This is a genomic window from Bradyrhizobium sp. 164 (assembly GCF_023073715.1).
Lineage (GTDB): Bacteria > Pseudomonadota > Alphaproteobacteria > Rhizobiales > Xanthobacteraceae > Bradyrhizobium.
In genome coordinates this window covers 1-42,613 of sequence record NZ_JADPKA010000082.1, presented here as the reverse complement: position 1 = coordinate 42,613, position 42,613 = coordinate 1, and the positions used below count along the sequence as shown (strand labels likewise).

At 62.4% G+C, this 42,613-nt stretch carries 42 protein-coding genes, 1 tRNA gene and 1 riboswitch; of the genes, 18 read left to right on the top strand and 25 right to left on the bottom strand.

The annotated features are described in order from the left end of the window. Positions 1-185: 185 nt before the first annotated feature. On the bottom strand, positions 186-1,373 hold the full coding sequence (locus IVB01_RS25195; protein ID WP_247281824.1) for an O-succinylhomoserine sulfhydrylase: 1,188 nt from the start codon (positions 1,371-1,373) through the stop codon (positions 186-188). Between the two features lie 73 nt (positions 1,374-1,446). Continuing rightward, a riboswitch (SAM riboswitch) is annotated at positions 1,447-1,526 on the bottom strand. Positions 1,527-1,636: 110 nt separating this feature from the next. Here IVB01_RS25195 and IVB01_RS25190 point away from each other — a divergent pair. From IVB01_RS25190 to IVB01_RS25175, 4 genes are all read left to right on the top strand, one after another. Further along, entirely contained in the window at positions 1,637-2,743 is a 1,107-nt protein-coding gene (locus IVB01_RS25190) for a 2'-deoxycytidine 5'-triphosphate deaminase (RefSeq protein WP_247281823.1), read from the top strand. A gap of 180 nt (positions 2,744-2,923) precedes the next feature. Further along, positions 2,924-3,337 (top strand): PAS domain S-box protein, encoded by a 414-nt coding sequence (locus tag IVB01_RS25185; RefSeq protein ID WP_247281822.1) that lies wholly within the window; start codon positions 2,924-2,926, stop codon positions 3,335-3,337. A gap of 104 nt (positions 3,338-3,441) precedes the next feature. Further along, entirely contained in the window at positions 3,442-4,494 is a 1,053-nt protein-coding gene (locus IVB01_RS25180; protein WP_247281821.1) for a hypothetical protein, read from the top strand. A 162-nt stretch (positions 4,495-4,656) separates the two neighbouring features. Further along, complete coding sequence (locus tag IVB01_RS25175) at positions 4,657-6,102, top strand: MATE family efflux transporter (protein ID WP_247281820.1); 1,446 nt, start codon at positions 4,657-4,659, stop codon at positions 6,100-6,102. Here IVB01_RS25175 and IVB01_RS25170 read toward each other — a convergent pair. From IVB01_RS25170 to IVB01_RS25145, 6 genes are all read right to left on the bottom strand, one after another. Then, a complete protein-coding gene (locus tag IVB01_RS25170; RefSeq protein WP_247450598.1) occupies positions 6,099-6,587 on the bottom strand; it encodes a hypothetical protein in 489 nt (162 codons plus the stop codon). The genes IVB01_RS25175 and IVB01_RS25170 overlap by 4 nt on opposite strands. Before the next feature lie 99 nt (positions 6,588-6,686). Continuing rightward, entirely contained in the window at positions 6,687-7,088 is a 402-nt protein-coding gene (locus tag IVB01_RS25165; RefSeq protein ID WP_247281818.1) for an SRPBCC family protein, read from the bottom strand. Positions 7,089-7,332: 244 nt separating this feature from the next. Then, positions 7,333-7,692, bottom strand: a complete 360-nt coding sequence (locus tag IVB01_RS25160; protein WP_247281817.1) for a VOC family protein — start codon at positions 7,690-7,692, stop codon at positions 7,333-7,335. Between the two features lie 108 nt (positions 7,693-7,800). After that, a complete protein-coding gene (locus tag IVB01_RS25155; RefSeq protein WP_247281816.1) occupies positions 7,801-8,079 on the bottom strand; it encodes a hypothetical protein in 279 nt (92 codons plus the stop codon). 100 nt (positions 8,080-8,179) lie between these two features. Beyond that, positions 8,180-9,019, bottom strand: coding sequence for an AraC family transcriptional regulator (locus IVB01_RS25150; protein WP_247281815.1), 840 nt, complete (start codon positions 9,017-9,019; stop codon positions 8,180-8,182). 9 nt (positions 9,020-9,028) lie between these two features. Then, positions 9,029-9,607, bottom strand: coding sequence for a methylated-DNA--[protein]-cysteine S-methyltransferase (locus IVB01_RS25145; protein WP_247450657.1), 579 nt, complete (start codon positions 9,605-9,607; stop codon positions 9,029-9,031). A gap of 171 nt (positions 9,608-9,778) precedes the next feature. Here IVB01_RS25145 and IVB01_RS25140 point away from each other — a divergent pair. From IVB01_RS25140 to IVB01_RS25130, 3 genes are all read left to right on the top strand, one after another. Then, a tRNA-Gly gene (locus IVB01_RS25140) sits at positions 9,779-9,852 on the top strand. A 251-nt stretch (positions 9,853-10,103) separates the two neighbouring features. Then, positions 10,104-11,507: a PIN domain-containing protein gene (locus IVB01_RS25135; protein ID WP_247494975.1), complete on the top strand. Its 1,404-nt coding sequence runs from the start codon at positions 10,104-10,106 to the stop codon at positions 11,505-11,507. 225 nt (positions 11,508-11,732) lie between these two features. After that, positions 11,733-12,047 (top strand): hypothetical protein, encoded by a 315-nt coding sequence (locus tag IVB01_RS25130; RefSeq protein ID WP_247494974.1) that lies wholly within the window; start codon positions 11,733-11,735, stop codon positions 12,045-12,047. 270 nt (positions 12,048-12,317) lie between these two features. Here the strand turns inward: IVB01_RS25130 and IVB01_RS25125 are convergent, their stop codons facing one another. The 11 genes from IVB01_RS25125 to IVB01_RS25075 all read right to left on the bottom strand — a co-directional run bounded on the left by IVB01_RS25125 (position 12,318) and on the right by IVB01_RS25075 (position 23,381). Further along, positions 12,318-12,932, bottom strand: coding sequence for a DUF885 domain-containing protein (locus IVB01_RS25125; protein ID WP_247494973.1), 615 nt, complete (start codon positions 12,930-12,932; stop codon positions 12,318-12,320). Between the two features lie 325 nt (positions 12,933-13,257). Continuing rightward, a complete protein-coding gene (locus IVB01_RS25120; protein ID WP_247494972.1) occupies positions 13,258-13,446 on the bottom strand; it encodes a hypothetical protein in 189 nt (62 codons plus the stop codon). Positions 13,447-13,573: 127 nt separating this feature from the next. Continuing rightward, positions 13,574-16,219, bottom strand: coding sequence for a MobF family relaxase (gene mobF / locus IVB01_RS35745; RefSeq protein ID WP_247494971.1), 2,646 nt, complete (start codon positions 16,217-16,219; stop codon positions 13,574-13,576). Positions 16,220-16,313: 94 nt separating this feature from the next. Next, positions 16,314-18,011 (bottom strand): type IV secretion system DNA-binding domain-containing protein, encoded by a 1,698-nt coding sequence (locus IVB01_RS25110; protein WP_247494970.1) that lies wholly within the window; start codon positions 18,009-18,011, stop codon positions 16,314-16,316. 81 nt (positions 18,012-18,092) lie between these two features. Continuing rightward, positions 18,093-18,695: a hypothetical protein gene (locus IVB01_RS25105; RefSeq protein WP_247494969.1), complete on the bottom strand. Its 603-nt coding sequence runs from the start codon at positions 18,693-18,695 to the stop codon at positions 18,093-18,095. Further along, the gene (locus IVB01_RS25100) at positions 18,688-19,536 is read right to left on the bottom strand and encodes a hypothetical protein (RefSeq protein WP_247494968.1); all 849 of its coding nucleotides are present in this window, start codon (positions 19,534-19,536) and stop codon (positions 18,688-18,690) included. Before IVB01_RS25100 ends, IVB01_RS25105 begins: the two co-directional genes overlap by 8 nt. Before the next feature lie 124 nt (positions 19,537-19,660). Continuing rightward, positions 19,661-20,845, bottom strand: coding sequence for a hypothetical protein (locus tag IVB01_RS25095; RefSeq protein WP_247494967.1), 1,185 nt, complete (start codon positions 20,843-20,845; stop codon positions 19,661-19,663). A gap of 102 nt (positions 20,846-20,947) precedes the next feature. Beyond that, positions 20,948-21,604 (bottom strand): hypothetical protein, encoded by a 657-nt coding sequence (locus IVB01_RS25090; protein WP_247494966.1) that lies wholly within the window; start codon positions 21,602-21,604, stop codon positions 20,948-20,950. A 20-nt stretch (positions 21,605-21,624) separates the two neighbouring features. Next, positions 21,625-22,137 carry a hypothetical protein gene (locus IVB01_RS25085; protein ID WP_247494965.1) on the bottom strand — a complete coding sequence of 171 codons (513 nt, stop codon included), beginning with the start codon at positions 22,135-22,137 and terminating at the stop codon, positions 21,625-21,627. A 21-nt stretch (positions 22,138-22,158) separates the two neighbouring features. After that, positions 22,159-22,899: a hypothetical protein gene (locus IVB01_RS25080; RefSeq protein WP_247494964.1), complete on the bottom strand. Its 741-nt coding sequence runs from the start codon at positions 22,897-22,899 to the stop codon at positions 22,159-22,161. A gap of 26 nt (positions 22,900-22,925) precedes the next feature. Then, positions 22,926-23,381, bottom strand: a complete 456-nt coding sequence (locus IVB01_RS25075) for a DUF3846 domain-containing protein (protein ID WP_247494963.1) — start codon at positions 23,379-23,381, stop codon at positions 22,926-22,928. A 165-nt stretch (positions 23,382-23,546) separates the two neighbouring features. Between IVB01_RS25075 and IVB01_RS25070 the strand changes: the two genes are divergently transcribed. Further along, on the top strand, positions 23,547-24,113 hold the full coding sequence (locus IVB01_RS25070) for a hypothetical protein (protein WP_247494962.1): 567 nt from the start codon (positions 23,547-23,549) through the stop codon (positions 24,111-24,113). Here IVB01_RS25070 and IVB01_RS25065 read toward each other — a convergent pair. Together IVB01_RS25065 and IVB01_RS25060 are read right to left on the bottom strand one after the other, a co-directional pair. Then, positions 24,085-25,116, bottom strand: a complete 1,032-nt coding sequence (locus tag IVB01_RS25065; RefSeq protein ID WP_247494961.1) for a hypothetical protein — start codon at positions 25,114-25,116, stop codon at positions 24,085-24,087. The two genes, IVB01_RS25070 and IVB01_RS25065, sit on opposite strands and share 29 nt — an antisense overlap. A gap of 136 nt (positions 25,117-25,252) precedes the next feature. Continuing rightward, positions 25,253-26,341, bottom strand: a complete 1,089-nt coding sequence (locus tag IVB01_RS25060; RefSeq protein WP_247494960.1) for a hypothetical protein — start codon at positions 26,339-26,341, stop codon at positions 25,253-25,255. Positions 26,342-26,626: 285 nt separating this feature from the next. Here IVB01_RS25060 and IVB01_RS25055 point away from each other — a divergent pair, with 285 nt between their 5' ends. The 6 genes from IVB01_RS25055 to IVB01_RS25030 all read left to right on the top strand — a co-directional run bounded on the left by IVB01_RS25055 (position 26,627) and on the right by IVB01_RS25030 (position 35,288). Beyond that, positions 26,627-28,015, top strand: a complete 1,389-nt coding sequence (locus IVB01_RS25055; protein ID WP_247494959.1) for a DUF3846 domain-containing protein — start codon at positions 26,627-26,629, stop codon at positions 28,013-28,015. Between the two features lie 332 nt (positions 28,016-28,347). Next, on the top strand, positions 28,348-29,544 hold the full coding sequence (locus tag IVB01_RS25050) for a DUF932 domain-containing protein (RefSeq protein WP_247494958.1): 1,197 nt from the start codon (positions 28,348-28,350) through the stop codon (positions 29,542-29,544). Between the two features lie 157 nt (positions 29,545-29,701). Beyond that, positions 29,702-31,828 (top strand): ParB/RepB/Spo0J family partition protein, encoded by a 2,127-nt coding sequence (locus tag IVB01_RS25045; RefSeq protein WP_247494957.1) that lies wholly within the window; start codon positions 29,702-29,704, stop codon positions 31,826-31,828. A gap of 68 nt (positions 31,829-31,896) precedes the next feature. Next, a complete protein-coding gene (locus IVB01_RS25040; protein ID WP_247494956.1) occupies positions 31,897-32,961 on the top strand; it encodes a toprim domain-containing protein in 1,065 nt (354 codons plus the stop codon). 318 nt (positions 32,962-33,279) lie between these two features. Then, on the top strand, positions 33,280-34,215 hold the full coding sequence (locus IVB01_RS25035) for a DUF2493 domain-containing protein (protein ID WP_247494955.1): 936 nt from the start codon (positions 33,280-33,282) through the stop codon (positions 34,213-34,215). A 752-nt stretch (positions 34,216-34,967) separates the two neighbouring features. Beyond that, complete coding sequence (locus IVB01_RS25030; RefSeq protein WP_151612153.1) at positions 34,968-35,288, top strand: DUF736 domain-containing protein; 321 nt, start codon at positions 34,968-34,970, stop codon at positions 35,286-35,288. Between the two features lie 275 nt (positions 35,289-35,563). On the opposite strand, the gene IVB01_RS25025 is transcribed toward IVB01_RS25030, so the two are convergent. The 3 genes from IVB01_RS25025 to IVB01_RS25015 all read right to left on the bottom strand — a co-directional run bounded on the left by IVB01_RS25025 (position 35,564) and on the right by IVB01_RS25015 (position 38,350). Continuing rightward, positions 35,564-36,241 (bottom strand): diguanylate cyclase, encoded by a 678-nt coding sequence (locus IVB01_RS25025; RefSeq protein WP_247494954.1) that lies wholly within the window; start codon positions 36,239-36,241, stop codon positions 35,564-35,566. Beyond that, positions 36,238-36,591 carry a hypothetical protein gene (locus IVB01_RS25020; RefSeq protein WP_247494953.1) on the bottom strand — a complete coding sequence of 118 codons (354 nt, stop codon included), beginning with the start codon at positions 36,589-36,591 and terminating at the stop codon, positions 36,238-36,240. Before IVB01_RS25020 ends, IVB01_RS25025 begins: the two co-directional genes overlap by 4 nt. A 541-nt stretch (positions 36,592-37,132) precedes the next feature. Then, on the bottom strand, positions 37,133-38,350 hold the full coding sequence (locus tag IVB01_RS25015; protein ID WP_247494952.1) for a GGDEF domain-containing protein: 1,218 nt from the start codon (positions 38,348-38,350) through the stop codon (positions 37,133-37,135). A 622-nt stretch (positions 38,351-38,972) separates the two neighbouring features. Between IVB01_RS25015 and IVB01_RS25010 the strand changes: the two genes are divergently transcribed. Next, on the top strand, positions 38,973-39,173 hold the full coding sequence (locus IVB01_RS25010) for a hypothetical protein (RefSeq protein ID WP_247494951.1): 201 nt from the start codon (positions 38,973-38,975) through the stop codon (positions 39,171-39,173). Positions 39,174-39,190: 17 nt separating this feature from the next. Beyond that, entirely contained in the window at positions 39,191-39,646 is a 456-nt protein-coding gene (locus IVB01_RS25005; RefSeq protein WP_247494950.1) for a hypothetical protein, read from the top strand. Between the two features lie 254 nt (positions 39,647-39,900). Here IVB01_RS25005 and IVB01_RS25000 read toward each other — a convergent pair whose 3' ends face one another. Together IVB01_RS25000 and IVB01_RS24995 are read right to left on the bottom strand one after the other, a co-directional pair. After that, complete coding sequence (locus tag IVB01_RS25000; protein WP_247494949.1) at positions 39,901-40,107, bottom strand: hypothetical protein; 207 nt, start codon at positions 40,105-40,107, stop codon at positions 39,901-39,903. A gap of 194 nt (positions 40,108-40,301) precedes the next feature. Continuing rightward, complete coding sequence (locus IVB01_RS24995) at positions 40,302-40,829, bottom strand: hypothetical protein (RefSeq protein WP_247494948.1); 528 nt, start codon at positions 40,827-40,829, stop codon at positions 40,302-40,304. A gap of 854 nt (positions 40,830-41,683) precedes the next feature. Here IVB01_RS24995 and IVB01_RS24990 point away from each other — a divergent pair. Continuing rightward, positions 41,684-42,046, top strand: a complete 363-nt coding sequence (locus IVB01_RS24990; protein WP_247494947.1) for a PRC-barrel domain-containing protein — start codon at positions 41,684-41,686, stop codon at positions 42,044-42,046. A gap of 74 nt (positions 42,047-42,120) precedes the next feature. Beyond that, the gene (locus IVB01_RS24985) at positions 42,121-42,519 is read left to right on the top strand and encodes a response regulator (RefSeq protein WP_247494946.1); all 399 of its coding nucleotides are present in this window, start codon (positions 42,121-42,123) and stop codon (positions 42,517-42,519) included. The last annotated feature ends 94 nt before the right edge of the window (positions 42,520-42,613 follow it).

Below are 42,613 nucleotides of genomic sequence, written 5' to 3'. Positions count from 1 at the left end.
AACGGTCTTCTTACCCTCCCCTGGAGGGGGAGGGTCGGCTCACATGGAGCGCAACGAAATGCGAGCGGGGTGGGTGATCTCTCCGCTCGGGCATTGGATGCGGAAAGACCGTCACCCCACCCCGTCTCACATTTCGCTGCGCTCCATGTGAGCCGACCCTCCCCCTCCAGGGGAGGGTAAGAAGATCACGCCTTCTCCAGCGCCGCGGTCAGATCCTCGATCAGATCTTCCGCATGCTCGAGCCCGGCGGAGAAGCGGATGAAGCCTTCGCTGATGCCGAGCGCGGCGCGGTCTTCGGGCTTCAGACGCTGATGCGTCGTAGTGGCCGGATGCGTGACGAGGCTCTTGGCGTCGCCGAGATTGTTGGAGATCTTCGCCAGCTTCAACTCATTGAGCACGCGAAACGCCGCCTGCTTGCCGCCCTTCAACTCGAAGCCGACCAGCGTCGAGCCGCCACGCATCTGCTTCTTCACCAGCGCGGCCTGAGGATGATCGGCGCGGCCGGGATAGACCAGCCGCGAGATCTTGGGATGGCTCGCCAGCACCTCGGCAATGCGCGCTGCGGTGTCGGTCTGCGCGCGCACGCGCACGCCCAGCGTTTCCAGGCCCTTGAGCAGGACCCAGGCGTTGAACGGCGAGATCGACGGGCCGGTCTGGCGCATGAAATTGTGGATGTGCTCGGCGATGAAGGCTTCCGAGGACAGGATGATGCCGCCGAGACACCGCCCCTGGCCGTCGATATGCTTGGTCGCGGAATAGACCACGACGTCGGCCCCGAGCGCGAGCGGGCTCTGCCAGATCGGGGTTGCGAACACGTTGTCGACCACCAGTCGCGCGCCGCCCTTGTGCGCGATCTCGGCGATCGAGGGAATGTCGAGCACATCTAACGTCGGATTGGTCGGGCTCTCCAGGAAGAACGTCTTGGTGTTCGGCTTGAGAGCGCGCTGCCATTGGTCGAGGTCGAGGCCGTCGACCAGCGTGGTCTCGATGCCGTAGCGCGGCAGCAGATCCTGCACCACATAGAGGCACGAGCCGAACAGCGCGCGCGACGCCACCACATGATCGCCCGCCTTCAGGGGCGCCAGGATCGCAGTCGTCACCGCGGCCATGCCGGTGGCCGCCGAGCGAGCGGCTTCGGCGCCTTCGAGCTCGATCATGCGGCGCTCGAACATCGCGATGGTCGGATTGGAATAGCGCGAATAGATGAAGCCGGGGTCCTCGCCCTTGAACCGCGCCTCGCACTCCTCGGCGCTGTTGTAGACGTACCCTTGCGTCAGGAACAGCGCCTCCGACGTCTCGCCATATTGCGAGCGCAGGGTGCCGGAATGGACCAGGCGGGTTTCGGGACGGTAAGTGGCAGGCGACTTCGACATAGGACCTCCGACATGACCATTCGAGCAAAAATGGTCACAAAAAAACCGGCCTGGATATCTCCATGGGCCGGGATCACAGAGGTCCCCGGCCTGTTTAGCGACTTATTTAACGTGGCTGCAAGCCGGCCGGCTCAAATCACCACGGGATAAGTGATGCTCATATTCCGCAATGCCCTTTCCGTCAAGGCGTCCATCGGATAGCCGTAAAAGGCTAGTATTTCCCGTATCTCGGGATGCGTTTGCCCCTTGCTGAGGACCCCCGGTTGACGTTCACGGTCGCTGCCGACGCCAATGGTATCCTGCCTGACCGCATGATTGCGGCGATGGCAGAGGCGGGGCTGATCCTGCCCGCCTACGACTTCGTCGAAAGCCAGATCCAGCCGGCGAGCCTCGATCTGCGCCTCGGCGACATCGCCTATCGCGTCCGCGCCAGCTTCCTGCCCGGTCCCGGCGCCACCGTCGCCGAGCGCATCGACGAATTGAAGCTGCACGAGTTCAGCCTTGCCGACGGCGCGGTGCTCGAGACCAACTGCGTCTACATCGTGCCGCTGCTGGAGAGCCTCGCGCTGCCGCCGGAGATCGTCGCGGCCGCGAATCCCAAGAGCTCGACCGGCCGGCTCGACGTCTTCACCCGCGTGATCGCCGACGGGACCCGCCGCTTCGACATGATCGGCGCCGGTTATCACGGCCCGCTCTATGCCGAGATCAGCCCGAAGACGTTTCCGGTGCTGGTGCGCGAGGGCTCGCGCCTGTCCCAGGTACGCTTCCGCACCGGTGACGCCATCCTCAATGCCGACGAGCTCGATGGCTTGCATGCGACCGAGCGCCTCGTCGACATCGACGATGCCGATCTGTCCGGCGGCGTCGCTGTCTCGGTTGACCTCTCCGGCGAGAAGGCCAACGGCTTCGTCGGTTACCGCGCCAAGCGCCACACCGGCGTCGTCGACGTCGACCGCCGCTCCGGCTATGCGGTGGAAGATTTTTGGGAGCCGATGTCGGCCCGTCCCGACGGCAGCCTGATCCTCGATCCCGGCGAGTTCTACATCCTGGCCTCGAAAGAGGCCGTGCAGGTCCCGCCCGATTACGCCGCGGAGATGGTGCCGTTCGATCCCTTGGTCGGCGAATTCCGCGTGCATTATGCCGGTTTCTTCGATCCCGGCTTCGGCTATGCCGGTGCCGGCGGGCAAGGCGCGCGCGCCGTGCTGGAGGTGCGCTCGCGCGAGGTGCCCTTCATCCTCGAGCATGGCCAGATCGTCGGCCGCCTCGTCTACGAGAAGATGCTGGCGCGTCCCGATGCGATGTACGGCCAGCGCATCGGCTCGAACTACCAGGCGCAGGGGCTGAAGCTGAGCAAGCATTTCCGGGTCTAGCGCTAGCCCCACGCTCCGCTGTCATGCCCGGCTTGGCCGGGGCATCCAGTACTCTGCGGCGATAGTTCGTTGCAAGAAACTTCCGCAGCGGAGTACTGGATCGCCCGATCAAGTCGGGCGATGACACCGAGTATGTGTCAGGATGCGAGCCGAAGTCCGGGCTACATGCGAGGTGGTGTCATGACCAATCCATCCCAACTCGACGCGAGAATCATCGACGACGTCGCGGACGCGCTGATCTATTCGGATCGCTCCGGCACGATCATGCGCTGGAATCGGGCATCGGCCGCCTTGTTCGGTTTCTCCGCCGGGGAGGCGCTCGGCCAGAACCTCGATCTGATCATTCCCGAGCATCTGCGCGCCGCGCACTGGAAAGGCTTCGAGGCTGCGCTGGCCAGCGGCACGATGAAGCTCGCGGGCAAGCCGACGCTGACACGCGCGCTGCACAAGAGCGGGCGCAAGCTCTACATTGAGATGACCTTCGCGCTGGTACGGGATGCCGGCGGAGCCGTGCTCGGATCGGTCGCGATGGCGCGCGACGTGACGGAGCGCATCGAGCGCGAACGCGCGGCCAAGGCTGCGCAAAATTCGTGATGCGGAATTGACGGGCCGTCGTGCAGGGCGGTCTGCATGCGTGCCATGTTGCCTGTCACCGGGTGCAGTGACACATTCGATCAAAACAACGATCGGGAGCGAACATGACCGCCGCATCAGACACAGCGCAGCAAGCCCAACGGAAACGCTGGCGCGCGGTCGCCGATCTCTATCACGCCTACTTCACCGGCCTGATCCTCACCGTGGTCACGCGGCGCGGCACGGCGGATGCCGCTGAATTTGTCTTCCGCGTGTTCCGCCGCCAGCAGCAGGAGCGCTTCCTGCCGGGGCTGGAAAAGCTCGGCCTCCGTCATCTGCCGCCGGCGGTGGCTGCCGCGCAATATCACTATCTCTCGAACTGGATCGGCGGCGTGCATGTCGAATACATGTATGAGAGCGACACCAAGGCCTGGATCCGCTATCCGCCGCCGCGTTGGATCTGGAAGGGCACCGCGATCTGCGGCGTGCCGGGCGAAGTCAGCTGCGCGATGCTGCGTGGCTGGCACGCCAACAACGGCGTAGCCCTCGGCGATCTCCGCCTCGGCTTCGTCTGCACCAAGCAGAGCGTCGACGGCCAGGATGGGCTCGAAGGCTATTATCATCAATACGATCATCCGCTCGATCTTGACCAGCGCCTGGTGTTCGCGCGGCATCTGGAGGCCCCTACGTTCGATGCGAAGACCGCGCCGGCTTTGCCGGTGGCGAGCTGGCCGAAACCGCGGCTCGAAAAAGCCTATCGCAACTACGCAATGGAATATGTCCGCACCGCCGCGCCCGTGATGGTGCAGCTGTTCGGCCCCGAGGACGCCGGCTATCTCCTGCATCTCACCGGCAAGCTGATCGGCATGCAATATTTCGACGAGGTCGCGGCGGCGTTGGCGATGAGCCGCGGCGGTGCGGGCGAATTCGCATCGTTCCTGAGCGCGCTGTTTGCCGCGCAGGACGATGCGGCCGAGACCTCGCAATCCGAAGGCGCCTTTGCAATCCATCAGCAGAGCTGGAGGCTGATGGACGATGTCGCCGACTATCACCAAACCTGCGCCAAGGTGCTGGAAGGATTGTTCGAAGGCCTCGCTGCAGGATGCGGAAGAAACATAGGCGTGCGCATGCACACCGCGAAGGGCGGCCGCCCGCCGCTGGTCTGGACGATTGAATAGCGACGGTGACAAGCCGCCGCCGCAGGGCACGCCTGCACCTGACGCAGGAGGAATCGGCGCCCGCCATGCTAACAAGCCCTGCCGCGCCCTGCGCGCGAATAGATTGATTGGCACACCTGTTTATTGCCGCGCCGCAAATGGCGCTCGTGTCCGGGAGAAGACATGTCCGACATCGCCGAAATCCCGGTCGATGAACAGGAGCGCCCGCTGCCGCCGCCTCCGCGGCCGGTCAGGAGCGCGCTGACCGACGGTCCGATCCTGCGCACGCTGCTTGGGCTCGCTTGGCCGAACGTGATCGGGTTGTCGGCCGGCATGTGCGTGGTGATCGCCGAGACCTCCTATGTCGGCCGGCTCGGCGTCGAGGCGCTGGCCGCGATGGCGCTGGTGTTTCCGACCGTGATTCTGACCATGACGATGTCGGGCGGCGCCATGGGCGGCGCGGTGGCCTCCGCCATCGCGCGTGCGCTCGGCGCCGGGGATCGCGAGCGCGCCGGAACGCTCGCCGTGCACGCGATTCTGATCGGCATCAGCTTCGGTCTCGTCTTCATGCTGGGAATGCTGATCTTCGGGCCGCGCCTGCTGGAATTGCTCGGCGGCCGCGGCAATGTGCTGACCCACGCCATCGCCTACACGCAGGTGTTTTTCGGCGGCGCGGTGCTGCCCTGGCTGCTCAACACCCTGGCGGGCGTCCTGCGCGGTACCGGCAACATGAAGCTGCCGTCGCTGTTGATCCTCAACTCGGCGGTCTGGCAGATCGTGCTGGGGGGCACGCTGGGCCTTGGGCTCGGGCCGGTGCCGCAGCTCGGCATGCGCGGCGTCGCGGCCGGCGCGCTGATCGCCTATTGCATGAACATCGGCGCGATGGGCTGGTATCTGTTCTCCGGCCGCGCCCGAATCGTCCTGAAGCTGCGCGGCCTGCGCATCCAATGGGCGATGTTTTTCGACATCCTGAAGGTCGGCGCCATCGCCTGCTTCTCGCCGCTGCAATCGGTGCTGACGATCTCGATCTTCACTCACATACTGGCGCAGTTCGGCACCGCGATTCTCGCCGGCTACGGTATCGGCGCGCGGCTGGAATTCCTGCTGACCTCGATCGCATTCTCGTTCGGCATCGCCTGTGTGCCGATGGTCGGGATGGCGATCGGGGCGGGCCGCATCGCGCGCGCCCGGCGCATCGCCTGGATCGCCAGTGCTGCGGCCTTCGTGGCGGTCGGCGCGCCGGCATGCCTCGTTGCGATCTTCCCCGATCTCTGGGTCAACATCTTCACCGACAGCGTGGCCGTGCGCGCGGCGAGCCATCAATATCTCTCGACGGTCGGACCGTTCTACGCCTTCTTCGGCCTTGCAACGACGATGTATTTCTCCTCGCAGGGCGCCGCCAAGGTGATCGGGCCGGTGCTGGCGCAGACCGCGCGATTGATCTACATCGCCGCTTGTGGCTGGTGGCTGTCGGCCCACGGCGCTACAGCGCAGAGCTTCTTCTGGCTCGCCGCAAGCTCGATGGTCGTGCTCGGCCTGCTGTCGTGCTCCAGCGTGGTGCTGACCCGCTGGGGACCGCGCAAGATGAAACCTGCGATCAGGCCAGCTCTGTCAGCTGCTGCCGACTAGCGATGCCTGTGGCGGCGATGGCCGCCGCCGGCATTGGCGAGCCGCATCAATTGCGGGATCATCGCCATCATGTCTCCGCCTCCGGCGCCGCCGAGCATGCCCATGACGTCGCGGCCGCCCATGCCGCCGAGCCCGGCCGGCATATAGCCGCCGCTCATCGGCGTGTAGCCGCCGTAGTTCGGCGCACCGAAGCCGCCGCCGAGATTGCCGCCGGACAGGCCGCCGCCCATCATGCCGCCGAGCCCGCCGCCGTTCTCCATCATGCGACTCATCATCGGGCCCATGGTCTGCATCAGCATGGCGAAGCGGCGCTTGCCCATCTTCGCCTTCATCATCTCCAGCATTGGCGCCATCTGGGCCATCATGTCCTCGCCATCGGCACCACCACCAAAACCCGCAAGCTGCGCCTTCGCCGGCGTGCTCGCGACGGAAAACAATAGCAGCACGGCGGCCGCCTGGCAGATCACCTTGTCCGCACCTCTCATGGCATGCTCCTCGCGTGCGTGGCTCCGCCGGGAAAGCGGAGCCAACCGGACGCACGTCGCATGGTTACGGCTGGCGAGGGCGGATCGCTGTGAGAAAGGTCACGCCGCGGCGGGCGGAAAAGCCCTGTGCAACGCGATCACGGCTTCGCTGGTCTGTCCCTGAACATAGGATGCAAGCTCGTTCGGCAACATGTCGATGGTCCAGACCAGGCGGCACCGCGTCTCGTCCTCGGCGATCACCTGCACGCAGGCGCTGTAGTGCTTCAGCCGCTCGTTGTTGATCGCATAGACCAGCCGTCGTCGCGCGTCGTCGCAATCGACCAGCACCTCGCGTGCCACCGAACCGTTGGCAAAGGTGACGATGCGCGCATCGCCGTCGAGGTTGCAGGCGGTGACGAAGCCCGGCACCAGCCGCTGATGCAGCGCGCCGAAGTCGCGCACCGCGTCCCAGACGTCGCGCGCGGAGGCGGGAAGGGGAATGTCATTGTGGATGGAGGCCATGGGGATTCCTATAATGTGGAGAGGCGGGCGATAGGGCCGTCATCTCAGGTGTCATCGCCCGACTTGATCGGGCGAACCAGTATTCCAGAGATCGACGTGATAGGATCGAGAAGCCGCGGCGTACGGGATGCCCGGTCCCGGCTTCGCCAAGGCTACGCCGGGGCCTCAAGGGTGCTCGGCCGCCGAAGCTTTAGCGAAGGCGGCAAGCCGGGGCATGACGGCTTGTAGCGAGGCGCGAGCACGCTCACGCACAAACCGCCTCGACATTGTTGCCATCAGGGTCGATCAAAAACGCCGCATAATAGGTCGGGCTGTAATCCTTGCGCGGCCCGGCGCCGCCATTGTCGCGACCGCCGTTCTTCAGGCCTTCGCTGTGGAACGCCTTGACCGCGTCGTGACCCTTGGCGCGAAACGCGATATGCGCGCCGTCGGCCCTGCGTCCCTTGTTGAGGTGCAGCCACAGCGCCGGCTCGCCCGTCGGCCCGAAGCCGGCATAGCCGTCGCCGCTCGAGCACAGGACATAGCCGAGCGGCGCCAGCACTGCTGTGTAGAAGCGCGTGGCGGCATCGAGGTCGGCAACGCGCAATCCGATGTGGTCGTACATGATCGTCTCCATTGCAGAAGCGCGCCGCTTGATGGCGCGCGCCGGAGACGAACCTAGTCAGTTGAGGGCAAGCTGCTCTTGGAGAATCTTGCTCTCCGCCCGTGCTAGCTAGATCGGGTAGCGCCATTTCAAGGCGCGGCGCAGCAGCAGGATTATTATGAACAGAACAACCACGATCAACCAATAGGCCCATGGAATCGTCCCCTCGTGCCCAAGATGAGCCATGTAAAGGGAGAGGCCGAGCAACGTCATGGTGAGCGCCGCGGTTGACCAGTACAGCGGTGATCGCGCCATACCGGTTGCGGCATATTCGTCCGCCTTCTCATGCGCACGCCTCATGCGGTAGTAGGCGAAGGCGCCGATGCCGATGATCAGGATCCATTCCACGTTGCGTCTCGCGGCACGCTTCGGTCGGACTTTATCGCGGTGCACGGGAGGCGATCTATTCCGCCGCGTCTGGTCAAGGAAGGCTTAGCGCTGAGCCCCATCAGTTCACAGCCAGTCTTTCGTCGAGAATCTTGCGCTGTCCCTTCGAGGCCTGCCGGAACTTGGTCGGCGAGACGCCCGCGGCGCGATGGAAGGTGCGGACGAAGTTGGAGAGATCGCCAAAGCCGACGTCATAGGCGATGTCGGTGACCGCGGTATCGTCCTCGGTGAGCAGCCGCGCGGCGTGTCGCAGGCGCGAGCGCACCAGATATTGATGCGGGGTGACACCGAGCACGGCCGAGAACAGCCGCAGGAAATGGAACGGGCTGAGGCCGGCCTGCTTTGCTGCCTGCTCGAGGTCGAGCTCGGCATGCGAATTGTCGTCGATCCACAGCGCGGCTTCCACCGCGCGGCGGCGGTCGCGCGCAGTGGGCCGCGCCGGCTTGCGCGCCTTGCCCGAGACGACCTCAATGAAGCGGCCGGCCAGGATTTGGCCAACCTCGTCGAGGCCGAGATCGCTGTTGCCATCTGCCGCCGTCTGGGCCAGCTCGCCCAGCACCATCAGTTCGGGCAGCGGCGACGTCGCGCCGACCTGCCAGACCTCGCGGCGTCCCCCGAGCGCGTCGACCAGATCTTCACTGAGGAAAAAGGACAGGCAGACGTCGCCGCACACGTGCTCATGCGTGCAGGTGTATTCCTCGCCGGGGGCGCCGACCAGCATCGAGCCCGCCACCAGTTCGAAGAAGCCGGCGCGGCAATGGCAGCCGAAGCTGCCGGAGCGGACGTAGGCGATGGAATGGCCGGTGCGGCATTCCGCAAATGGCGTGTCCTCCGGTCCCGCATCGCAGCGAAATTCGGAGACCGTCAGCGATGGCGTCGTCAGCAGCGTGGTCGCTTCCATGCCGCCTATCTAGGTAGGCGCGCGTGGCGGGGCAACCGGCAGCAGCACCTCGAACAGCGTCTTGCTGGCGATGGGATGGGCGCCCTCGAGCGCCAGCAGCCGTCGCTTGGAGATCACGCCGGCGTAGGGCGAGAGTCGGTCGGTGTAATTGCCGGCCTCCAGCACCCGGTGGCAGGGGACGATCAGCATGTAGGGATTTTTTGCGATCGCCTGCGCCACCGAATGCGCGGCACCGGAGGCGCCAAGCGCCTTCGCAACCTCGTGATAAGTGCGCGTGTCCCCGCGCGGAATGGTGCAGGCGTATTCGTAGACGCGCCGGTTGAAGGCGGGCACGCCGCCGGCGTCCAGGCTGACGTCGGAAAAATCGGGGTCGCTGCCCTGCAGCAGGCCCACGATGCCCTCGATTGCAAGCTCGGCGTTTTTGGACGGCCGTTGCTCACGCGCCTCGGGATGGACCGCAAAAATCCGGCGGCGGGTGTCGATCTCCCGCGCCTCCGGCAATTGCACCGCGACCACGCCGGTGCTGCTCCAGACGATGCCGCAGCGCCCTATGGCCGTGTCGAAGATCGCGTAACCACGCCCCACGATGCACACGCCCCACTCAGTGCACGTCTCCCCAGACACGAAATCATAACACCGCCACAATCCGGCGCACCTGGAATCTTGCCAAACCGTTAAGAAGCGTCAGGTTGCCTGCGCCAAAGCGCTTGGCTCGCGGCGCCGTCTCGGCTAATCAGGGGGTGCGCGAAGCACGCGTGCGCGGGCGTAGTTCAATGGTAGAACGGCAGCTTCCCAAGCTGCATACGAGGGTTCGATTCCCTTCGCCCGCTCCAGCCTGTTTCAATATATTTCACAATGAGTTGTAGTGGAGCCGAGGTTCCCGACCGGGGCTGGGGGCACTCAAGTTCTACAACACTTCTACAACGCAATGCTTGCCGGTAGTGGCGGACAATGATCCGACGACGCACGCGCCAACATCGAGGCCGCGCATCAAGCCGCCCTTGGCGTCCGCATCACTGCGGCGATGTTGTCAGGCCTTATCGCCAGTGAATCTGCGGCCTCGAAACCACTAAGAGTGCCGCAAATGCTTGAACGTCGGTCGTTCGGATACGATATTTCGTCCCCAGCAGGTATTGTAAAGCCGATGGAATTGCATCTCGTCGCCGACACGAATCTTTTTTTCGAGTTCAAGCCGCTTGAGCATTTGCTTTGGAGTGAACTGGCGGCGGACCCGATCATCATCGTGTTGACCAAGCCTGTGGTCGACGAGATCGACAAGCACAAGAAGAGCACCGGCCGCACGCGGGATCGCGCGATTGATATCTTTAACCGTCTCCGCGCAATGCTGACGTCGGGTGCCACCGAGGCCGTGATCCAGGATTCGGGGCCCCGGGTCATGCTTCGGCGCATGACAAGCGTCAGGCCGGATCCCAAGCTCGAAGATCACTTGGACTACGGGAAGCCTGACGAGAAACTCGTCGGCATCGTTGCAACGTTGGCAGGGCAGGCTGCCGGCTACGACGTGAAACTCTTCACCGATGACGCAGGCGCGGCAGGAACCGCCGCCGACTTCGGAGTGCCGTTCCAACTGATCGACCCCGGCTGGCGACGGCCACCCGCGGAATCGACCGAAGCGAAGCAACTCAAGGAGGCCAAGAAGGATCTGGCGATGTACCGGTCGCTGGAGCCGAGGATCGTCATCCGCTGCGAGACCGCCGACGCGGACGGCGTCGTCACGGTCGTCGACAAGGTTGCGAAGCCCCTTGCCGAGCTAGAGGTGGACGCGCTGAGCGAGGCTCTCCGCGCGAAGCATCCAGCGCGCGCGGACTTCTCGCCGCCTCCAACGTCGACGTCAACGGACGTCTGGGGCGAGACTAAGACGATCGAATATTCGCCGCAGTCGGACGACGAGGTCGCGAACTACCGTGACGTACGCTACCCGGCCTGGATCGAAACGTGCCGTCAGTCGCTGCGGGGCCTGCATGTCGGCCGAGACGAGGCTGCCCCGCTCGTCCTGCTGCGATGGGCGATGTCGAATGACGGATCGCGTCCGGCGAAGGATGCGGCCGTGGTGTTCACATACGTCGCCAACAAGGCCCGCTTCACGTCTGGCTTTCTGGATTCGGGATTGGGTGTCGCCTTTACGGCAGGCTACGTCTGTCTGCAGATTCTTGTCGTTCTGGCTTGCATCTCGCTCATCTGCAGCAAGACGCTGGGAACCCGTATCGCTAAAGCAATCATTCTTGTCGTGATTGGGATCATGTCCGGATGGGCGTTGGCGGGCCTGCATCATGTGGTTCATGCCCCCCATGGCCAGGCGAACGTCTGGCACACGTACCTAATCCTGTATTTTCTGCCGATGATGTCGCTTGTTGCCGCCAGTGGCGTCTGCGCGGAGCTGCTGGTCGTCATTTGCGATCACCTTTATGAGAAGGTCGCAGCAAGGCGTCTTCCTGCGACGTCCGATCTGCCACCGGTAGGGGCATAGGGTCGCGCTGGACCGCTCGCGAACGCCACTGGGTGAGCACCTGCTGGAGTACAGGGAAACACTCCTGCTATCGAAAGCGAGTTAGCTCGTCACCCCTGCGACCCCGCGCATTGCGCTGTGGCTTTCGAACGGAGAAAGTTTTCGCGTTCGTTTATGATTTATTCATTTTGTGGTGCGATTGTCATGGTGCCGACATCCGAAAACTAGCTGCCTTTTGAGGCATCCATGACCGAATCGATCGAAAATGTTGCGAATTTAGACATCCAAAAACCGACATTCATGGGCTCGCCGGGAATCACCGGCGCGGACCTCCGGGCTTGGCGCAAAAAGTACGACATGACCCAGGACATGTTGCGTTTGGCTCTGGAGGTAGGGTCTCGCCAGACCATTATCACCTGGGAGAAATCAACCACGCGGCTGCCTAGGTGGGTACAGCTCGCCCTGATCGGCTTGGAGCACGCCGACGGACATCAGTTCATGACGGGGTACCGCTTCTCGGCATCGGAAGCGCGTGCAATTCGCAAAAAAGCGACGTTCTGAGGCTTGCAATGACGCCGGCCGCCCATAAGTCACTGGACAGGCCTCCCACCTACGCCCTGTCGGTGGACATCGGGGTCTGTGTCTATGATCAATGGAAACTCTGGGGTGATGCCCCGTCCAGCCGGACGCTAAAGGGCGACATGATCTCTGGTGCCGCGACAAGCACCGCGTGGTGGGCCACAGGCCACGCAAAGCGATCCCTGCAATTGCAAACAGCCCCATGGGCTGAGGGATCGTTCTTATGAAGACCATCGGTTGGGCCGCAATCATCTACAATGTCCACGACGTCCTGACGTTCTGCGCCGTTCTGCTCCTTATCGTCGGAGAATGCACCGCCACGTATATCGCGCACCGGAAACCGGAGCAGAGGTGACTACTTTTTCTTTCGGCGGTCAGCTTTTCGGTAGCGGCTACAATGTGGCTGCCACAGTGATAGATGGCGCTTGTCACCATCTGAGTGTCAGTCATGTCCCGGATCGATTGCTTCTGCCGTTCATTTTGCGTGATCGTCAGGTACGCTTCCCAGGTTTTGTCGCTCTCCTCTTTTGTCTTTGCTTCGTTCAGGGAGTGGACGAGTTCGTTTCGGACGTAGGACGCTTGCAACAGAAGGTCCCACATCGGTCTGCCGACTCCGGGAGGGTCAATATCCCTTAGCGCTTTGATCTTCTTGGACGTGAAGAAGTAATGCGCGGGGTCTTTCCCATAGGCTTCCAGCATCTCGATCAGAGATCCCTCGACAGTGACTTGGGCCTTCACCACGGCTTGCATCATGTCGTCGATGCGGGCGATGCGCTCCATGGAACGCTTGTGAGTTTCCTCAAAGAGCTTTTCCCGCTCGGTTGGCTCGGGCTCCTCGAGCATCACCCAATTCTCTTCGTCCGCCATGTCTCCCTCCCTGGTTGCGGAAACCATGGCATAACTTGGGAGGTAGTTCTATGTCCGGCGGCCCCGCAGGTTTAGTCCTGCTACGGACGGAGACTTGCCTGCCGTGACTGCCGACCACTGAAGGGGATTAGACCCAGTGAGAGGTACCGAGAAGCGCGCGTGCTCGACGTGCTTCTGAACGCCAAGGCCGACTGGCGAACAGTCAGTATTCCCCCCGACAGATTTCACCAATCTCTGTATCACCGCGCCATCTTCACCTTGCAGAACTCGTTTCACTGGGACGTGCAAGCGAGCGACTTCAGCGACGCATTTTCTTCCGCGACAGTTACACGACGCGGATATGCTGCCAAGTATCCGAAAGTAATGCATCCACCGCTTCATCGAATTCTGATGCAATCCAGACATTGCCCGGTGACTTAGGATAGCGATCCTGCAGTTCGCGGCCAAGCAAAACCTCAGCCGCGCGCAACTCCCGATCCAGAATCGGCGGCGTGGGCGGGAGATCAAGCGACACCTGAAAGTCCTCAGTTTGTGGCTGCCGACGTCCTCTCTTCTTCGCCACACCAGGACGAGCAGCCGCACGGACGTATGCGCCAGCTTCCCTCGTCCGCAGCTTGATGCGCGACCGCGCCGCCATCGGTCTAGAGCTCATAGCTGAGCTCCCGTCGATGATGCCGGTCCTTCTGCGTCTGCCGCTCGAATGGTCGCGAACTCTCAATGACGTCGAGCGTGGAAATCTTCGGCGAGGCGCGCGCGAGCCGTTCGGCCAGCCAGTTTTGACGCTGGTTAGCCGAAAAGACCAAATCATCGCGCTGCTGATCGAAGGGCAGTTCGGAGGCGAGGCGGCGATCGATACTCTTGGCGTCGACCACGAGCGTCGTCCGCTCCCGCGCACGGCTTGCCGCCACGTAAACGTCATGGCGATTGTAGCTGTGATCCAGATACACGACCGCATGATCGACCGTGAGGCCCTGGCAGCCGTAGACTGTCGAAGCATAGGCCCAGCCAAGCCGGGGACGTCCCTGCGCGTCGGCAAGCCGCGCTGCATCGAAGGCAATCCGCTGCCCTCCGATGTCGGCCTCGATGAGAATCCGATTGGCGCTGCTGAAGGGCCCGGCGGACTCACTGACTGTAATGATGGTCGCCGTGGAGCCGTTGACGACGCCAAGTTCGTCATCGCGAACGAGGAATCTGATCTTGTCCCCGGCCCCCAGCTCGATCTGGGTCGAGTGACCGGATGGAGTCGCCGCGGTGAAGCTGACCTCGGTGCCCTTGATGATGCCGCTGTTCTTGAGGCGCTCGCGCGCCGCCTGCGAGATCGCGGCAACGGCCGCGTTGGACTTGGCAACAATCAGGACCGAGGCACCGGGATCGCGTGCATGGACTTGCTCCGCCGAATTCAGCACCTCCGTGATGGCCGCCTTGGCGCCGTCCGCCTCGACCAAGAGGCCCCGATCTGCGAACGCCTCGAGCCCGCGCGCTGCCTGCCCGGTGCCGAAGTCTGTGATGGCCTCCCGCGCCCACACCTCGCGCTGGCGAACAATGATGTTGACGCGGGCAGCTTCAACGGCGCGCGCCACCAGATCAAAGCCAGGGCCGGCGCCGATGGCCTGGAGCTGACGCCGATCCCCCACGAGAACGATCTTGGCGCCGGCCTTGGTGACGGCGCCGAGCAGCGCGTGCATGTCGCGCGAGGAGAGCAGGCCGGCCTCGTCGGCAATCAGAACCGTGTGCTCGTCAAGAACCTTCTCGCCGGCTTTGAGCCGCGCGATCCAGGAGGCCGTCGCCCGCGCCTCGATTCGGAGGTCATCCCGGAGCATGTTGGCGATACGCCACGCGGATGCGGCGCCGATCACCCGGCATCCGGTTTTGGCGTATCCCTCCACGACTGGCGCCAGGAGCGTCGACTTGCCCACTCCAGGGGCGCCTTCGACGATAGCGACCGCCGAGTTTGTGGTTGCGGCGAGCGCCGCCTCTGTCTGCTCAGCTGTGAGCCCGCAAGCCCGGCAACGATCCGTTACCGACTTCGGATCGATGGCGAGCCATGGCTTGTTCGCGAGACGTTGCGCCTGTTCGACGACGTCCCGCTCGATCGCGAGCATTTCCGGAGTGGAGTAGCAGGGCAGGCCAAGCGCATCACGGCCGATCTCGAGAACGGCGCCCTGGCTCAGCAGGCGATCGAGCTCGACATCCGCGCGCTCGACCGGCAGGCCGGTGCCGACAAGGGCCATTGCGACCGAGCGCAAGAGTTCCCGTCGCTCGATGACGCTCTCTCGCTCGGTGAGGTTGGCTGGCAACGCGGCCAATCGCTCGGAGAGCAATCGTTCCCCGGCCTCCTGATCAGCCGTGTTTGATTGGTCGCGCAAGCTTTCGGCGAACGCGCCTGTCTCGATACCCAGCGATCGCGCGGCATCACGCCAGACGTCCTCCCGTCCGACGCTTTCCCTCTCACGCTTGCTGCTTCGCGTCGCCTTGGCGATGGCGGCCGCCAGCGCAGTCGCTTGGCCGCTTGTGACGCCATGTTCGGCGAGCTCGTCCTCGATCTCCTGCCGTCGCGCGCTGAAATACTTAATCGTTGCATCATCGACGCCGGCAATTTCAAAGACGCCGTTTTTGCCAATGCGGTCGATCGCAAATCCGATCTTCTCAAGCTCATGCGCCAGCGCGGCATGATATGTTGCGCCGGCCGCCATCTTGAAGTCGCGAATGAGTTTCGAATGCAGCCCGCCGACTGTATGATCGCTTTGACGTGTCGCGATGTTCAGGCACACGCAATGTGTATGCAGATTCGGATCCGCGAACACGCGTCCGTCGCTGTGCTGAGCTTTTCGGCTTTCCCCGTGCTGGAACGTAGCGGAAGTCAACGCAACTTTTTCCAGGAACGCGCCATTGAATCCGCGGCGCGCCCAGGTTGCCTCGCGTTCCAGCACGCCGAGCGTCGCGCGAACGGCGTTCTGCTGGGCCGCTTCGACCAGGCATTTTGTCTCGTGCGATCCAAGACCCCAAACCAAGCTGACCGAGCGTGGCGCGCTCAGCGTGACGTCGAAGGCCGGCGTGCGATCTCTGTGTCGGCGAACCTGGTCGAGCAGCGACACGCCGTTTTCATCGAGCGCATGGTAGAGGCGTTCGAAGGTGGCGCGGTCGACGGGCGAGCGATCGACTACAGCAAAGTCACGAGCAGGCGCGTACCAGATCCCCGCCGGCTCTCCACTGCCGGCGTAATACTCAGTCTCACGCTGGCGCGTGTAGTAGGCGCTCGCCGCTGCTGGATTCCAGGTCGCAACCACGAAGAAAGGCCCCCGTTTGGAGGCCTTCCAATTACACCCGAGTAGGCTGACAAATTTCGGGAACGAAGCTTGAAGCCAGATTCCTCGGCTATTATTATCGACGGCGGCGCCAAATGGTGACCGGCCAGGTCAGGAGCGCCGGATTGCCGATGCCGACCGCGATCGCCTTTACGGTGTTGCCGAACACGCCGAGCTCATAGGCCAAGCGCTCGGCGCGAACGATGGGTACCTCCTTCCTCACGCTCGCCTTGCTCTGCGAGGTCGTCGTGCCCTGCGGACCGCTCGTTGCGGTCGTGGTAGTTTCCTCCACTTCGACAGTCCGCTTGCCAATCATTTCCTCGGAGAACTGCACGGTGCCTCCGTCAAGGTTCTGCTGGCAGACGATCTTGGTGCGGAACCGACGCAAGATACTGGTTGCGAGTTTTTCGCCATAGCGCTCCTGGAGCTGCTCTATCTCATGCAGGGCGGCAGCCAGGACACCCACACCCTTGTTTCTTCCGAGATCGACCAGGTCCGGGAAACGGCGCAATCGGCCAAGCGAGGCCAGCTCATCGAGGCAGAGGAAGATGCGGCGCGTTTGCGAGTTCGGAAACGACTCGTCGTTCACGTGGGCCGCGATGGTGTCGACGATGGCGCCAATCCAAGCCGCGGAGAGTTCGGGATAGCGGCCAGAGCGCTGCACCACGACCGTTCGCGGCTGGGCGGGATTGGATCCGTCCAGCCATTCCCGAAACGAGAACTGCCGGTTTGCGGGAAAATCGCGCCAGTTGTCCGCGAGCGGCCGGAGGAACCGCAGCACGGCGGCACGCAGCGACAGGAAAAAGCTCACGGTCGTCCGCGACAATCCGCCGGTCTCGGGATCGACCTCGATCAGCTCGGCTGCTGGCGGATAGACGGCCTGCAACTGCGTCTTGAGCTCCACCGGATCTGACAGCGCCGCCTCATAGAACTCGGGCATGCCCCACGCGGTCCCGTGACCACTCTGGCAGAGCACCGCGCATCCGGCGAGCAGGGTACCGCTGCCGGATTCCCAGATGCTTTCATCGGTATGCGGGGCGAGCAGCGCACCGAAGGCTTCGGCGTCGCTCTTGCTCAGCACGTCACGCCCGACTGCCCAGGCGTAGCCGCCCGACCGGTGCCCGTGCAGCGCCGCGAAGGCAGCATCAGGCAGCGGGAGGCCGCTTAGAATCTCCCCGGTGGTGTCGTGGATGAGGAGGCGAACATTACGGTTGGGCCATCGGTACATCGCGGCAAGAATCTCTTGCAATAGATGCAAGATGATTCGTGTCTTCGCCGATCCAGGAGCCCCCAGAAGCAGCACGCCGCGAATCTCGCGCAGCCGCGACAGAATCACCCCGGGCCCCAGCGCAATCCCGAGGCCTTTCTGCTGATCCTCTTGCGCCATGAACGCCGAAGCGCCTCTCCTGGCAGCGCCTCCTTGCTGCAGTTCCAGCCCTTCATAGTGCCTGCGCGTATCGATGATAGCGGCGTCGCGCATCATGATGCGCGAGGCCGTCAACCAGGCCGCGAGCCAGGCGAGCAAGCAGCCGCCGATGCGGATGTAGAACTCGAACACCATGTTGGTCGCGATCGGAATGCGCCAGGCGGTTGCGAAAGCTGCAAGCGCATGAGTGCAGGCCGGAATGACCGTCGGCCATTCGGCCAGTACGCCGGAGTACGACGCGCTCAAGGCGTCCCACAGCAGCGGACCGGACCCGGTCCACGGCGCGTCGGCGTACCAGCCGATCGGCGGAACGACCCAAAACGCCACCCACACCGCCATCACCAGCATGGCCACGCCGACAGGGAAGCGCACGCGCTTGGTCGCTTGCAAATCACGCTTTTCGTAGGTAGCGAGCTTCATGTCAGTCTCCTAATTGAGTTGGCCACGATGCCGCCACACGACGAGCGTCGTCTGGGCGGGGATGTAGGCCGGGCCGATGTGTTGGTTGGCCTGCCGCAGCTCCGCCTCAGGCATCTCGAGCAGGCTCGCGGCGCGATCCCACGCCATGTCTCGCATTGGCACGTAGGTACAGCCATCGACCCAGCCGCTGAGCCGCTGGCAGGGCGGCCAGGTCGAGGCTTGCACGCTGCGGACCGGCGGGGTGCGGTAGTGCCACCAATCGAGGGCGGGGCCGACCGCGAGGCTCACGAAGAGTACGAGGAGCCCCGTCAACACGCCGAGCATCGCTGCTCGCGCAGCCGTCGGGATCGCGATCCAGCGGAGACCTGTCCAGGAAGTAGGCTTACCCACCGACACCGCCTGCGGCTCCGGCAACCGATGCTCCGGTGCGACGTAGCGAACGATCTCGGCATACTGCCGATCAGTGAGTCCTTGCAGTTCTGGGCGCGGGAGGCGAACGAGCTGTTCGGGCGTCATCGCCTTCAGCCGGTCCATACGCGCCAACTGCTCCGCACTCTGCTGCGCGCGCAGGGTGCTCACATCCTTCAGGAATGCCTTGAGCCGCTCAGCCATGTCCGCCCCCGAGGAACGGGAGGATGCGCGTCAGTTCTTTGTGAATCTTTCCGCTCCAGTCCGCAACGTCGTTCACGAAGCGCTTCGCGTACGACAGCGGCTGTCTCGTCCGCATCATGGCCTCGCGGAAGTGGTCGTGGCGCCAGGACATGATCACCGGCGGCGACTCACCCAGCATCTCCAACAGGCGTCGCGACTGAGGCCTCAGCCGCGGCAGGCGGATGTGGGTATAAGTGTCGAGGAGGCGGTCAACACCTTTGGCCAATTCGTCCGGCATGTCGTGCGAGGCCTTCTGCGGGCAGCCGTCGCGCTCATTGAGGACGATCACGATTTGAGCGGAGGGCAGGATGCGCTCGAGCCTCGCCGCTTGTCCGAGCACCTGACGCACTGACTCCGCCGTGGCGACCATGACCAGGAAGACCACCACGTTCAGACCGAGCGCCGAGATGTCGTCGTCGACGTCGACCTCCGCGATGAACGCGTTCGCGAGCTCGGTCAGCGCGCCCCCCACCTCGAGCAACACCGACGTATTCGTCTGCGGCATGGTCGTGAGGGCCTCATGGAAGGGGGCGAAGACGGGCAGAAGGTCGCGCTCGCCATCGGCATCCGCGTCGAGCCTAGCGGCATGCAGGCTCTGGACCTCGGGGCCCAGAAATCTCTGGAGCTTGCCCTGCTCGTCGAGCTCGAAGACTTTCAGCGTGAGGTCGACGAGCGAGAACGCCATCGCGAGGAGGATCGCGAGCAGCGACTTCCCGACGCCGCCCACGTCGCCGTCGACAATGCACGTGACGGGCGGGGCGAGCTTCTTTACGGGGTGGGTCGGCGATTTGGTCTTGGCCATGTGGCTCCCTCTTCGTTTGACGGGAGCCGAAACGCGAAGGGCCCCGCCGATTGCGGAGCCCTTCTATTAAGGCCAGTTCGGCCTAAGGATTTCGGGAACGAAGATCGTTACGAAAATACTTGCGCTACAATGCCTTATTGATCCAGAACTCGCGGCCATCCGCCTCCGCAACGGTGAAAAACTCTTCCCAAGGCGCCCGCGCCCTCACCCGGAGAGCGAGATCCCGGAGCGCGCGGGCCGCCTCAGTCTCCGCATCGACGCCGTCGCTTGCATCCGCCAGCGACATGAAGCGCTTCAGCCGTTTGATGTGCTTCGGCTCGAACATGACGCCGACGCCGCGTTCGACGCGGCCCAGGAGCATCGCGCAATCGAGTTCGCTTTTGTAGAAGATAACGTTGGCATAGATGGAGGACGGGTTGAGGTCCATCGCCGCGGCCGCCAGCATCAGCTGCGGCAGCGACGGCCCGCCCTCCTTGTTGTGCGCGAGCTCCTGATGCTGGGCCGTCGCACGCTCGCGCAGAAACTTCGCCTGCATCTCATGCTGCTCCTGCGCATTCGCCTTCACGAATTCGCCGCTCTCCATCACCTTGCGGAGCTCGGCGGACATCGCGTGCTGAGCCTTCAGGAGCTGCTCAGCCTTGGCGTAGACCGCGTAAGAGGTGCGCACGAGTTCGAGCTGCTCCTCCTTCACGAACGCCCGCTTGGCGCCATTGCGCAACCCTTCCAGCACGCCAGCATAGACCGACTTCATGGCCTGATGTGCGGTCAACCCCGGATACCAAGCCTCCACACGCCTCTGGCCAGCATCGAAGCAGTTCCTCGCCGACAAGTTCCTGAGCAGCGGCTGCAGGGTCTCGAAGATCTCGCCCCGCCGCGTTTCGGTGGCCATCTTGCGGCCTTCCTGACGATCGTCGCAGGCCCGCAGCCGCTCGGTCACCATCGTCACAGTCACGTACAGTCCATCACGGGCGCGCTCCTCCAGTCCTGCCACGTCCTGTCCACCATGCGGACGCTCGGGGGTCTCGTGGAGCTTGGTAACCTCCATCAGAACGAACTCACCAGCGATGAACCTGTCCCGGTCCCGGCAGAGCGGCAGGACTGCATCGAGTTCGGCAGCTTTGGTCGGGACGATCAGGAGGTCATCGTCGCAATCCTCCCGAAGCCGCTCCAGCAGGCGCTGGTTCGGCATGGGAATGCCGCGAGGGTGCCGCTCGATGTTGATGAGGAGGAATGGGCACGGGTTGCGACTGAGGTCGTCGAACGCCTCCTTGGGCGTAACGAGGCGAATGCGCAGGTCGGTGTCGGGCATGTTTGATCTCCGAATATGAATGGACGTCCCGACCATGGCCCATTGGAGGGCAAGAAATTTCGGGAACGAAGCTTGTTGCCGGCATGGAAGCACGATTACTGCTCAGACGACCTGGATACCGACGCCTCGAAAGCATGCGTTCGCAGCCAGAAATTCCTCCAGAGCCCGGCGGCGCTCCTTGACCGGGTACGTCCAAACAGCCTCGTCGAGCCGCTCGCTCAACCAGCGCCATCTCGGCGGCTGCAGCATGCAGCTCGGGATCACATGGTGGTCCCCGAGCAGAAAACGCTCGCTGCGACAATAGTTGAGGCACCGCTCAAAATTCGTCGCGATGCAGGCGGTAAGAGCGCCGACGCGTGCAAGGTGGTCGCGCTTCCAGCGAGCGATAATCTCTTCCGCTGGAGCTAGGCCAAATACCGCCTGGTAGGCGGCGACGTCACCCTGCGCTCGTCGCGGTCTTCCATTTCCGCAGAAATAAAACTCTGCAAGCAGACCAGCAGACGCCGCGAACGACCACCGCGCGCGATCTGACCTAAGTTGTTCCGCAGACTCGTCATCCGGCACGAAACCGGCGGCTGCGCGTTCCGAGCTCGCGTGAATGATGAGATGGCCCCTAACCATGCCGCTCGCGTTCGCGGCGGCGTAGTGGGCAACCTCATGGAGGATCGCTCCGAGCCGACCGTCGAGAAAAGCGTCGGCCAGCTCGGGACGGCGAAGCAAAAGGTCGCGGTCAAGCCGTATCACGGACTCGTCAGACAACGTCGCCATTCGCATTGAGGTTAGTGGACGCGGTCCGCCGGCGCGGAGCCGAGCGGCGTATGCACGTTGAAGGAAAGACAGCCGAGCGCCAGCACCGCGTTGCCCATGTCCCGCGCGTCCGGACGTTCGCGGATCTCAAGCTCGAGGCTCTGTCCATCGCGCGAGCAGTAGAGCTGGCCGACGACGCGGCGACGGATCAGAAGGACGAGCCGCGGCTGCGTGAAGAAGCCGTCCACGACCTGAAACCCTTCCAGCCGGAGCTTGCCGCGACGCGATGCCCTTACGATCTTTGACGCCAGCGCCGGCGGATCGATGACCATATGGAGCGGCAGCGTGAAAGCCGCGGTGAGATCCGGGTTGGACACGTCGACCGTGACGGTGTACCGCACAGCGCCGCCGGACATCACGCCGAGCTTCGACGCAACGTCGGCGTTGTCCACGAGAAAGCTCGTCGTTGCCTGGAGATCCATGGCTGCCGATTCCATGAAGACGGCAGCGGGGATAAAGTCGTTGTCGGTGTCGATCGTAGACATTTCTGTACTCCTTAACTACATCTACATTTCCTTGTTCGCGGCGGTCAGGGCCATACGCATGACGGCGTCCGCATCGTGCGGCATGATTCCGAGCACACGAAAATTGCCGCTGCCATCGTGCGTGAAGTCGACCACGGCGAGCTTCAACCCGACGTGGCCCGGCGTGATCGGCGTGGCGGGGACCATCGGCGCCCTCTCGGGCTCCTTCCTCGGATCAACCAAGAACTGCCAAACACGCTGCAGATGCTCATTCCGCTCCGACTTGGTCCGTTCCCGCATGATGCGGCGGTACTCGCGACAGGCCTTTTCGATCGGGTGGCGCTTCAGCCAGTCAGGAAACGCTTCAGACGCCACCTGCTGGTGGACCGCAAGAGCCGCGACTTGCGCATACTTGCACACCCGGTCGCGCAACCAGGGATGCGCGGTCCGGGTGAACGCCCGGAAGATCGGGTAGCACTCGTTCTTCGTGCTACCGTGGACCTTGATCTGACGCTCAGCCAAGAACTGTGCCTGAGAGCCGGCGGCGGAGATCGCGCAGTAAGCGGTGTAGATCAGCGCCACCGTCTTCTCGGTTGGCACCTTCCGGCCGACTTTCTCGAGCTGATCACGCAAGACCTCGTTGCAGGACTCGACCGCGCGGTCCGCTTCCGCAATCATCGATTTTGCTGATTGAGCAACGTTTTCCGTGTTGCCTCCGTCAGGATCGATATCGTCCGCGTCAAAGCGGTCACGGGCGTGCTGGACAGAGTCGGTGAAATCCATGATCCTTCCTCCTATCTGCTTGCGAGCTACTCGAGCTCTTCGTCGCGCTGCCGGCGCAAATACTTGAAAAACTCTTCCGAAGTTTCGAACGTCGTGCACTTGGCAGTCAGGAGCTTGTCGACATCCATTGCGATGCCGAAGCGGACCCTCTTTGCGATTTCCTCGACGGTCGACACCACGTCGGTCATGCGCGGACGTTCGGGGCCGACCAGAAGCCCACATCCTGCGAAGGTGCGCCTGCCCAGCGCGAAGAACGCGGGATTGCGCTTAAGCAGCGCTTCGTCATCGACGTAGAGCACGTCGCCGGTCCTGAGTTCGGTGCCCCAAGCGATGTTGCCCCCGACTGCCGCTTGGAGCGAAGCCAAACGGTGGTCGACACCATGGGCCTCGACAACACGGCGAAACGGGTCGATCAGGATCGCCCGCAGCGGTGCGCTCAACTGAGGCCCGATCTTCGCAATTTTCGTCGAATTTGATGCCATGCTTTTGCTCTAAGTTCGATGGTTTCAGGCACAGACGTTCCGGGAGCGACGCTGCTGCACCGGTACTTGTTGCTTAGAGGTGAGCGGCTGGCGGGTCTAACCCACGACGTGGACTTGACAGGTCGGCAAAACTCTGCCGCCGGCCCGAGCAAATGGAGTGAGACTGTGGGAACGAAACTTCCGCTGTATGGATACATTGACCCGACCGCGACTGGAAAACGGGGAAAGGCAAGGCGCGCGAAGGACATCGGACTCGTCCAGAAGTTCCTCGACTACATGAATCGGCCAGACGTACAGCAGCATCGTGCGGACTTGATACTGGAGGGCTTCAATATGGGCGTCGATCCCTGGACTCATGGTGTCCACGACGAAGTCAACTCGAAGACGCGGCCGGAGCTCGAAGAGCTGATAAACCGAATCCAAGGTAAAGGGACTATTGTCGTCCCCACGGTGCACGATCTTTGCGAGAACAATAGCGAGGAGGCTGTAGATCTCGTCGAACGGATTCTTGTCGATAAGATTACCGTTCTAGCCATGAAAGATGAAATCTTCCCGCTAGATCACTTCATGTGCGATCCGCACGAGGACTCGGCCGTCTTCCAAGCAATGTCCTCGAATGTGCTTGAGGTCCGAAGGATGCTGGAGCGGTTTATTGGGAATCGTGAGAACATGAACTCCAACGACAAGGGAGCTCTCGCGCCGCCTAAGCGAGTTGGTTTGGCGGCGCCTTGAGCGCCGAAATCCGATGAAGCGGGGCGCCATCTACCGGCCCACGATAGTGCGTGCTGACGAAAATCACTTTACGATGTTCGGACCTGGGTCCGTAGGGCTGCATCTTGAAGTGGCCGCTCACCGAGATCCGCCGGGTGAGCTCCCACCCATCCGGCTCTCCACCCTCCGTCCTGCCGAACTTGTTCGCGGGAGCCTTGAGACGTTCGACTTGAAACAGCGTAAAGCGCTTCCATCCGCGACGCGCGCTCCGGTCCATCCGGCATCGCATCGTGTCGGCGCCCGCTCGCAGTCTTTCGCGATCACGGGGCACCGCCACCACCGAATACGCCAAGGCCAACCAGATGAGGCTCTCGACCTTGGGCGTCAAATCGTCGGGATCCCAGTTCACGTCCGCGAGCTCGCCCAGGAACGACGCAGCGAATTCGTCGCAGCACACGGGCCCGTATCCCGCGGTCCACTTGACCGTTCCGAGCGCGACCCGCCCGACGGGACCGAGCTTGACAAAGATGCGGAGCCGATCCGTGTCGGACGGCGCCCATCCCTCGCTGGGCTCTGGTTCGTCGTCTCTCGGAATCCGCGTCACAAGGATTGCCTTGACGTGCAGCATCGGACCAAGGCGGATCGCCTTATCGGCGATATCGATATAGGCGGAGATACGCTCTTTGAGCAGTTGATCGGCCGTGCGCACGACCTCGGGAGAGGCGGCAGCATTCTCGAAAAGGGCGACCAGGTCGGCTCCGATTGCGCAAGCGTAAGGGCCAGCACCTTTCAGCTCGTCGGGCCGACGAAAGAATGGCCACAGTGCCGCGGCCGCTTCGTACGTTTCATCGCAGGGAATTCCAAGTTCGGCAGATGCGAACAAGCGATCCGCGGCCCCATCCGTCATCTCTCGAACGATCTGGTAGTCGCTGGTGTTGTCCGTAATCCCGGACACCCTGTTTGCAAGCGCCATCCTCAGATTGCGCCCCGTATGCGCGGTATATTCGTCTAACCAGGTGAGCATCGCTTTTGTCCGCCGTTGACTGACGCAGACAATTCGAAGACCTGCTGTAGGTCACCCCGACGTCGTAGGCTTGACAAGCGCTAGAAAGGATGCCTAGCGCTTGGGGTTGAGCAGATTGCTCACAAGGTTGGTGTTGTTACGGCCCAAGGAGCGAAAGTACATCATCATCACCCGGCTCCAGTCGCCATTGCTCGAACGGAGAAACTATACCCTTACGGCGGCATCGCGCCTCGATGGCACCGATGCAGGTCAGAACAAGGTCGTAGGCCGCGCGAAATTCGTAGCCCTGCCTTAACGGCAGATACCGATACCAGTTCAAGAAAACGCGCAAGGCGGCTGCGCATTCGGTCGTCGTATGATCGATATACTGCTTGATATCTGTGAAGATGGCTGCGGATCGCAGAACCTCTTGCGATAACTTAGGCTGGTTGAGTGCCCGTTCAACTCGGGTGGATAACTCTCGCAGGCAAGCTCTTATCTGAAAATCAATTGGATCAAACTTCGGGGGGCAATCTTCGAATATCCGGATATCGTAGATCGGATGGCGAGCTGCGGCTCTTAGGATGCCGTCAGTTCTTCCTTCAATCGCTGCAGCATTTATGTCCGATGTAGTGATCCCGTTCTCGTCGGCTGACGAAACTGGATTGAGCGGCAGCGCCGAGCCGAATGCTGCACCAGAGTTCGCTATTTCTCCGAATAGGTGAGAAGGCGCGCCCTGGAGATCGCGAGGTGTAACCCAGATTGGTTCTCCGCCGCGGATGAACAGATGCTCGCCATCAACCACTATCAAATGTTGTGCTGCACCTGCAGCCATCGTTTGCATTTCCTGCTCTGTTGATCCGACAATTCGCCCGACAAAGAAGGGGTCGAAATCATTAATGGCCTTTCCTGCCCAGAGCACATCGATGCTGATCGCTTCAAGAGCCGCCGGGATGCCGTTCTCTAAAGCGTCAAAGAAGAACTGCTTGTTCCAGAACGGAGGTCGAAACACGATCGGCCACCAGAGCGCGCCATCGAACCGAAATATCTCAGTGACCAAGCGGCTCCTTGCGCTCCCTCGTTCGATCCTGAAAGCTGGCTTCATGACCGATTTTGACACCGATTGGAGCGCAATTGTTTCCGTTCCCGGACACCAGCGCGTGCGAACTTTGCGGTACCCCCGCGGGATATAGCTGAGCTCATACGCGAAGAAGACGTTCACCAAGGGGGCGCCAATATTGTCCATCGAGAACACTCCGCGTGGCGGGCTAATCCGCTTTGCCGTACCAATGCTCGACGCACGGGCGCAGTCGTTCGCTTTCTCCATTGTAATCTACACTACGCGAATAAACGATCTCTTGCCTGTCACGGCTGGCGACTGCCTCGCTTCGATTGGCAGTATTCGCCCCTCCTTCGCTAGTTACTTTGGTTGATTGATCCCTAACGTGTCCCTACCGCTGTTCGAGCGTCGAGGCGCGATGGACAACGAACGCTGCTATCGCCGCTCGATCGTACAGGCCAAGGGAGATGCATGGATGCGCAGCATCCTACCTCGATGTTGCTCGACTGCAATCGGTCGAAATTGGTGTATTCGCTTCATTTGATCGGAGGCTTCGTCGGGCAGCAAGTTGCCCGACAATCTGAGGAAAGCAGAATGACAACTTGGTTAGACTGTTTCGTATTGGATGCTGGTCGGGAAGTGATGGCCGCTCTCCGGGCCCGAGGTCGGGGCGGCTCACCTGAAGCGAAGAACCCACTGCTTGCAATGATAGCGACAACGAATCGGGCGGCTATCATCCGTGCGCAGTCTCCCGGCGGGGTCGATATCAATACCGAGTTCGATGCAATGATCGCGCGCTGGTTTCTCGATCAAGGTGGGCATTGTGACCGACACGTCGCGGCGTTCCAATTCGGAAAAGAGGCTCTCGGCCGCTTGGTCAAGCTTCGGGTTACGAGAGAAATGGCCGGCAAGGCCGAGATGTTTAAGGCTGGCTACCTTGCCGTGTATCTAGACTTTGTTGACCAGGCATTGATGATTGGAGAAACCCTCGAGGTGTCAGCCATCGCGCTTTTGACGCAGACGAGCCCCGACGGACAGCTCGGGGCGCCGCGTGTCTTCGCGGTCGTGTCGCCGCCTGGTGAATTCTCCCGTCGGATTCTGACCTGGATGTGGGGTTCACCCGATGAGGTCCTCGCCACCGATGCGTTGCCACCGCTAGGAGGTCCACCTAATCAGGAGCCGGTAAGCGCGGATCTTTTGCGAGCCGCCGGCACAACATTCCTCGAACTCGCGCGGACACTTCAGCGGATCGTTGTTGTCGCCTCCTGGCATGCGGCTTGCGAGCATGACCGCGGCTTTGCAAATCATCTGCGAAAAGTCGATATCAGTACGGCGGAGGATCTCCAAGACGCTGATGAGTTTCTTCCCCCGGGCTCGACGTTCTTCAATGTACCGCGGCTGCCTCCCATCTGCCGACCAACCCGGATGGCTAAGTCCGGCCCTGCGCACAAGCTACGGACTTATCCCGCAATTCTCATCGACCCATATCACCGGAACGTAAAAGCAATCGAGGTCACTACTAGATTGGAGTCGCTGCAAGGTGCGATCGGCGGCTGCATTCAATTGGCGGCCGAATTTTCGGATGGAGATATTCTCTATGTCGACGAAGAAGGATTGTTCACACATCGATTATTCTTCGAGATCGACGGCCAGAGCTTTCCGGGGCGCGGACTGATTGTTGGTTCGGAATATGAGACAGCCCCCGTGAACTGTCGCATCGAGGACGTCATTCGACGCGTCAAATTCAGCGAGCCGGATCGGAGATTGGGGACCAATCGCGTTCTGGTGTTCCGGCGTGACGTCGAAGGATTTCGGATCAGTATTCCATCCTGGACCGCTCAAGCCGGCCTGAGAGGCTAATGGCGATCGCACCATACATTTACGACAGCGAGCGCCCGCGCTTTCCGCCTATCATGCTGCGACGGGTTCGGGATTTGCATTGTCTCCACGATCCGCCTGAAGGCAGCGCCAAGCGGGCGCTCTTGCTGCGTTTTCGCGGAGTCGCGAGTGCCTCCAACCTCGTTCGGCGCTGGTTGGTTCCCGCAGGAGTGCATGCGGATTTGAAATTGGCCAAGGTTCTATGAGGCGCCCGAAAGACCCGCGCCGTCACAGAGTTAGGGCTTGGCTGGAATTTCCGTGACGGGTTGAGAGCCGAGAGAAGAGTCTCGCGGCGCCCGTCATGGAGATATCCCATGACCCAACTGAATGTTCTGGATGTCGCGCGCGGCGAGCGCGGCGGCTATCGGGTGGATGTGAGCCGTGGTGAGCGCGTCGGCCCCGTCGCTTCAGAGTGGTTTTCCCGGCCGGCGGACGAGCGCTACCTTTCGCTCACCGAGCTCCACGCCGCCGTGCGCGGCCGCGCCGAGCGGAGTCGGACCCGGACCGTCGAGAGCGCGGCGATCCGGGTGGAGGCGAATCGCCACGAGTCCGAGCGGCTGATGCTGACGCTGCCGGGCGAGGCCGCGCCTCTTGCTCCAACTCACTGGAGCTTCGGTCAGCTCGCATCGATGGTCGGCGCCCCGTCCACCTACTTGCGCCAGCTCCCGGCGCCGCTCGCAGCCATCAATTTGCAGTATGGTCTGACCTCAAATCGCGCGGAGCAAATCAAGACACTTGAGGTCGAGGATGGACGCGTCGAACTACGCGCTGTCACAAGCCCGGACTATGGGCGCATCTTCGACCACGAACTCGTCGACGCCGTGCAGCGGATTGCCGGCAACGGCACTGGCGACACCCGCTGGAAAGTGCCTGGCGTGCTCGACTGGTCTACTGGCATCTACAATCCGCGGGTTGACATCACGAAAGCCACGACGACGTTGTACGCATCAGATCGTGACGTCTTCCTGTTCCTGGTCGACGACCTCAATCCGATCGAGGCGGGCAAGCTGCCGGACGGCGCGCCCGACCTCTACTTCCGCGGTTTCTATTGCTGGAATTCCGAGGTCGGCGCCAAGACGCTTGGGATCGCGAGCTTCTATCTCCGCGCCGTGTGCCAGAATCGCAATCTCTGGGGTGTGGAGGATTTCGAGGAGATCACCATCCGCCACTCCAAATACGCAGCGTCACGGTTCACGCACGAGGCGGCGCCGGCGCTCACGCGCTTCGCCAACTCCTCGCCGGCGCCGTTCATCAATGGCATCAGGGCGGCGCGGGAGCGGATTGTTGCGTGCACGGATGAGGAGCGCACCGAGTTTCTGCGCAAGCGTGGATTCGGCAAGTCGGAGACGGCTAAGATCATCGAGACGGTACTCGCCGAGGAAGGCCGCAAGCCTGAGAGCATCTTCGACTTCGTCCAAGGCATCACCGCCGTGGCGCGCGACAAGCCGTGCCAGGACGCCCGGTTGGATCTCGAGGCGAAGGCCAAAAAGTTGCTCGATCGGGCTAACTGAGGCCGTTCGCGCCGCGCCGATGGAGCGCGCGTGACGAGCCTCAGCTCTCGGTTTCTCCGGCTGGCGCCGCCCTTCAGAGTTGGAGGGCGGCGCTTCGCTTCGTGACGGGCCAGAAGGTCGAGAGAGGTTCTCGACCGACCGTCGCGGAGAGACTTCAATGGCTAAATCTGTTCGGAAGATCGTCCTGAGCCAGTCACGCGATATTCCTTTCAACCGGCTGGTGCTGAGCCAGTCCAATGTCCGCCGTATCAAGGCGGGCGTCTCGATCGAGGAGCTCGCGCAGGACATCGCGCGGCGAACGCTGCTCCAGAGCCTCACCGTCCGCCCGGTTCTCGACGAGGGCGGCGCCGAAACCGGCGTGTTCGAGGTCCCGGCCGGCGGGCGGCGCTATCGCGCGCTCGAGCTTTTGGTCAAGCAGAAGCGGCTCGCGCGCAACGCACCGGTCCCGTGCGTCATCCGGACCGATGGCCTCGCCGAGGAGGATTCGCTCGCGGAGAACGTCCAGCGTGCGCCGCTTCACCCCCTTGACCAGTTCCGCGCGTTCCGCGACATGAGTGAGAAGGGCATGAGCGAGGACGAGATCGCCGCTGCCTTCTTTGTCAGCGTCCAGGTCGTCAAGCAACGGCTCCGGCTCGCCGCCGTCTCGCCAGCGCTGCTCGACGTCTATGCCGAAGACGGCATGAGCCTCGACCAATTGATGGCGTTCGCGGTCAATCCGGACCACGAGCGCCAGCAGCAGGTATGGCAGGCGGTGCAGCGTTCGCACAACAAGGAGCCGTATTACATCCGGCGTCTGCTGACCGAAGGCGCCGTGCGCGCCTCCGACAAACGCGCCCAATTCGTAGGAATCGAGGCTTATGAGGCCGCCGGTGGCGACATCATCCGCGATCTTTTTCAGCAGGATGACGGCGGTTGGCTGCAAGAGCCGATGCTGCTCGATCGGCTCGTTGCCGAGAAGCTGGAACGCGAGGCGGGCAACATCCGCTCCGAAGGTTGGAAATGGGTCGAGGTCGCGGTCGATTTTCCCTACGGCCACATCTATGGTCTGCGCCGCATCTCCGGCGAGTCCGTCGTGATGACCGACGAGGAGGAGGCTGCGGCCGTAGCGCTGCGCGCCGAGTACGAGCGTCTCGAGCAGGAGCATTCCGACGTCGACGTCCTTCCCGAAGGGATCGATCAGCGCCTTGGCGAGATCGAGACGGCCCTTGCCGAACTCGATGAGCGGCCGGTCCAGTACGATCCTGACGAGGTCGCGCGCGCGGGTGCCTTCGTCAGCATCGATGCGTCAGGCGCGCTTCGGGTCAAGCGCGGCTATGTTCGTCCCGAGGATGAGCCGGCAGTTCCGCAGGCGGAGGGAGAAGCTGACGCCGAGCGGGGTGCCACCCCAGCGGCGACCTCTGCGTCCGGAAATGCGACCGAAGGGCAGACAGGCACCTCGGCGAATACCGAGGCGCCCGACGAAGAAGAGGGCATCAAGCCGATTCCTGACCGGCTGATGACCGAACTCACGGCGTATCGCACCCTGGCCTTGCGCAATGCGCTGGCAGGGGACCCGGACGTTGCGTTCCTGGCGGCACTGCACGCGCTTTGCCTGAAACTGTTTTACCGCTACACGCCCGAATCCTGCGTCGATATCGACGCCAAGAGCGTCGTCTTCGGCAGCCAGGCGCCGGGCCTCGGCGATGCCACGATCGCCAAGGCCGTCGACGAAAGGCACCAGCGCTGGTCGGAGCAGTTGCCGCGTGAATCAGCCGAGCTCTGGGATACGCTCGCGACCTTCGACCGGGACAGTCGCGATGCCCTGTTCGCACATTGCATCGCGCTGAGCGTCAATGCGGTGTACGAGCCCTGGAATCGGCGCCCGCGTGCGCTAGGCCACGCCGACCGCCTCGCCGAGGCAGTCGGGCTCGACATTGCTGCCGCAGGCTGGACGCCGACCGTCGACAACTACTTGGGGCGGGTGACCAAGGCGCGCATCCTGCAAGCCGTCCGCGAGGTCAAGGGAGAGACTGCGGTTCAGCTTATCGAGCACCTAAAGAAGGGCGAGATGGCGGAGCGCGCGCAAGAACTCCTCGCTGGCACGGGCTGGCTTCCGGAGCCGCTGCGCACGCCCGGCCAGGCCATCAGCACCACTTCAGTTGAAGTGGAATCTGACCACGTCTCGCGGTCCGATTCAAACGGCGAGGACACGAAAGCCACCGGACGCGAAGCGGCTAGGCCCGCAGAGCATCCGGCGGAAGACGACGCAATTCTCACAGACGAGCCGCTTGTCGCGGCCGAGTAGGCGAGCAGAAGCATCACACTCGAAGGCCCGCCGTCACTGGCGGGCCTTCCTTTTTGCTGGAGATTGTCATGTCAGCCCAAATATCCGATCTCGCCCGCCGGCTGGCCGAGCGAGCCGAACTCGTCTGCCGGCACTATCTTTCCAATGGCCGGCGCGCTGGCCGCTATTGGGTCGTTGGCGACGTTCACAACACGCCTGGTCGATCCATGTTTGTTCGGCTGCGCCGCCGTCATGGGGGTAAGGGAGCGGCCGGCAAGTGGACCGATGCCGCGACCGCTGAACACGGCGATCTGCTCGACGTCATCAGGGAAAGCTGCGGCTTCGTTCAATTTCGCGATGTCCTTGCCGAGGCGCGGCGTTTTCTCAGCCTGCCGCAGACCCAGGCGGAATCCAAATCGCCGCTCCCACCCGTTCCCATCGGTTCGCCGGAATCGGCTCGGCGCCTCTTTGCCGTGTCAAAGCCCATTCATGGAACGCTCGCCGAAACATACCTCCGGACGCGGGGCATTCCGGCCTTGCATGAACTCACCAGCCTTCGGTTTCACCCGCGTTGCTACTACAGGCCGGGTGACGACCTCCCCACCGAGACCTGGCCGGCCCTGATCGCCGCTGTCACCACGTTCGATGGCGCCATCACCGGCCTCCACCGGACCTGGCTCGATCCTTCCGGGCGCAGCAAGGCGCCGATCGCCACGCCGCGCCGCGCGATGGGTCTCTTGCTCGGCAACGCAGTTAGATTCGGCATCGCCCATGACGTGCTCGCTGCGGGCGAAGGCATCGAGACCATGCTCTCCTTGCGCTACGCACTCCCTACCTTGCCAATGGTATCAGCGCTATCGGCCAATCATCTCGCGTCCGTGCTGCTGCCAACGAGTCTGCGCCGGCTCTATATCGCTCGGGATGCCGATGCCGCCGGAGAGGTGGTCGCAACCTCATTGGCACAGCGGGCCGAATCTGCCGGTATCGAGGCGATCCCACTATCGCTCCGGCTTGACGATTTCAACGACGATCTGCGCAGCTTCGGCGTCGATGAGCTTCGGGAAGCCTTGCGCACTCAGCTCGCGCCAGAGGATGTCGTCCGCTTCTTGCCGTCGCTACGCGATCACGGCATCAACGTCTGCGCTTCGCAATAAAGTCGTCAGCCCGATCAAGGCGAGGTCGTCGTCGGAGAGAGCCGCGCCCGGCCTTCTAGAGGGCGATCGGACGGCAAGCGGGCCGGACCGACAATGGCAGGGGCGCGGCTATTTTCCGCCGGCGGTTATCACGGCGCAATCAACAGCGATCAGTCACCCCGCCTTTGCATCGCGAAGCAAAATAGCCGCGACCTGCCATCCTCCGCTATCGCTTCGGCCCTGCGCTTTACTTCGGGTTCTGGTCCATCCCGCATGCCGCCTGAGTGATCGCCACGAAGGCCGCGATAGGCGCGGCCACTCCGCGGAGGACCTCATCCCATGACTGACCGTGACGACACCGAATTCGAACCGCAGCACAGCTCATCCCCAATTGATCACGTCCTGACCGAACTGCAACTCTATGGCTACCGTCCCTTCAGCGACGAACCCGATCCACGGCCGCTTCCCGAAGCCAAGATGATCGCAGGCGCCGTTGCCGACATCTTCGATGCCTTCGTGTCCAGCCTGAGCGACAGCCGCATGGAGCCGGACCTGGAGGATCTGCTCTGGTCGACGGTCAATCTGTTCCATCGAGCCGCAGGCCGAATTGAGCGCCAGCTCGACCACAACGAGCAGGCTCAACGCAGGAGCCAACACGAACAGGATGGCTCCGAGGTGTGCTCGGTCGAACTCGAGCGGCTCGTCATGGAAGGACTTTCGTTGATCGAGCGCCGCAACTGCATGGAACTGCTCCGCGAGCAAGCCATCGCGCAATTCGAAACCCACACCGGTTCCCTGTGGCGCCCTCGATCCGGGTCGCTCGTCGACCATCGCGCCGTCACTTCGGCGGTCATCGACTCCAGGGACTTTCTCGCCGCAAAGCGCCGCGCCGAAACAGAGGTGCTCGTTCCCGTTGGGCCCAAGGTCGTACTGACCGGAGGACTTGACTTCGACGACCATCATCTCATCTGGGATCGCCTCGACAAGGTGCACGCCAAACACAACGACATGGTCCTGCTGCATGGCGGCTCACCAAAGGGCGCCGAGCTGATCGCTGCCAAATGGGCGACGACCCGAAAGGTTCCGCAAGTCGCATTCAAGCCGGATTGGTCGAAGCACGCCAAGGCCGCACCGTTCAAGCGCAATGATCTCATGCTCACCCTGATACCGATCGGCGTCATCGTGTTACCGGGAACGGGAATTCAGGACAATCTCGCCGACAAGGCGAGGCGGATGGGAATCCCGGTCTGGAAATTTGGCGACGGCGGCGCATAGCGCCGCGACCGACTCTCGCGCCTCCTGCCGTGGCAACTGCAAGGACGCTCCGAGAAAATCAGGCGCACTAAGCACTCGCGACCTCCGCCTGTATCCAGACGATATTGCATTGAAGCCACCGTGGGATTGCCGATTGCGGTCTCCACAGAATGCCCGTCGAGAAGGCGCGGGCTCGAACGAGCCTTCGATTGCGCTCGCGGCCGCGACCAGAGCAGCGTGTAACCTTCGCCTCCGCATCGATTGTTGCTTCCGGTCGTTACGCGCGTGATGTCCGTTCGATGCGATAGGCGAGCCTTCCTCGCAGCACTTCGTAACCATCATGCCCAACGGATCGGCGCGCAATGTGCTAGATCGGAGCATGTTTGCAGGTGCGCTTGTGTTCGGCAAATGATTCGCCCCTTCCTGCACGCTCTCTCTTTTCCCACCTGAAAACGAGCCGACCTCTTGTACCGTACGACCGATGGCGCTCACGTCTCCTCTCAATGCTGTTCAGCACGCGAACACCTTGCCTCTTTGATGGCTTGATCTGGCCGAAGACCGGCTGCGCCTCGACCGTCTGAAACGCAACGCCTTGTCTGCGACTTTCTTCCCCTGGGCGAAGCCCATTCCTCGCGAGACAAGAAAGTCCAGCCATGGCGTCCTCCGCTGTGCTCCGGCCCGAGAAGCGGGTGCGTCACCGATCGTCATTCGGCCTGGTCATCGCCATCGAGGCCGCGGTGGTCGCGGTCCGAAACAACGCAAGGAGACTTGATATGGCTACCATCGGTTCGTTCAAGAAGGTCGGCAACGATTTTCAGGGAGAGATCGTCACGTTGAGTTTGCAGGCCAAGGGCGTCCGCATCGTCGCCGAGCCCAATCGCTCCAACGACAACGCTCCGAGCCACCGCGTGTACGTGCGCCGGGCCGAGATCGGGGCGGCATGGTCGAAGCGCTCCGAGGAAGGTCGCGACTATCTCTCACTCAAGCTCGACGATCCCTCGTTCAACTCGCCGATCTACGCCAACCTATTCGATGACGAAGGCGGCGAAGGCTACACGCTGCTCTGGTCGCGGCCGCGCAAGAGCGCCGACTGAGACGCTCAGTCAGCCTCGCCCGGCACCGGCCGGGCGAGGCTCTTTGATGCGACGATCGCGGCACGATCCGCCTCCGGTTGTGAGGCGCGCTCATCAGTGCCGGCAAGCGATGGGTTGACGCCGTGCGGAAAGAGGCAGCCGGCGATCCGTTCTGTTCGGCATGACGCTCGCTGCCGCGCTGCGGGTCGCGAGCAGTTCGATGACCCGTCAGGTTTCGTGTTCGGAAGATGCGGGCGAGCTCCCTCGACGATTGTCGCTGCTAGTCCCGACGCGAATTAGTCATCCGAGACGATCGTGCGGTTCCGACCCGATTGCTTCGCCCGATAGAGCGCCTGGTCACATCGCTCGATGAGTGCCTCGAAGCTCTCGCCGGGCTTGAATTGGGCAACGCCGGACGAAATCGTCACTTGGCCGATCATCTGGCCGGTTGCCCGCTTCTTGACGTTAGCGTTTGCAATTCTGGTGCGGACTCTTTCGGCGATCTCCTGAGTGATTGTGAGCGGGGCTCCCGGCAGAATACCGATGAGTTCTTCTCCACCGTAGCGCGCTGCTAGGTCGCCGTCCCTAATGCCCTCTTGAAGGCACTTTGCGACCAGCCGCAAAACCTGGTCGCCCAATTGATGTCCGTATGTGTCGTTGAACTTCTTGAAATGATCCACGTCGATCAGGAACACGCTCAAGGCGTCGCCGCTCTCCATGGCATTGATTTGGGCGGTGCGAAGAAAACTTTCCATTGCCCCGCGATTGGCAAGCCCGGTCAGAGCGTCGGTACGCGATCTGAGTTCTGCCTGCTCAAGTGACGTCCGAAGGCCGTCAAGCTCGCCAGACGCTTCGACGAGCTTCGCTTCCAGCGTAGACGCACGTTCCGTCGCTCTCGTCAATTCGTCGGCCAGCCGTTTCAGGGCAAGTTGCGGGTCTTTCGCCGTGCGGAGCGTTCGCCCGACCTCGATCAACTCCTCGGAATGCGCTGCGCTATCTGCGATCGCGCCTGAAACGTCGTTTCTAACGTTGACAAGGATTGCGTCGAGCTCGCCGGAATGGTTTGGGCAACCTCTCCCACTGAGCCGGTCGCCTTGAGGAAGGTGTTGTAGAGTTCTCGATTGAGAGTCTTGTCAAATTTGCGGTCGTTCGAGCGCAGGATATCAATTGTCTTACGCAACGCCGCCGAGCGGCCAAGAACGTAGGCAAACCAGACGGTAAAATTTGGAGGTGTTGCCGGTACCTCCAACTCAGCCATGAGTTGCAGCGCATCCTTGGAGACAGAAGCCGCGTGGTCGGGTTCGAGGTCGTCCAGGCTCTGCATCTGCGAGCGCCTCCATGTGATGCCGGGTGGGTCGCTCGCGAGAGACACGCAACGCTGCGTTTCCCAGCATTCTCTCAATTCAAAAGAAGCTAATGAAAGAAACTAGTTAGATTTCAGGCCGTCGAGTGCAGCTGTAAGATGATTTGGCTGTGTTCCGCAACACGTTGCGGAGGATGCCCACAGGCGGAGAGAGGTTTGGTGCAGAACACCTCCTGCAACGGCTCGAGGCGCAAATTTAGTTCTCCTCGGTTCGCCCGGGATCAATCCACCGCCCCAGCCGAACCTGGAGCAGATTGGAGGACCAGCCGCAGGACTGTCCGACATCTCGGGCACTCGAATGATCGGATTTCTTAGTCCAGCGCCACGAGCGAGACATCGTGCAATATCCTGGCGACGCTGCAGGCGTAGCAAGCCGGAGCCTCAGCCATGCACAGACCCCTTGGTCGGTGGGCACGCCCGACCATGTGCTTGAGCGGTTAGCGAGCTTCTTAACTTCGGAGACCATACTGCAACGGGAGGACGAGCGTCGATCGACAACTGGTCACGCTGCGGCGCTTTGACGAATCGGCTCGGCGGCATTTCGCGCGAGAAGCAGGCGCAACCGCGCCAGGTCGTCTTCGGATGCAACCTCACAACGTGATCCGCCGGCGAATTTGGCCTGATAGAGCGCGGCGTCGGCAGCCCGCAGGAGATCGGCCGCTCCGTTGCCGTGCTCGGGGGCCATCGCGATGCCGACGCTCACGCCGACGCGTGCCCGCGCGCCGCAGTCGAGATTATACGGAACTCCGATCGCCTCAACCAAGTGCCGTCCAAGCGCCGTTGCCTGTTCCTCAGTGCAGCCCGCGGCGAGCACGACGAATTCGTCACCGCCCAGACGCGCCGGCAGGTCGCCTTCCGGCACAAGGCCCCGCAGGCGCTCGGCCACGCTCTGCAGCAGTCGGTCGCCCGCGGCGTGGCCGTACGTGTCGTTGATCACCTTGAAGTCGTCAAGATCGAGATAGAGCAGCGCCAGCGACCCGCGGCGACCGTCCTGCTGTGACAGTCGCTCCTCAAGGGCGCCAACGAGCCCCGCCCGATTGGCAAGCCCAGTAAGCTCATCATGTCGGGCGCGCCGATCGTTCTCGCGTTCGGCACGCATCGTCGCGATCAGCATCCGGTTCAACTTGAAGCAAGCCATGGTCATGGCCGCCAGATACATGGGGATCTGGAAGAACAAGACCAGCATGAGCGGCTCGCCGGCGATCAATGCGCCAGGGATCGTCGGGCCCAGGCTCAGCACGATCATCGCTCCGCAGAGCCGCGGCGCGCTGAAATTGCGGAAACAGATGCCACCGACCATCGCTCCGGCGGATATGCAGGCGAGCGTCGACGCTACCCAGTCGCCCGTCGCCAGACTGATCAACGCCCCATAGCCGACGCTGCCGCTCCAGGCAATCGAAAGCACCAGGTTTATGTCGGTCGGCGTAGCGCGATGCCTCAGCGCCCGGCGACGGGCGACGATCAACACAGCGAGCCGCGTCAGGCAGATCGCAATCTCGAGTGCGAGCCACGCGATGAATAACGGCGTCGGCGAGCGCACGGCAATGGCTGCAGCCACCAGAAGAGTATTCAGGATGCCGCCGATAAAGACAGGCAGCGTGCCATACAGATTGCCGATCAGCGCGACCCGAATGTCCTCGGGCACGTCCGCACCGCAGTCGGCGAACCATCGCGTCACGCGCCAGCGCGGGAGGCTATAGATTCTCGAATCCGACTGCATCACGGAGCTCTCGGGTTTCTGTCGACAAAGTTTCTTGCGGCGGTGATCGCCAAATCAAATAGCTGAACAATCAGCGCTCCACGATGGTCGCTTCGACCTTCGATTTCGCTAAACGAGGCGCGCTGACTTTAGGCAGATTGCTTGTTTGCTTAAGAAGGGATTGAACTGGCGTCGATGATCGCAAGACCCTGCGATCGCGACGGCACCCGCTCTGGCGGAATTCCCGTAGATTCACGGAATCCTAAATGCACCAAAAACGTGCTTTACATTGCCTTAGCACCGGGGCTGCGTATTTCATCATGATTCCTATTTTCGCCGGTGGGCAGGCCGTTGGTCTGCGGCCATTCGGCTGTAGCGCGAGGACCGATGCACCGGCTGTATGCGCACCCGCATGCGGTTGTCCGCCTCCGAGGCGCCGCGGCTCGCTGGCCAAACCTCGGCGATTTCGTCACGCCTCTCTCCGCTTGCCCTCGGTCGCGGCGACGCGATGTCCAAGTTCGGCGGTCGTTGCAACGTGCGGCCGGAGGTAATAGAGTTTCCCGGATTTTATCGACCGTTTAACGCTCTTGAACGCGACGCCGAAGCGATTTCCTAACGTAAGATTTTCCGCTGGGGATCTTCCATGTTTGATTCCGCTACCACCGCGCTTTTGCGCGAGGTCCTCGACGAGGTCTGTCAGAACGTCTCCCGCCACGAGACGGGCGCCCGCGCCCATGTCGCCTCGAAGATTCTCGAAGCAGCCACCAGAGGACACACCTCGCCAGACCAGCTCAAAGAGGTCGGCCGCGAAGCTCTCTCGGACGCACCGACTATGTGGCGATAGGCGCAAGAGGCGGTAGGGTGAATTTCCAGGTCACTGTCCTGAAGATTCTGGTGAGCTATCCCGGCGGCTTCGCGGTGATGGCCGACCTCAAGCGTGACATGGCGATTCTGGCAACCAGCGGCCCCGATTGGGCCGAGCGGACCAAACGCTTCGCTGCTCGCGTTCCGGGTCTGGACATCTTTTCGCAAGGATTGATCGAGCGCCTGAACGGTGGATGGCGGATCACCGATAAGGGGCGCGCGGTATTGGACGTCATGGAAGCCCGTCATCAAGCTCCAGAGACGCGACCGCGGCAGCTCATGTCGACACGTCCCATCCCGCAACATTCCCGCCGCCGCTTCCGGTCGCGGCACATCCGGGCACGCGCGGCCGTCGTCGCCGTCGGCAGACCGCTCGCGACGGGGCGCGGGCAAGGGCTTCCTGAACTGGCTCTTGCGCTGGATCCACTCATGGTCACGACCATCAAGCAATGACTGTCACAGCAAGCTGACTGGCCAGCACGCGTGCGAGATCACATTTTAAGGGGATCCCGAAGCGAAGCGACCCCACTTGGAGGTGCGTGGTGGCAATCGGCGCGCCCTGGCGGCACCCTTCCGCAAAGTCGTCCATGCAATCTACAGACGTTCGCAATGGAGCCTCGATCCGCGGCACGGATTTCACCGGAAACCCGTCGCATGCCTCATCCGGCGGGTCACAATGGACTGCGACGGGCGGCCAGCCAGCAGTATCAGCCGTCTTCGGGACCCAACACCACGTGAAGACGAGGGCGGGGGATCGGCAGCGGTCTCTCCGTCGTCGAGGCAGGCTCCGATCCGACGTCTTTGACGGCGTATCGCTCCGCGAGTTTTAACAGACGCCTCTTGGTGAATGGGTCGACGCGCTGGGCGATGTCGCGCACCCGCTGCGCCAGCCCACGGTAAAACTCATGCTCCATGACGCGAGCACTGCTACAACAAGAAGTAGTTGCAGTTGATTACAAGCAGCGGTCGAGGTCAATATATCTCGCACGGACGGCCCGATTTCCGCGTCGCACCGGTCGGGCTGCAGAAGCGTCTTATCTCGCTCGGCCACCTAGCTCGCGGTTTTGGGTGCGATTGGCACTGCGCGGCTTTGCCCGCCGGCAGCCCATCAATCCGATCGACGGCGGATAGCGCGGGTCCTGTCCATGAAAGCGAGCACATCGTTCCTGCTCGGAGCGCGGCTCCTGCTCACCTTGTCATTCGAAGGCGCTGCCCTCTTCCGCTTGACCTGAGCGCTTTCCTTGACCGGCGGAGCGTCCGCGAGCTTGCTGCGCTGGGGCTGCGTTCCCGAGATGAGTTTCGGCGTCCTCGCAGGCTCCATAAACGTGCTGGAGGCTACCGGTGTAACAGCCCGCGGGACTGCGCTGGCCTTCGCCATTCCGGCCTCCACGCGCTTGCGCCACACCGTCGAGGACAGTGTGCCAACGCTCAAGGGCTTTCCGTTTCTGCCGTCGATGCCGGCAGCGGCCAGGGCTCTAATCATATCCGGCCACCTCAACCCACGACGCTCGGCAGCCTCAAACCAGTCGAGATGGCCAGCAACCAGTTTCGACAATTCCATCCGTCCGCCAAACGGAAGCCGAAACTCGTCTGCCATGGCCTTTAAGCCGCATTCCAATTCCTTGTCTTTGGCCATTTCGTCCCTCATCTGCCCATTCTCAAGATAGGAGTTCTGGCAGCCTCTGCAAACCTCTGCATGACAAGGTAGGTTGCATGCAGAGAAGAAAAGAAGATCGCAGATGTCACACCTGTGCATCGACGCGGTTTAAAAAATTCGGAATATCAGAAGTTCATTGATGTCATTCGGCAGTGCAAAATTGACCCCCAAGCCGGGGGATCGGAGTCCAAAGGGCCGATTGACATCCCACTTTCGGAGTCGACAACGGATCGGCATGGAGGCGGGGGAATCCGTTGACGACCGCGATGCCGACGGATTGGACTCTCGTCGGATTAAAGGGCCTTGGAGTGTACGCTTCGCGTAACCGGGCAGGACGCGCTGCAGCCATTCCGATGCTGTCGGTGCGGGCGCCGCGCCAACTGCGGGAGATTTAGTGGGTCCGGCCGGCGCGGTCAGGATGGCGCCGAGTACTCGGAGAGGCCGCCGCTTTTGGCTATCCTCGCGAGCGCTAGTTCTGAATAGCGGGTTGTGAAACCTTTGGCTATCCGCGACAGGCGCCGTAGTTCAACGGCGGGCGAGGGTCTCTTCGCGTCAATCGGGTGCGACGACTATCGTTCCTCCGAGCTTGTGGCCCATTCAAAACTGCCCTCGGTTCAAGCACCGGCGGCGCGAAGGAAAACGATTCGCAGGCTGGAGGCCTGCATTCGGCGACTCGCAGGAACCTTGGAGCTGGGACCTCCTTTCGGGGCAAGCGTTGCGGCCCTATCCGGTTGGCCGATCGCTGAAGACAGCGAGAACGCCACCAAGCTTCGGTCAGGAACGGTGCCATCGTCGTGCGGTTGACTCCGGAAGACAACACCCGGGAGGTCAACATGGCCATGGAAGATCGCGAGACCTTCAGTCTCATCGGAAGCGACAAGGTCGAGGGCACGAACGTGTACGGGGCCGACGGCGAAAAGGTCGGCTACATCGAGCGCGTCATGATCGACAAGGTCAGTGGCAAGGTGTCGTACGCGGTGCTCAGCTTCGGCGGCCTGCTCGGCATCGGCGACGATCACTATCCGCTGCCCTGGCAGGCACTGAAATACGACACCAATCTTGGCGGCTACGTCAGCGGGATCACCCAGGACCAGCTTCGCGGCGCCCCCAAATACGCGGACGAGAGCATTTGGAATTGGAGCGACCCCGCGACCGCGCGCTCGGTGAATGCCTACTACGGCGTGCCGGTGGCCTGAGAGCGCGTCCTGTCGGAGGTCTAGTCCGCCGCGAGCGCGGGACACGGCCCGACGCAGGAAAAGGAGACCCGTAAGTGAGCGACGCCGTTCGTGTTCTGGTCGTAGAGGATGAAGCTCCGATCTGCAGTTTCATCGAGGAAGTCTTGTCGGACGGCGGTTTCGAGGCCTGCATGGTCCATTCGGGTGAGGCGGCCCTGTCCGTTTTCCGCGACGGCCGCAAGCGGTGTCGCGCGTTGCTGACGGACGTCAACCTCGGAGACGGCATCAGCGGATGGGAGCTGGCGCGGCAGATCAGGGAAATCACGCCTGGGTTTCCCGTGGTCTACATGACAGGCGCCAGCGCCGGAGACTGGAAATCGCAGGGCGTCGCCGACAGCGTGCTGATCGAGAAGCCGTTTGTGCCGGCGCAATTGACCGCCGCGGTGTCGCAGCTAAAGCGTGATGGCATTAAGTTCGATAGCCTGAGTGTTTGAGGTAATTGGCGCATTCGTCGGCGGTGAAGGCATCGAGTGCGTGGCCGATTGCGGCGCAGACCGCATCGACGGTTCGGGCGGCAGCTTTGCGGAG

Coding starts and splice junctions, on each gene's coding strand:
- IVB01_RS25195 (WP_247281824.1), bottom strand. CDS start 1,373: ATGTCGAAGTCGCCTGCCACTTACCGTCCCGAAACCCGCCTGGTCCAT.
- IVB01_RS25185 (WP_247281822.1), top strand. CDS start 2,924: ATGACCAATCCATCCCAACTCGACGCGAGAATCATCGACGACGTCGCG.
- IVB01_RS25180 (WP_247281821.1), top strand. CDS start 3,442: ATGACCGCCGCATCAGACACAGCGCAGCAAGCCCAACGGAAACGCTGG.
- IVB01_RS25175 (WP_247281820.1), top strand. CDS start 4,657: ATGTCCGACATCGCCGAAATCCCGGTCGATGAACAGGAGCGCCCGCTG.
- IVB01_RS25170 (WP_247450598.1), bottom strand. CDS start 6,587: ATGAGAGGTGCGGACAAGGTGATCTGCCAGGCGGCCGCCGTGCTGCTA.
- IVB01_RS25165 (WP_247281818.1), bottom strand. CDS start 7,088: ATGGCCTCCATCCACAATGACATTCCCCTTCCCGCCTCCGCGCGCGAC.
- IVB01_RS25160 (WP_247281817.1), bottom strand. CDS start 7,692: ATGTACGACCACATCGGATTGCGCGTTGCCGACCTCGATGCCGCCACG.
- IVB01_RS25150 (WP_247281815.1), bottom strand. CDS start 9,019: ATGGAAGCGACCACGCTGCTGACGACGCCATCGCTGACGGTCTCCGAA.
- IVB01_RS25135 (WP_247494975.1), top strand. CDS start 10,104: ATGCTTGAACGTCGGTCGTTCGGATACGATATTTCGTCCCCAGCAGGT.
- IVB01_RS25130 (WP_247494974.1), top strand. CDS start 11,733: ATGACCGAATCGATCGAAAATGTTGCGAATTTAGACATCCAAAAACCG.
- IVB01_RS25125 (WP_247494973.1), bottom strand. CDS start 12,932: ATGGCGGACGAAGAGAATTGGGTGATGCTCGAGGAGCCCGAGCCAACC.
- IVB01_RS25110 (WP_247494970.1), bottom strand. CDS start 18,011: ATGCTGGTGATGGCGGTGTGGGTGGCGTTTTGGGTCGTTCCGCCGATC.
- IVB01_RS25105 (WP_247494969.1), bottom strand. CDS start 18,695: ATGGCTGAGCGGCTCAAGGCATTCCTGAAGGATGTGAGCACCCTGCGC.
- IVB01_RS25100 (WP_247494968.1), bottom strand. CDS start 19,536: ATGGCCAAGACCAAATCGCCGACCCACCCCGTAAAGAAGCTCGCCCCG.
- IVB01_RS25095 (WP_247494967.1), bottom strand. CDS start 20,845: ATGCCCGACACCGACCTGCGCATTCGCCTCGTTACGCCCAAGGAGGCG.
- IVB01_RS25085 (WP_247494965.1), bottom strand. CDS start 22,137: ATGTCTACGATCGACACCGACAACGACTTTATCCCCGCTGCCGTCTTC.
- IVB01_RS25080 (WP_247494964.1), bottom strand. CDS start 22,899: ATGGATTTCACCGACTCTGTCCAGCACGCCCGTGACCGCTTTGACGCG.
- IVB01_RS25075 (WP_247494963.1), bottom strand. CDS start 23,381: ATGGCATCAAATTCGACGAAAATTGCGAAGATCGGGCCTCAGTTGAGC.
- IVB01_RS25065 (WP_247494961.1), bottom strand. CDS start 25,116: ATGCTCACCTGGTTAGACGAATATACCGCGCATACGGGGCGCAATCTG.
- IVB01_RS25060 (WP_247494960.1), bottom strand. CDS start 26,341: ATGGACAATATTGGCGCCCCCTTGGTGAACGTCTTCTTCGCGTATGAG.
- IVB01_RS25055 (WP_247494959.1), top strand. CDS start 26,627: ATGGATGCGCAGCATCCTACCTCGATGTTGCTCGACTGCAATCGGTCG.
- IVB01_RS25050 (WP_247494958.1), top strand. CDS start 28,348: ATGACCCAACTGAATGTTCTGGATGTCGCGCGCGGCGAGCGCGGCGGC.
- IVB01_RS25045 (WP_247494957.1), top strand. CDS start 29,702: ATGGCTAAATCTGTTCGGAAGATCGTCCTGAGCCAGTCACGCGATATT.
- IVB01_RS25040 (WP_247494956.1), top strand. CDS start 31,897: ATGTCAGCCCAAATATCCGATCTCGCCCGCCGGCTGGCCGAGCGAGCC.
- IVB01_RS25035 (WP_247494955.1), top strand. CDS start 33,280: ATGACTGACCGTGACGACACCGAATTCGAACCGCAGCACAGCTCATCC.
- IVB01_RS25030 (WP_151612153.1), top strand. CDS start 34,968: ATGGCTACCATCGGTTCGTTCAAGAAGGTCGGCAACGATTTTCAGGGA.
- IVB01_RS25020 (WP_247494953.1), bottom strand. CDS start 36,591: ATGCAGAGCCTGGACGACCTCGAACCCGACCACGCGGCTTCTGTCTCC.
- IVB01_RS25015 (WP_247494952.1), bottom strand. CDS start 38,350: ATGCAGTCGGATTCGAGAATCTATAGCCTCCCGCGCTGGCGCGTGACG.
- IVB01_RS25010 (WP_247494951.1), top strand. CDS start 38,973: ATGTTTGATTCCGCTACCACCGCGCTTTTGCGCGAGGTCCTCGACGAG.
- IVB01_RS25000 (WP_247494949.1), bottom strand. CDS start 40,107: ATGGAGCATGAGTTTTACCGTGGGCTGGCGCAGCGGGTGCGCGACATC.
- IVB01_RS24995 (WP_247494948.1), bottom strand. CDS start 40,829: ATGGCCAAAGACAAGGAATTGGAATGCGGCTTAAAGGCCATGGCAGAC.
- IVB01_RS24990 (WP_247494947.1), top strand. CDS start 41,684: ATGGCCATGGAAGATCGCGAGACCTTCAGTCTCATCGGAAGCGACAAG.